We start from the raw sequence: 57,671 nt of genomic DNA, 5'->3' as shown, positions 1-57,671 counted from the left end.
ATAATCCAGAACCGATAAATGTTGGAATATGCCAGCGTATATAATCCCAACTTGCCGCTTGATCGCCTGTCCAAGTCACACTGTAGCGCTGTGTTCCTGCCCATCCCATGACGGTCCAAATCATGCCTCGCGTTGTTGAGTTTTCCATCAATCCTATATGAGCATCATTATTCGCTGCCAATGAATAAAGTTTTCCTGGGCCTGTCCAAGCTACATCCAATTTATACACTTTTATGCCATCACTGACTTCTTGACGAATTTGATCCAGTGATTTTTGTGTCCACAACCCCGTTTGAATTCCTAGCTTATCTAGCTCACTCACCGTACCCGCCAGATCAGAATATCCACACCCATAACCATCATTCGGTAAAATCCAACCCACTGGCATGTCGTGATTTTTATAAGGTATTGCGACTTGATCCACCACATCTCTTGTATTTCCTGGCGAATCAGGCCAACCAGAAGGATAAGCACCATTTTTATTTTGATAGCAGTCAGCATCACCTAAATAATAAGCCCAACGAGCCATCAAATGTGGACGTCCAGTTAAGTTTGTATAGTGATCAACTATTTCGTGGAGCGTCTCCCCAACAAAATAATAGGCATCAAAACGGTTTTCATTATAAGAAGATACCGCTTGATCAATACTGCGGAAATCATGCGCACCATTTCGCCAAGTATGGCGTAACACGCCATATCCTTTATCTGAGAAGTAAAAAGGAGCAGGACTCGGGCGATCAAATTCTTCCCAGCCGCCAGAATACGACGCTTTGAGAATTTTACCATTAAATTCAAACTCTCCATTTTGCTGCCCTCCACCGTAGAAATGTTCATCCTTACTACTGGATAACGTTTGTACCGTTTTTAGATTGCTGTTATAAAATTTGAGTTCACTTTGGTCAAAACCATCCACCGAGGCACCTAGGTCTATCGGCTGCAATTCTCTCCATAGCGGTGTCATATTATCGGATTTATATAAAGCAAAAGTTAACGGTGCATGGTAAACACGTAGTGCAAGGGCGTCGGTTGTAATGAGATGATATTCACCTTGTTGTGAAACATTGATCGCGACATAACCTTGTTGATCATTAATAACAATGTTGGGCAGCGCTTCTGCATTAAAATCACTGTTATCACATTTAAAATTAGCACACTGATCGTTGACTGCATCCGTTTTAACATCTGTAAAAATGTCGTTATGGCTGGCTTGTAAACGAAACACGTGACTATTAATAAAATTAATTTTTACATGTTGATTATCAATGGTATGCAAAAAAACAGATTGCCCATTCTGCATGATGCTATCTAGATTAAGATTACTGAGTGGTGCGGCCAAAACATTAACCGACCACGATGTATATATCGCTGCTGTTAATAATATTGGCATCACTTTCAGACGAAAAGCCAAAGGCTTCATTTCATTTCATTTCATATTAAAACCTTATTTTTATGGATTAAACCTTTATATTACAGATAAAGAAAATAAAACGAATGATTTAAGTCACAAATAAAAATATAACGAAATAAAAAAGAAACCAATTTAAAAGTCTGAACCGATTTAAAGTTTTTATTGCAAAGGAAATATCATTTTCATTATTTAATTTCTATTCAAAATAAAAAACCACCTATAAAACAGGTGGTAAACATTGCGAACAATGAAACGCTTTATCCAGTCTTGGTAAACATAGGGGGGAGACCTGAACTAAAAACAAAGCAAAAAATAATTATTATAAAATCAAGTTAAATTCTATTTGCGCTGCCACAAACGTTAATTTTACTAATGACCACCTCTTTCATTGCCTGCATGCCTGGAACTAAATATTGTCGAGGATCATTCGCATCAGGATGGCTAGACAAATACCCTTTCATTGCATCTGAAAAAGCAATTTTCAATTCAGTCGCCACATTAACTTTACAAATACCTAATGCAATACAATGACGTACATCTTCATCAGAAATACCCGATGCGCCATGCAAAACAAGAGGAATATCAACACACTGACGAATCGCCGCTAATCTTTCAAAATCCAATTTAGGCTCTGATTTATATAAACCATGAGCCGTACCAATAGCAACTGCAAGAGAATCTATCCCCGTACGCAAAACAAACTCCTTCGCTGAGCTTGGATCGGTTAATTGTGCATTGGCTTCATCAACAATAAGATCGTCTTCCTGCCCCCCAAGCAGTCCCAGCTCTGCCTCAACAGAGACGCCATGACGATGACACATATCAACAACAGCTTTAACGGTTTTAATATTCTCATCAAAAGGGGAATGAGAGGCATCAATCATGGCCGAACGAATCCCAGCATGAATTTTTTCTTCTATATCAGTAATACTTTCATGGTGATCTAGATGTAATACCAGTGGTAATTTATGCTTTTTAGCGGCAGCTTTACAAATAGAAACCAAGTAATCAACACCGGCATGTTTATAAGTCCCCGGCGTCCCTGCCAAAATAACAGGGGAACGCATTTCAGCAGCGGTTTCAACAATCACTTGTATCGTTTCTAAATTATGAATATTAAATGCAGGGACCGCATAGTTGTTTCTCTGAGCGTCTTTTAGCATTTCATGTGAAGATATTAGATACATAAGGTCTCCTATGGCGTATAAAAACGCCACTCAAATAATATATTATTTATAGTTAATTAAGGATTATTTAAATGATCATCTAAATCATTAATATTTTTACTCTGTGATTTTTTATTTAAAGCACCATACTTTATTCCCATTTACCCAGGTTTCTTTTAATTCAAACGCTGGGTTAACAAATAAAAAATTGGCTTTTTTACCGATGGCGATTGAACCATATGTATGTTCGATACCTAGTAAACGAGCCGGGAATAAACTGGCTGATTCAATCGCGTATTTTAGTTCTACACCCACCATGGTTGATAAATTCTTCACCCCTTGGAATAATGCTAAAGTACTCCCCGCTAACCCCCCTTTTTGAGTTGTCACAATGCCACTTTGCATACGGACCAAATTACCGCCCAAGAAATACTCACCATCAGGTTGACCAGTCGCACACATAGCGTCACTGATCAGCACTAAACGTTCTGCGGCACAACTGACACAAATTTTCATTGCCGCTGGATGAACATGATGACCATCCGCAATCAACTCAATATAAGCTCGAGAGTCACTTAATCCAGCCCCCACAACACCAGGTTCCCGATGATGAAGACCACTCATCCCATTGTAGCAATGGACAACCCCATCTGCACCAGCCTCAAATGCCGACTGTGCTTGGGCGTAACTCGCATTGGTATGCGCCAACATCACGTTGACTCCTCGCCGCTTCAAATGACGAATGGCGTAGCATGCCTGATTTTTTTCTGGCGCTAACGCGACGGCTTTTAATGTATCTCGACTCACAGCGATCAGATGATCCAATTCCTGTGTGTCTAGCTCACGAAATAAACTCGAATCATGAGCACCTTTATGCCTCTCGGTAAAATAGGGACCCTCTAAGTAACTGCCTAAAATCGTCGCCCCAGGAACACCTTGCACCATGGCTTCAGCCACATTAATCAAAGCGCGTTCAATATGTGGTAGCTGATCGGTAACCGTGGTTGCGAGAAAAGCACCGACGCCTTGACTGGCTAAGTGTTGTGATAATTTCGTTAATGATTCGAGCGTACCGTCCATCACATCGACACCAGCGCCACCATGCACGTGTGAGTCTATCAATGCTGGTAACATCACATCCGCTTGCACCATGGTGGATACATCGTCTTCGGGTTGCTTAGGCCGAATTTGTGTAAAACACTCATCTTCGATAGTAATAATGTAATCTTGCTGCCATCCTTGTTCTGTAAGAATCTGTTTTACATAAATTTTCACTTTATTCACTCCTCGACATATCACAAAAGCATTTGGTTAAATGCCTTCACATGCCATTTCGGTCTGTGATTGTTTGGCTAACTCATCAAATAAACATGTCATTCCACGGTGGCCACATAACAAGGCCTGTTCTCTAAACTCGGTAATATTGAGTTCGTCACGCTCCAACATCATCTCCAAAATTAATTGCAGGTTAGCCCCAGTAATGACTTCTATATTACCGTGTTCTAAAGCAAGGGTTGACGCGATACGAAAGGGACTACCACCCAATAAGTCGGTGATAAATACCAGCCCATCTTGTGTACCAACGTTCTCCATTGCGGTTCGAAATTGTTCTTGCAGTTGTTGGGTCGTCGATTCCGGAGGGAAGTCAATCGCTACACATTGCTCTTGTGCCCCAATCACTTGGTGCATAGCCTTTTCCATGCCTGAAGCAAACGTGCCATGGCCAGAAATAATCACACTCAACATCTTCTTTTCCTCTTCTATTGGAGAGGGGGGATCCAGCTGACTAAAAGCATGAGCGAGGTCATGTATTATCCAACGCTCATAGCAATGCTAAGTAGATTGGCAGGAATATTTATCCCTTTGGGCATTCACGCCCCCCTCTGATTGTTCATCTTCTATCTCGGTTAAAATGTTATAAGAAACCGATAAAACGACCCGCAACCGCCATCACAACCGTGACCACAATCAGTTTAATTGGGCTCCAACCACGTTTAACCAGGGCATACATCAACAAGGTATACACTAATGGAAGGAATGCAGGCATCAGCTTATCAATTACATCCGCTTGCAACTTAACCACCGCATCACCAGCATTAATTTCTAGCGTAGTGGATAGGCGTACATACGTCGCGACCAGTGCACCAATCACCGTCATCCCAACAATGGAGGCCGCATGACCTACTTTTTTGGTATTGGCTTTAATCATCGGTATCGCTGCTACGCCCATTCGGTAAGCGTAATGTGCTAAACCAAATCGAAGGCCAAAATGAACCACGTTAAATAAACAGAAGAAAACGACCGCCCCAAGAATCGAGCCTTGTAATGCGAGATCGGCACCAATCCCGCCACAAATCGGCAGCAAAGTGAGCCAGAACATGGCATCGCCAATTCCTCCCATGGGAGCACCAACCGCGATCTTAGTACTTTGGATACTATTCACATTCTGTTTTGAACGCTCCATCGCCAAAATAATGCCCATTACAAACGTGACTAAGAATGGGTGTGTATTAAAAAAGCCCATATGCCCACGCATTGACTTGGATAGATCATTTTTGTTGGTATGAATTTTTTCTAGTGCCGGTAATAGCCCATATAACCATCCTGCGGCTTGCATACGCTCAAAGTTAAATGAGGCTTGTAATAGTAGTGAACGCCATGCCATTCGGTTAATGTCTGATTTGGTTAACTCAGTACCAATCGATTTATCACTATATTCATCTTGTGGGACGTCAGGTGCTTGGTTGACATCGATATTGTGATTAGATTCCATCTTCAAATTCCTCTTGTTTAGTCGCAACAACAGTGGTGTCTGTTCCTTTTTTCATAAAATCAATCAATGCCATCGCCAGTGCTGCAGCGGCAATCGCTAACACAGGAAGTTCAAGCCAAGCTGCCGCGACGAATCCAAGAATAAAATAAGGAATGTAGGCATTTTTCATCATGATTTTCATCAGGACCGCAAAACCAATAGCTGGCATGATGCCACCCGCAACCCCTAAACCATCGATCAAGGTTTTAGGTAGGGCTTCAACAGCAACCTTGGCGTGTTCTGCACCCAAATAGATTGGAAGAAAAGCCCATAAGAAATAAAACGTACCCAATACCAGTAGCGCAAAATAGTTGACGCGTTCAATGCCTTTAGTGTCGGCGTTATCTGCCATTTGGTCACATTTAGACATCATTGGTGCCATCACAGAGAATAAGAAAGTAATCCCCATTTGTACTGCAACCGCAAAGGGTACCGCGACCCCAACAGCGACATCAGCAGGCACGCCAGAACTGATGGCAAACGTCGTCCCAACAATAGTCCCAATAATAACATTGGGTGGCTGAGCACCCGCTAATGGGGCTAATCCCATCCAAACTAGCTCTAATGTTCCGCCCACTAATATCCCCGTAGGTAAATCACCCAAAATCAAGCCGACTAAAGGGCCTAATACCACGGGGCGATGAAAGTGAGTTAAACCGTTGAAGAGATCTAATCCAGCGAAAAATGCGAGTATTCCCAGCATCAACGCTTGCATGAATCCTATTTCCATCTTTCAGTTCCTTTATAATTAAAGTAATTCAAAAATATCCGTAGCAGATTCGGTAGGGACTCCCTGCACACGGCATTTCACGTTATGTTTTTTTAATTGTTGAAAGCTTTCAATATCTTGTGCATTCACGGAAACGGTTTTATGAATTTGTTTTTTTCCATCCACATAATGCATATTACCAATATTAATTTCTTGGATTGGAACTCCCCCTTCGACTATTTTTAAAAAATCAGACGGTGTTTTTGCCACCAACAAAATTTTCTGGCGCTCAGAGGCTTTGTGAATATTATCGATGACTTTTTGTATGCTCCAGAAACGGATCGCAATCCCTTCAGCGATCACCATTTCCATCAAACTTTGTTGGATGCTGTCCTCGGCAACTTCGTCATTAGCAACAACAATAATATTGGCGTCGACAAACCCAACCCATTGCACACCCACTTGACCGTGAACCAAACGCTCATCAATACGACTTAATACGATATTTGGCATTATCTATTCCTTTCTAACGATTAAATGGATAAATAGTGACACCTTGTACAACGCGATTTACTTCACCACTAGGACAAGGATTATCTGGACCAATTTCGAGATCAAACGAGCGAGTAAACGCATAAATCTGTGCAAATAGTAAGAATGGAAAAACCAGTGCCGCATCATCCGCACCCACAAAATCTGGAATTTGAAAATAATCGCCTTCCGCAATCATGGCATCGACTTCCGTTGTTAACGCCACCACTTTCAAGGCTTTATTTTCCGCTCGTAACTCTCTCAAGAGATCTCGGTCATACTGGCGGGTATAAGGATCATTCGAAATAAAAATAAAAATCAGACTAGCATCATCGACAACCGACTTAGGACCATGACGAAAACCAACAGGGGAATCGAACGTGACGGAGAGCTTACCCGCCGTTAACTCAAGCAACTTTAATGCAGCTTCTTGTGCGACCCCTTGTAGGCTACCACTCCCCAAATAAATCACTTTGTTTGCATGTAAACTAGCTAAGGAAATAATGCTTTCTAATTGAGAGTTAAGAATGGTACGACACGCCTGTTCTATCGAGTGAAATCGTTCACTATCAAATTGCTGAGGTAATAACGTGAATAGACAAGCGAGCATCATGCTCGTTAAGCTACTGGTCATCGCAAAGCCTAAGTCATTCGTTTCTGGTGGCATTAATAATGCTAGACTCCTTGAATCACCCATGGCTCGTAAATACAGATTGCCTTGCTCATTACACGTAATCACCAAGTGATAACAGTTATCAAGGACTTGGCTAGCAAGTTCAACTGCAGCAACGCTTTCTGGGCTATTACCAGATCGAGCAAAAGAAACGAGTAAGGTTGGACAATTTTCAGCGAAATACTCATCGGGATCGGCAACAATATCAGTCGTTGCTATCGCATCAATTCGACGCTTTAATTTTCCAGATAGATAAGGGGCAAGTGCTCGTCCAGCAAACGCAGAACTCCCAGCTCCCGTTAAAACAATGCGTCCATTGGGATAAGAAAAGAATGAGTTCATAAAATCATGAATAATGGCTTGCTGAGATATCAACTTTTGCAAAGTTCTTTGCCAGACATCTGGTTGCTGAGTAATTTCTTTAGCCGTGGCTAGTCCATTTTTAGTCGCTAGCTGTTGTTGAGAAATATTTAAATACATAAGGTTAACCTTCTATTTATCACGGCAAGCAGCAGCGTATAACGCAACCACTTCACCAATTTTATTAAGAATGATTGTCTTGGGCTCAGGAGTGAGCCTACCTTCACGGATGGCTTGAAACTGAAGGGGGAGATATTGGCTGATTAACGGCAGAGGAATAGGATGATCTTGTAAGTTTTGTAATAGCACAGCTAAGCCGTCATTGACCTTTTGATCAGGCCAATAGTAGCGAATACGATCAGAAAAACTAAAGCTGCGAGCTAAACGCTGGGTTTCGCTGTCTCCTTCGTAATACCCCTGCCAATACTTAGGTTCAGCATGCATCGCACCTTCAAGCACTTGCCGCAATCCAGAGCAATGCCTTGCTGGAATCAATTCTTCTTCAATACATGAGAGGGAAAATAGCGCTTCACGCAAAGCAAATGTTAAAGCTGGACCGACTTTTAAAATCGCAAAGTGATCGCGAACTAATGCTTTATAAGCCTGTGCGGTTTGATAATCCGTCGAATGAGCTTCAAACACCAAATGAGGATAACGTTCAACGACTTTACTCAGCGCCTGTGCTTTCTCTGGGCAATAATCAATAATACCTTGATGATCAAACTCAACACCCGGCTGCACAACAACACCTATAACACGTGACCAGATATCGCCTAAACCAAGGTCAGAGAATGCTGAATAATGCGTTTCTATTGTATCAATAGCGGCTTGCGGCTGAGTCACTTGTAAACAATCGAGTTCCTCTACTGCACCGCCAGGAACCGGAACCTCCGTTCCTATTACATAAACTAATGATGATTGGCCAAATAAATGACAGGCGGTTTTCTCTGCCACTAATGCTAAGCGAGCAGCACGCTTCGCAACAGTAAAATCAGTTAATGGCTTTTCATCACCGAAGCAACTCATGCTGCAATCTAGATGAATTTTTTGAAATCCCGCAGCGACATACGCTGCAATCTGCTCTTCTGCATAGTTCATTGCCGTTTCCGCATCTAGATGCTGCCAACGGTTTGGCCCTAAATGATCACCACCGAGTATGATACGTTCTATAGGAAACTCAGCTTTGGTGGCTAATTGTTTAACCATTATTTTGAAATCTTTTGGCGTCATGCCTGTATAACCACCAAATTGATCTACTTGATTTGATGTTGCCTCTATCAATAATTCGCTATTGTCACTCTTGGCATACTGAATTGCAGCTTCAATAACCAGTGGGTGAGCTGAACAGATAGAATAAATACCAACAGATTTTCCAGATTTGTGCTTTTTAATGATTTCCACAAGAGGGTTCATTTTCCTTACCTTTCCTTTTCATTTTATGATTTAAACATAAATCAAAACGTAACGAATAAAAACAAAAGAAAACAGCAATTGATAAGTGACTCACAAAAACAAAAAGAAGGAAAACGAAAGAAATGAAGTGTTGAGAGGCAACTGAAGACAAAAGAAACAAAACGAAATATGATAGTCCTTTTGATTCCTACTCATAACAACAATATTGATAAGTCGTAATTATCAGAAAATAGGGTAACTAAAAGTGAAGAATACTAGCGAAAGACGTGAACACACGATTGCACTCCTGAAGAAAAACGGAAGTGTTCAGGTTACTGATCTTTCGAAAAAATTTGGGGTTTCAACGGTCACGATTAGAAATGATCTAGCCGCTTTAGAAAAACAAGGTATCGCAACACGTGCTTATGGAGGAGCATATCTTCAAGATGGTGATATTCGTCTTCATGAGCACTCGGTTGAAGATAAAAATCAACTCAATAAAGTCTTAAAACAAAAAATTGCAGCAGCGGCAGTAACGTTAATTGAGAAGGGGGATACTTTAATACTCGATTCAGGTACGACAACTTACTATATTGCAGAAGCATTAAGAAATGCCCATGATCTAGTAGTGATGACGAATGGATTAAATATCGCCAACGCCCTTTTTTCTGCAGAAGGGGTTGAAGTCATGCTAACGGGAGGAAAACTTCGCAGAAAATCGATGTCCTTCTATGGAATAGAAGCCGATAATATTCTAGAACACTATCACTTTAATAAATTATTTCTTGGCGTTGATGGATTTAATTTAGAAAAAGGCATTACTACCTACAATGAGAATGAAGCAAGACTTAACCGTAGAATGTGCAATATTGCCGATGAAGTGATTGTTGTAACCGATTCATCTAAATTTGGCAAAGTGAGTCTACATAAAATTCTTGAAACCGCCCGAGTTGATAAAATAGTGACTGACGAAGGTATTCCTAAAGAATATCTACAGGGGCTTGAGCAACTTGGCATTACTGTCATTGTAGTGAAGCAATAGCCTTTACTATGAAGGTCTAGGGCAAAAAACTCAAAATTAGCACCAGCTCTTCTAGTGATCGAATACTATCGCTACATCAGAAAAATGACTACCTATAACAATACTGTGTTAGGTCGCTATTCACATCAATGAATTCGACCATCAGAGGAGATCAAAGCATAGCAACGGTGCGTAGTTTCAAATCTGAGAGATATAAAATTTTTTGAATTTGATCCTGATTAGCCACACCATTACACTGACAACGTGACATCATAAGGTTGAGAGAATATATGCAGAATAGTCATGCCAAAATTGATATTCCAGAGCGCTCTGTGGAACGAAAATTTGTGCCCAAGCTGAGTAATTTCAAAGTTAGCGCATCCTATGAGGGGCTAATCGCTAGTGGTAAACCCTCAACTCTAGAAGCCCTAAAGCGCCAATATGCGAGATAAGTACGGCGTCAGTCGGGATCATTATTGCTATCCCGACTCGGAGACACTCGAAAATCAACTGAATATTCAAGGCAGTGATGAACTGCATGAGGCGGAAACCGCCTTTTCTGAATACCGATATATCCACTACGTCAGCCACCTTTCTACTTTAGAGCAATTCGACGTTGAGCACTTTTGAACCCTGCATTGGGTACTTTTTCAAGATGTCTACTCATGGGCTGGAAACTATCGCGATGTTGATATTAGCAAGGGCACGACGCGCTTTTGTAATTGTCTCTATATTGAAAGAGAGCTAAACCGCCAGCTGGCACGAATTCCTCAGCTACGTAACTGTGTCGATAGAGCTGCGTTTGTGCGCCTGATTGCTGATATTTTCTGTGAAATTAATATCGTTCATCCCTTTCGCGAAGGTAATGGCAGAGCAACGCGATTTTTCTTTGAAGAGTTAGTCTTTGTGGCAGGGTATGAACTGGATTGGCCTGAAGTATCCAAAGACCACTGGATTGAAGCCAATATTCAAGGCTATCACGGCAATTTATCGCTTCTCGAAGAACTATTTGATAGAGCGATCAGCCAAACCAAGCTCTTATAAATTGCTTTATTCTCCACCTTCATGATTCACGCAAGGTCAAGTCCTACTCATCATCCAAATACACCAATCAAACATACTTAGTGTCAACTCATGCTGAATTGAATGTAATTTGTCGTCACCACCAGCACGGCAACAACAAATTACACAACGTGTACTTAGCGAGATTCTAGTGGATAAGAACGATAGCTCCACATACCATAAGTTCTTAAAGCATCACGATTGTAATAGATTCCATCTCTTGATCCATTCTTAAAAACGAGTTTATCTTGAACCGCCCTACAAGTTGCTTTTATCAAAATAGGATATTTAGATTTTCTATACTAGGATGAAAATCATCAATGATATTTGTCTGGACTCTACGTAATGAAAGATCGCCTATTTCATTCGCTAAGCTTGGTGGTGTTTCTAGCATTCCTAGTACTCACGAGTTTTTATGCTTGGCAAGATAGTCGTAGAGTTAAACACTTTATCCAACACTATGAATTACCTTCCATAGGTATGGCATTAGCGGCAAGCGTCGATAGAACAGCTGGCGAATATCATCGAATTAGTGGTGAACTACAGCATAATAATTTTATACGTGACTGGATTCTAGCTGGCGAACAAGATATTGATATATTACGTACTTTCTTACGTGACATTAGTCTACGATTTCGTTTAGCGGATGCTAGCATAGTCAGTGATCGTTCCGAGACTTACTATTCAGATGATCAGCGAATCATAAAACTTGATCCCAATAATGTATCACGAGATGGATGGTATTATCTTTATCGTGAAACCTTACGAGATATCAATATAGATACATGGTATTACGCTGAAGAAGATAAGTTGCACATATGGGTTAATGCTCCTCTTTTTGATCATAATGGCGAATTTCTAGGTCTTACTGGCGTGGGAGTCGATACCGAAGATTTTAGTAATCTGCTGATGACTTATGGCCGCCTTAAAGGTTTTGACGTTTATCTAGCACGATTAGATGGTCAACTGGTTTATGCAAGAAACCGACAGTTATTAGCGGACCAGCTTAACTTAAGCGATCTGTGGGATATAGAGTTCAACTTTCTTGATAAAAACAGAGACGGCATAGCATTAAATTTTGCTAATAGAGATGATTCAGAGGTATTACTCTGGATACGCTTTATGGATACTTGGAATACTTGGTTAGTGGTAGAAAAATCTGCCGAATCCATTCAGTCTCGCATCAATGAAAGTTTAAAAAGTAGTGCACTTCTGGGTGGCTCTCTTAGCCTATTACTATTTTTAGTGATTTTTGCTTCTATTATGCTTGCACGGCACAAAGTAGATGAGAAGACACTCCATCTTGAATATCAAGCAGGTACTGATTGCCTAACGGGGCTGTTTAATCGCGCATACCTATCAGGGCTTATTCAGTTAGAATTAACTCGATTACGTAAGGTAGAAGGTGTCTCTGCAATCTTACTGATTGATATCGATTATTTTAAAAGAATTAACGATACATACGGACACCCAATCGGTGATCAAGTACTTTGTTGCGTTGCTCATAGCTTAAATCAAAATATTCGAGAAGGTGATGCGGTCGCGCGGTTTGGTGGTGAGGAGTTTATGGTACTGCTGCCGAATATTTCATTACAAGATGCCGTAGAACATGCAGAAAATCTGCGTTTAGCGGTTAGTGAACTGACCTTTCCATGCCTTCCACAAGAGGTGAGTATTACGGTAAGCATCGGGATTTCATTGTTAGATATAACTAAAGATAATCCAATAGAGACGGCTTATTTTGATGCGGATAGAGCATTGTATCGTGCAAAATCTTCGGGGCGCAATCGTGTAGTGTGCTCATGAACAGTTCGAGTGTTTAGTGTTTATGCTTAAGTGGCTTAACGACACTATCCAAACCTTCGATTTTTAATGCCAGACACAGCTGAAGCAGTTGGCCTAACTCGCCTTCGGGAAAACCTTTGTTGGCGAACCACAGTAGGTACTCTTCAGGTAGATCAATCAAGACCCTACCAGCATATTTGCCAAAAGGCATGGGCATTCTGGCGAGTTTGAGTAGGTTTTCTTTTTCTAACATGATGTCACTTAGGCTCGGTGGGTAATGAGAGGTACAGCATACAAAAAGTCTCCCGAGCAGAGCAAGTGCTGGGAGACTGATAGCTTTATTAGTGGTCTTTAACCACGTAAGATCATTTGCTCACGTTCAGGCCCCACCGAAATCATCGATACCGGCACTTGCAGTAGCTCTTCAATCCGTAGTACGTACTTTTGAGCCGCAAGCGGCAGGCTTTCAAAAGTGCGACAACCGGTAATGTCTTCTTGCCAGCTTTCCATTTGCTCATAAATAGGCGCAAGGGCTGCCGTTTGTGGCCAAATCGGGTTTTCGCTGTGATGACCTTGATAGCCGACACAAATTTTCAGATCAGATAAGCCCGTTAAGCAGTCAATTTTGGTCAAAGCGACTTCGGTGGCCGCTTGTAGCTCAACCCCATTACGGGTTGCTACGGCATCAAAATAGCCCATATCACGTGGACGACCAGTAGTCGCGCCAAACTCGTTGGCTTTTTCACGAAACGCATCTTGCTCTTCCATCGCGGTGATCAAGGTGCCAGTGCCAACCGATGAGCTAAAGGCTTTCGCCACGGCAATAACTCGCTCTGGACGCAATGCGGGTAAACCACCGCCCAAACCTGCGTAAGCGGAAGTTACATGAGAGGATGTTGTCCAAGGATATTCTCCGTACACCAAATCACGGCCAGCACCCAACTGGGCTTCAAACAACAAGTTTCCGCCCTGAGCTTGAATCGCTTTTAGCGGTACGGTGACATTACAAACGGATGCTAACCATGGCTGAGCAACCTCTAGTAGCCATGCTGCCATTTCCGCCGCGCTTTGAGTAAACTCAAAACTTGGGTAAAGGGCTTTGAGTTGAGGCAATTTCCAATCTAACCAAAATTGAATGCGCTCTTGTAATACTTCAGGTTGCTTTAACCAACCGACTAAGATGCCTTTTTTCATCACTCGGTCACCATAAGCCGGAGCAATGCCTTGACGAGTAGAGCCGTAGGCGCGATCGCCTAAACGTGCTTCTTCTAAACTGTCTTCTAAAGCATGGAGAGGCAAACACAAAGTCGCACGATCGGAAATCGCCATGCGTAGCGATACGCCTGATTGCTCAACTTCCGCCATCTCTTTTGACAATAACTCAGGACTTATCACCATACCAGGGCCAAGTACCGCCAAACAATCTGGATTAAACACGCCACTCGGCAATTGGTGTAATTTAAACGTTCCGAATTCATTAACTACGGTGTGACCGGCGTTATTTCCGCCTTGAAAACGAACACTGGCTGAAGCTTGATCGGCAAGATAATCAACAATCCGACCTTTACCTTCATCACCCCAGTTAGCACCAACAACAACAATCGACGACATGAGTTACTCTCCTTAAAAGCAAGTGCCACCATCCTATGCCTAAGATTGAAATATGAAAAATTAATTATTATTATAACTCTGATAAGAATTCCATATCACCTTTACTGAATGCTTTCTCGTTTAAGGATCCATCATGCTTGATATTCACTGGCTCAATACCTTTGTCACTTTAGCGAAATATCAACATTTTGGTAAAACCGCAGCGGCATTACACATGACACAGCCCAACGTTAGCTTGCATTTAAAACAGTTAGAGCAAGCAACGCGAGTCAAATTGATTGAACGTAACCCTTTTCAACTGACTCAAGCGGGTGAGCGATTATTGCAAAGTGCAGAGAAAACCTTACTTGAATTACAAGTCTGCCAAGCCGATCTCAATGCCATTAACCATCTTCATCAGGGCACCTTAACCATTGCAGCCAGCGATATCATCTCTCGCTTACTCTTGATTGGCCCTTTTCAGCTCTTTCGTAAAACCTATCCGGGGATCGACCTGTCATTATTTAATACCACCTCTTCACAAGCGGCAGAGCTGGTGAAAACGGCCAAAGCCGATTTGGGATTTGTGATCGCGCAGAAAGAAGAAGCACCACTCAGTTTTACCGAGCTACGTGAGGTGCAGTGGTGCGCAATCGGCAATGGACTCGCGCAGTGGCAGGCGCAGGCCGCGAATCAAAGCCTAGCGGTTAGCGATCATTCACAAGCTCCTCTCACCGTAGATGAACCGACGCTTATTCTGCTGGGTCATGATACTCGTACTCGAGATTTAATCGATCTCAGTTTGCCGAAACTGAACCTGCCTAACTATCGCATTATGGAAGTCGGTAGTGTGGATGCACAAATTGACTGGGCAGAAGCGGGGTTCGGAGTCGCGATTGTCCCTACGTTTTCAGTCAATCCGCAAAGGACATTACACACAACGCTTACCCCACTGCCCGACTTTTCTTCCACCAGTTTGGGTTATATCGTGCGCCAAAACCAATTGCTCTCAAGAGCTATCAAACAGTTGCTGGTGTGGGTCGATGAAGAAATCCAAAAATCGCAATCGTTGACTTAATGGTAAAATACCAGCATCAAAATGTGATTCAAGTCACAAATTATTTCAGCAAAACGTATTGATAATAATTATCAATTACATCAGTATCCTTGCTCTCATTTTGACAAGGATCAAATTATGCAGTTGAAACCTTTGTTGGCTCTTATTCCTCTTCTGTTGACCAGTGCAACTCAAGCAGAAACCGCCGCTCCATCAGAAACCGATGAAACCATCACCGTACAGGGGCAACCCATTCCTACTCATCAACGATTACGCAGTGATTTAGACAAAATGCGTGGTATCGCCAATGCGGATATCTTTTCTGGGATCACCAGCATACAAAGTAATAATATGCATAATGAAGCTGGCGCATTGGATATTGGCATTCGCGGCTTGCAAGGCGAAGGTCGAGTACCGATTTTTATTGATGGCAGCTTGCAATCTACTCACACCTCTCGTGGTTACCAAGGCGTCAGTGACCGAACTTATATTGATACTGACTTACTCAGCACCTTGACGGTTCATCAAGGTGCGACCATGGATAGTTCACCTTACGCTAGCGGCGCTGTTGGCGGCGTGGTTAACGCCACCACGCTAACCATTAACGATGTAATTAAAGATGACAGCTCTTTTGGTGTGATATTTAAAGCTCGGGCCAATAACCATAATCGTACCCCAGAAGTCAGTGGCGATTACCGTCAACAAGGCCGCTATTTATTAGCGAACCGTGACTCTGAATACAAATTTGAACACGGCTCAGCCATGATTGGCCTTGGTTATCAACATGAGTTATTTAGTACCGTACTCGCCTATAGTAAACGCTCAAAAGGCAACCATTTTTCCGGTAAAAATGGCTATGACGATTATCAAGACCCGGTGGTTGGCCCAGGACAAGAAGTGGTTAACACCAGCTTTGAAAGTGATTCGTGGCTCTTAAAATTAGCCACCAACAATCGTACCGCGCATAATGCCGATCTCACCTATCGTTACCACGAACAAAAAGCCGGTGAGGTTTTGGCCGCTTATTGGTACAAATTTAATTATGACCAAGAAGGCAACCCACTACCCAATGGTCAAGAGATGATGCCTCAGTGGGGATTAGGCACAGCGAAAGTCAATACTTATGCCGCCAATTACTACTATCAGCCTGATCATCCTTGGCTAAATCTACACGCCAATGTGTGGTACACCGATGCGAAGCTCGCTCAATATAACGGGCTTTGGGCCGTCGGCACTAATGCCGAGCAGTATTTCCATGGCTACAGCAACGATCGTTCCGGCTTTAGCGTCAGTAATGAGAGCTTATTGACCGACTGGCCGGTGCGTTTAACTTATGGTTTTGCGCAGCAGCAAGAGCGCTTATCGCCTGAAGAAGATGGACAAACGCGTTTTACCCAAACCGTGACTTCACGTGATGGTAAGCGTCGTACACAAAATATTTTTGCTAATGCCGATATAAATTACGCACCGCTGAAAATAAAACTGGGGCTAAATGTCCACAATGCCAAGTCCACTGACCACCAAACCAAGCAACATCTCGATTACAAAGAAAAAGTGGATTTACTGAGTGAACTGACTTACCAACTCACCCCAAGTACCCAGCTATTTTTGAAATCCTCACGTACTTATCGAATGCCGAGCTTATATGAAACGACACTATCGAATGAGGTATTCAGCTACAATCCTTTCAACCCTCTCAAACCTGAGCAATCGTTCAATAACGAGGTAGGCGTGCAATGGCATAGCACGGATACAATCGCGAGTGGAGATAATCTTCATCTATCAGCGTCTTATTTTAGAAACAGCATTAAAAATTATATTTCTGGTGGGGTATTGCCCAAAACGCCGGGAATGCCTGAATGGCGTTCCAACTTTACCTTTACCAATTACGATAAAATGCAGCTCTCTGGTTGGGAGCTGAGCGCCAAATATCACTATGCTTGGTTATACGCTCACCTTGCCGCTACCTTATACAGTGAAACCAAAATTTGCTCTACAGACCAAGCGGCATATGCAGAAAGCGAGCGCTGTAATTCTATGGGCTTTGCTTGGGGATTAACCCCAACGCGTATTCCCCCCAAAGAAAACATACACCTCAATCTTGGCACGCAATTTTTTAATAATACACTTGATACTGGTATCAAGGTCTCTTATCACTCCGGTAAGTCGAATCCAAGCAATTGGTTAGCGGGCACGGGTGCCAGTGCGATTATCGATATCCCAGCGGATTATAAAATTGATCTCTACTCTCAATATGCCTTAAACCCTAACACACAGCTGTTTTTGGCCATTAATAACCTCACTGACCGTTATCAAGTCCAGCCCGGAGCGGTGATCAGCATGCCCGATCCAGGCAGAACCATTACCCTTGGTGTGGAAGTACACTATTAATCGAGATATCAAATCAAGTGAAGGAGTTACCGCTCCTTAACTTGGCTGTATTTTTATGATTTTTCTACTTGAAGTAGGCAGCGATATTGCTGCCTACTTCAAACAATTAGCAGGAGTCACACTAAGAAGTTAACTCATCTTAGCGCCAAACACCCCACTCTCCGGTGGTTCCCGGCTCTTCTCCTTTCGTCCACCACTGCGCGGTCCATTCACGCCCTTGGTGAACAACAATGTCACCAGCGGTGTATGTTTTGCTCTCTTGCCAAGCGTTATCAGAGTTCACTGGTGGCGGTGTTTGTTTTTGTAATGATAATTGATAGCTAAACTGACCATGCGGCGCAAACACTTGGTTAGTATGGATATTTCGGCTATCAAACATATAGTGGTTCATTTCTTGATGCCAAATACCGATATACCAATCTCCCGCCTGCTGCTGATTAAACTGACCCGCCAGTTCAACAGGCCAAGTGTGTCTGTTATTGGCAGAAATCTCGAGATGAATATCCGTCAGCTCTTGCCCTTGCTGGTTAAAGGTCCGAAATCGGACACTATCGCCGCTTTCTACTGGTCCAAAACCCGTTGGCACAAAATAACCTAATGCCGTTAAATCTGTCGGTTGCTCGGATTCACTCGGCTCAGTAGGCGGCGTTGGGGCCTCTCCGCCCACAAAGGTGATATCACTGCAGTTATAAAACCCTTCGCCCGCCGGATCAATTCGCTGCCAGCGGGTATACAAAATCGCATCACCACTGCGTCCCTCAGGGAAATTGACCGTAAATCGGTATTTTCTATCAGCCCCTACTGCGACATTCCCCGCCTCATCAATTAACTCTAAATCGTCCCATGTCAAAGGTAGACTTGGATCGTACTCTGGTTTCGTTAAGTAAAACTCCCAATAAGAAGGATTATGTGGCACTGCAGCATGAAAAACTAAGTCCAATTGATGATGTTCATTTAGCTGAATCGGTGTTTTCTGCCAATGAGGAGAGACAATATTTAACCCAGCTTTAGCTGCGTGACCGGCAGAACAAAGCTGACCATCCGGTATCACTGCTTTCACCTGCTCGAGATCTCGATAACGAGCCACATTCGCAGCCACTTCATTACGCTGCACAAAAGGATAAGCTCCCGATTGATCATAAACCGCTTGGCAAGCCGCATTAGGTATAGCGTTACTCCAAAACCCACCATCTAAATAGCACGTATTTTGCCGCGCACTGGGAAACTCAACCCAGCCATGTGCAAAAGCTAATGAGGGAATAGATAAACTGATACACAAAGTACTCAGGACTAATCGATGTTTCATTGTTCGGTTCCTTCCACTGACGATGTTAGTAATGACCCATGAACTAGGGCGATGTTTTACGATGATCAACCAACTCAACCATCACCATAAAAAATGGGCTGTCTTTTCAAACCCAATACGTCCTAAAGCTAGCAAGATTCACTAATAACCCAAGTCAAGGACCACTATCGATGATCCAAAATACAACCTGCCTTCCAAATCTATACTGCTCATACTTTGAACGCTCATTTTCCTACGAGGGACATCAAATTTTATTCTCCCGCCAGATCATCAAACTAAATTGGTCATTGATTCGTTGCAAAGAAAGAACTCTCGAACGAGCAGGCATGGCGTCACATTAAACCAATCTAATAAAAACAAAGCTTTATTAGGAAAAACTAAAGATCAAAATGCCATCATTTCGATTATTTATTACTCATAAAAACCAATTAATTATTTGTTTTTATGAGTAAATTAATTGTAACTCTTCATTCATCACAGAAATAATTTGCAACATACCTACAATTCTCGAAAAGTTTCGAACGAAAATAAAACATTATTCGTTCGCTCCATTTTGAATGTTCTATTCCCCCAGCAACCTAATTACATTACGAGGCCATTATGTTTGGGATCTTTAAACCACATGCTCACATTGAGCGGCTATCTTCTGAACGAGTTGATAGCGCCTATTCGCGTCTGCGTTGGCAGCTTTTTATCGGTATTTTTGTCGGCTATGCCGGTTACTACTTAGTCCGTAAAAACTTTAGCTTAGCGATGCCTTATTTGATTGAACAAGGTTTTAGTCGTGGTGATCTGGGGGTCGCACTGGCTGCGGTTTCTATCGCTTATGGACTGTCCAAGTTCTTAATGGGTAACGTGTCTGACCGCTCCAATCCTCGTTACTTTTTAACGGCGGGCCTAGTGTTATCCGCCTTAGTGATGTTCTGCTTTGGCTTTATGCCTTGGGCAACGAGTAGCATTACCGCGATGTTCATTTTACTGTTCTTAAATGGTTGGTTCCAAGGGATGGGCTGGCCTGCCTGTGGTCGAACTATGGTGCATTGGTGGTCACGTAAAGAGCGCGGAGAAATTGTTTCGGTATGGAACGTTGCGCATAACGTGGGTGGCGGGCTGATTGGTCCTATTTTTATCCTAGGCTTATGGGCCTTCAGTGGTGACTGGAAAGCGGCTTTTTACGTTCCGGCTTTCTTTGCCTTGCTGGTGGCGCTATTTACTTGGTTAACCATGCGCGATACTCCACAATCTTGCGGCTTACCACCGATTGAAGAGTATAAAAATGACTACCCAGAAAATTACGATAAATCTCATGAAAAAGAGATGACAGCGAAAGAGATTTTCTTTAAATACGTTTTTAATAACAAACTGTTATGGGCGATTGCGATTGCTAACGCGTTTGTCTACCTCATTCGTTATGGTGTATTAGACTGGGCTCCAGTTTACTTGCAAGAAGCTAAAGCCTTTACGGTGAATAAATCTTCATGGGCTTATTTCCTCTATGAGTGGGCGGGTATTCCCGGAACCCTACTCTGCGGCTGGATCTCAGATAAAGTCTTTAAAGGTCGTCGCGCCCCTGCCGGCATTCTGTTTATGGTTTTAGTGACCCTAGCCGTATTGGTCTACTGGTTTAACCCAGCCGGTAATCCAACCGTTGATATGCTGGCATTAATCGCTATCGGTTTCTTAATTTATGGCCCCGTGATGCTGATTGGTCTGTATGCGCTTGAATTAGCGCCGAAAAAAGCCGCAGGAACCGCAGCAGGTTTAACGGGACTGTTTGGTTATCTCGGTGGTGCTGTCGCCGCTAACGCTATTTTAGGTTATACGGTTGACCATTTTGGTTGGGATGGCGGATTCTTTATCCTTGTTGCATCGTGCATTTTGTCTATTGTTTGCTTGCTCTATGCCTTTGTCGGAGAAAGAGCCTTCCACAAAGAAAAAGACGCACGAGAAGCGGCGGAAGCCGCACAATAAACGCCTTGCAAACCACTTTTCAATACTAACCCTAGCCCGAATATACTTTCGGGCTAGTCTTTTCACGCTAAATCGTTAGGAAGGTGGATCTTTAAAATTTAGAGCGGCTATAGCCAAACTACCTAACACATTGCTATGAGCATTGACAGGCCATATGCTAGGAGCAAACGAACATCGTCAATTCGCTCTGCTTCTTGAAGTAGCAAAGGGATAGATGTTAAAGAAATAATAATACGGAGAAGAAGTGAACCGCACGGTTCACTTTCTATTTTACTTTCACACTCTGACGGACAACCAGTGTTGGTTCTAGTTGAACCACTTGAGGCTCGCGGCTCTGATTTTCAAGCTTATTTAACAGTGTTTCGATCGCTGCCTGACCTAAACGGTATTTAGGCTGATGAATAGTCGTCAAAGACGGCGTCATAAAATTCGCGATATGAATATCATCATAACCGATGATCGAAAGCTGCTCTGGAATAGCAATATCAAGGTCACTGGCGGCATGAATCACCCCCATGGCCATCATGTCATTACTAACAAAAATTGCGCTGGGTAATGGTCCTTTTTTTTGCAATCGATACAGGGCTTGCGCGCCTCCTTCACATTCAAAATCAGACTCAGTAATCCAGTCAGGATTGATGCTTAAGCCCGCTTCTAACATGGCTCGTTTATAACCTTCATAGCGCATTTGTGCTTGATGACGACTCAGTGGTCCAGTAATACAGCCGATGGATTGATGACCACATTCAATTAAGTACTGGGTCGCCATATAGCCACCACGCAGCGAGTTATCTTGGATTTTATCACTGGCAAATAGCATTGGCCCCCAATCCATAACCACCACTGGAATATCAGGATAGCGCTCAAAGACTTCAATCCGTTCGCCTTCTAAGGTCGAGCACATTAAAATTAAGCCATCGACTCGTTTTTGTAATAGGGTATTAATCGACGCTTTCATGCGTTGATTATCCCCTTCGGTATTACATAAGATCAGGCTATAACCTTGTTGATAGCAGCTGCGCTCAACCCCTTTAACGACTTCTCCGAAAAATGGGTTGGTTGAGGTAGTCACTAACATACCAATGGTACGGGTACGATTCATTTTTAAACTACGTGCCAAAGCAGAAGGCGCGTAATTGAGATCTTTCGCGGCTTTATTGACTCGCTCGGCAATATCATCACTGACATAACGAGTTTTATTGATCACATGGCTAACCGTGGAAGTCGAAACCCCTGCAACGCGCGCAATATCTTTCATGGTTGCCATATCATCTTATCCCTTATTGATGCTGAGCTAAAAATTCATCCACTTCTTGGCGAGTCGGAATCGACGTTTGTGCGCCAAAACGAGTAACTGAAATCGCTGCTGCGGCATGAGCAAACTTAATCGCTGATTCTAAAGACATATTCTCTAACAATCCAGTCACAAACGCACCATTAAATGTATCGCCCGCGGCGGTGGTGTCGGTGGCCGAGACGCGAAAACCGGGGATCAGTTGTCCACGCCCATTTTCACTTAACCAAACCCCTTTTGCGCCTAGGGTAATAATAACAATTTCAATGCCTTGCTGATGTAACACTGTTGCAGCTTGCTGGGCTGAAGCATCATCGGTGACGGTAATGCCGGTGAGCACTTGCGCTTCTGTTTCATTAGGAGTGATCACATCAACACAACTGAGCAAACTCGATGGCAACTCACGGGCTGGCGCTGGGTTGAGCACCACATTCGTTTTCGCTTGTTTAGCGACTTGCGCCGCTTTAATGATGCCGTCAATCGGTGTTTCAAGTTGCATTAACAAGTAGCTGGCGGCACGAATACGTGGTAGGTCATCTTCGATCGCTTCTGCGGTTAATCGGTCATTAGCCTCAGCCGAAAGACAAATGCTGTTTTCACCATGGTCAGAAACTTGGATCATCGCAATGCCTGTTGGGCAATCCGCTTGTACTTTCACACCACGAATATCCATTCCATCCAGCTTAAAACGTTCACAACTTTCGATACCAAAGGCATCATCACCCACACAGGCAATAAAGCCAATATCCGCTGTTAAGCGCGCGGCGGCAACCGCTTGGTTTGCACCTTTACCACCAGGGATGACTTGATAATTTCGGCCATGAAGCGTTTCTCCAGGACGAGGAAAAGTAGGGACTTGTAGAACATGGTCAGCATTGACACTACCTAATACCACCAATTGGTTCATAAGAATTATCCTTCTATAAGATAGAAAACCTCGCTCTATACTCAGAGCGAGGTATACGATAGGTGAGTTATTGACTGATAATTTTCAGCGGCACAGGAAGATAAGCCTCAACCGTCTGACCTTTGAGGATCTTATCAGCGGTTTCAACCCCTAAAGCGCCAATCATGTCGGGTTGCTGAGCGACCGTTGCCCCTAACTGACCACGTTTTACTGCGGCAATGCCGTCGTCAGTACCATCAAAACCAACAATCAAAATGTTTTTACCAGACGCTTGCACTGCGCGCAGCGCGCCCAATGCCATTTCATCATTTTGCGCAAAAACAGCTTGCACGCTTGGGTTTGATGCCAGTAAATTTTCCATGACGTTTAATCCTTTGGTGCGATCAAAGTCAGCAGGTTGGCTGGCAAGTAAAACCATATCATGCTCTTTAACTGCGTTCATAAAACCTTGTCCGCGTTCACGAGCCGCGGAGGTGCCGGCGATCCCTTCGAGCTGAATGACTTTGGCTTTTTCACCAATTTTTTCGATGATAAACTGGCCAGCCATCTCTCCGCCCATTACGTTATCCGAAGCGATATGACTGACTACCTCACCACGGCTCGCACCACGATCCAACGTTACCACAGGGATATTCGCGCGATTGGCTCGGCGGATAGCGTTTGATACGGCATCAGAATCGGTTGGGTTAATTAAAATCGCTTTTACACCTCGAACCGTGAGATCTTCTACGTTCGACAGCTCTTTACTCGGATCGTTTTGCGAGTCCAAAACGATCAGGTTATAGCCTAAGTCTTTGGCTTTCGCTTCCGCACCATCTTTCATGGTGACAAAGAATGGATTGTTCAGGGTTGAAACGACAATGGCAATCGTGTCTTTAGCTGAAGCAGAGACCGATACCGAAGCCGATAACAGCGCAGCAGAAATTAACGTCGCAAGTTTTTTCATGTTAATCATCCTTTTTTTGGTAGGGGGAACCAGATGAAAGCAGGCTTGCATCTGGTAGGTTCACGTTTTACTTATTTTTATTGTCCACCAGCACAGCCAGCAATATAACCGCCGCTTTCGCTATCATCTGGTAGTAAGAGGTCACATCGAGTAAGTTCAATGCGTTATTTAAAAAGCCGATGATCAGTGCGCCAATTAAGGTGCCCATAATCCGACCTTTACCGCCCATTAAGCTGGTACCGCCTAATACAACCGCTGCAATCGCATCCAGCTCATAGCCCATGCCTGCCGTAGGTTGCGCAGAAGAGAGCCGAGAAGTAACAATGATGCCCGCCAAAGCCGATAACAGACCACAAATGGCGTACACACCGATTTTGACGCGATCAACATTGATACCGGATAAACGCGCCGCTGACTCATTACCACCCATGGCATAAATATAACGACCAAAACGTGTGTGATTGAGCAAGTACCACGCCGCCGCAAATACCACCACCATCATCCAAACGGGTACAGGAATGCCTAATGCGTAACCCGTACCAAACCAAGCAAACGCATCAGCGGTATCGGTAAAGCCGGTTGAAATAGGACGCCCATCGGTATAAACCATGGTGACGCCACGCAGCAGCGTCATAGTAACGAGAGTGGCAATAAAAGCTTGTACCTTGCCTTTGGCGATAATGATGCCACTGATACCCCCTAGCGCCGCGCCAGCCAATAAAGCCGTTGGTACCGCCACCATAACCGGAACTTCAAGGGCAATCAGACTGGCAGCAAACGCTCCACATAGGGCCAACACAGAGCCAACACTGAGATCAATGCCCGCGGTTAAAATAACTAAAGTCATACCAACCGCAATGATCGCGTTCACTGATGTCTGACGTAAAATATTCAGTATGTTGTCGACGGTAAAAAAGTTGGGATTTAAAAATGACACCACAACGACTAAAAATAGCAGAGCAATCAGTGACTTTTGTTCAATCAACCACGCTTTACTAAACCACTTTTTACCACCGTCTGGCGTCTGATTACTTAGAGTTTTACTATTCATGCTGCTTCCTCGTTCAAGGTTTTGCCAACGGCACACGCTAAAAGATTTTCTTGATTGGCTTGCTTGGCATCAAATTCGCCACTGATCCGCCCTTCATGCATCACTAAAATTCGATCGCTCATACCAAGTACCTCTGGCATTTCCGATGAAACTAAAATGATACTCATCCCTTGCGCTTTAAACTTATTGATTAATTGATAGATTTCTTTTTTCGCACCGACATCAACGCCACGTGTCGGTTCATCTAAAATCAGTACCTTAGGTTTCGTCATTAAGCCTTTGGCGATCGCCACTTTTTGCTGATTCCCACCTGAAAGATGACCAATGATCTGGTTGCGAGAAGGGGTTTTTATATTGAACAGTTGAATGAAATCTTCTACCGCAGTCGCTTCTGCGCCATGCTGAATTTGTATGCCCTTGGTCAGTTTATCGAGGGCACACAGCGACATATTTTCTTTGACTGATAAACCGAGTACCAGACCATCGCCTTTGCGATCTTCTGAGATGTAGGCAATACCATTGGCTAAACCATCTTGCGGGCTAACGGGGTTAATGGTGCGGCCATTAAGATTAATCACGCCCCGCTCAGAAGGCAGCGCGCCATAAATCACCTTCATTAATTCGCTACGTCCCGCTCCCATCAAGCCAGAGATACCTAAAATCTCTCCTCGACGCAGGGTAAAGCTGACATCATGAATCCCCGATCCGGTCAAACCTATCACTTCGAGACAAACTTTATTTTCTGGCTCAACGTCAATACGTGGATACTGCTCTTCTAATTTACGCCCAACCATCATTTCAATCAGACCATCTTCATCAGTCTCACTGACTTGGCATTGACCGATGAATTTGCCATCTCGCAACACGGTAATATCATCGCAAATTTCAAAAATTTCTTTTAAACGATGAGAGATATAAACGATGCCACAACCTTGGTCGCGCAATTCATTAATCACGTTAAACAATGAAGCGGTTTCGGTATCGGTTAATGCGTCGGTTGGCTCATCCATGATGATCACTTTGGACTCAAAGGACAGCGCCTTGGCGATTTCCACCATCTGCTGTTCACCAAGACTCAGCTCACCGAGCAAGGTTTTGGCACTGTGTTTTACATTAAGACGAGCTAACAGTTGATCGGCTTCCGCGTACATCTCTTGCCACAAAATGCGGCCAAAAGCGCTGGTTTTTTCTCGGCCAAGAAAAATGTTTTCTGCAATTGTCAGCTGCGGGATCAGGTTCAACTCCTGATGAATAATACTGATCCCCGCTTGCTGAGAATCCCTAGGACCTTTGAAACTGGCTGGTTGACCTTGATAGTCGATGGTACCGGCATCTTTGCTGTAGATCCCAGTCAATACTTTCATTAAGGTCGATTTGCCAGCACCATTTTCTCCCATCAAGGCCATGACTCGACCGGGATAGACGTTTAAACAAGCTTGATCAAGCGCCTTCACACCAGGAAAAGCTTTATCAATCTGACTGAGAGCTAAAATCGGTTGAGTCATCACTCCTCCTCATCGTTGAATCACAAAATCGAACGCTAAAACACCACACCCGATTGAAAAATCACATTGGCATAGGGTGTACACTCACCAGTTCTTACCACCGCGCGGCTGGCAACCGTACGAGTTTTAAACTCATCATGGCTAAGATACTCAATCGCAATAGGTTGGCCTGTTTTCTGTTGCTCGCGGTGTAACTCAGCGAGTAATTCGCTATGTAAATCAGGGCTGACTTGAGCAAACTCGTTAGCCAATAGCACCGCTTGCACTTGCATTTCGCTGAGGATGGCTCGTACCGTATCCAAAAAACTCGGGATACCCTGTGTTAAAGCTAAATCGATCCGCTGTACAGAATCGTCAATCGGTAAGCCAGCATCGCCAATCGTAATTTCATCGCTATGACCTAACGTTGCCACTAGATAAGAGAGCTCTGCGTTTAGGAGGAGACTTTTTTTCATTATTTGACCTTTATTTCAGTGCACGTTGAGGTGAAGCAAGGACCCATCTCGACAGTTTTTATTGACAAAACACTCATCGAAACGTTTCGATAGCATAATAACGTCACTTTTTTGCTTTGCATCTAGATTAAAATCAGACTGTGAGTTGGATCGTTTTATCGATATTTGATGATGAATAAATAGTGAGAATGATCACTGAGATTTTTATCAGCCAATCAATTATCGGCTGAGTCATAGCGGCAATTACGGTAGGAAAAAAAGAAAAATGACCTGAAAGCATGGCTTGTTCTAGGGCGACTTAGGTATGATGACTTACGTTTTCTTTATCGGTAGATCAACAATGAAAAAATTAGCGTTATTATTGCTCAGTACCTTGGCTCTCACTGCTTGTGAAAGCGAAGTAGGTACTAGCTCTTGGTGCCAAGAGATGCGTGAGAAACCTAAAAGTGAATGGAGCGCACAAGGAGCTGTGGATTTTGCTAAACACTGCGTATTACAAACTGAAGTGGGTAGTCAAGAGTGGTGTGAGGATATGCAAGAGAAACCGAAAGGCGATTGGACAGCCAATCAAGCCGCCTCATACGCGAAACACTGTATCTTTTAGTTTCTCGGACACTAGGGTCTGTTGACCTTTCGCGATTAAATTTTGTTCGAAAGGTCAACAGACCCTAAAAATAGGATGAAAAGATGCTCACTACTGGCGGGCATCTTTTGGAGAATCCATGACGACCATAGTGCTAATGGATTTTACCGTTAGGCATTCACCTAACACATCCGCATGAAAGCGCTTATAAGCACTGAGATCTTTAGTCTCAACACGAAGTAAGTACTCATTCATTCCAGTAATGTTATGACACTCCACCACCTCTTTAGCAAAGCGTACGTGCTCTTCAAAACTGAGTTGTGCCTTTTTGGTATGGCTATTTAAACCAATCGCAACATACGCCACAAACCCAATATCAAGTTGGCTTTTATCGACGATCACTCGATAGCCTTTAATGACTTTCTTGCGCTCAAGCTCTTGCACTCTTCTGAGTGTCGCTGAGGGTGATAACCCTACCCGCTCGGCAAGCTCGACATTAGAGATCCGCCCATCCGCCTGAAGCGCTTGCAATATTCTTTCGTCAAATCTATCCATAAATCATTTTTATTGCTAATTAAGGTCATTTAAAACAAATATAAACACAATATTGCCCAACAATACCATTATTATTTTCTCATCATTTACTTAACAAGAGCCGCTCATGGATTACACACAATGGGGACCACTCATCGCATTCGCCTTTGTTTCTACTTTTTCACCCGGTCCAAACAACATCATGCTCATGACCTCAGGAGCCAACGTCGGATTTGTACGGACCATTCCTCATATGTTGGGCATTATTTTAGGATTCAGTATCATGGTGCTGCTGGTTGGTGTTGGACTCACCGAACTGTTTCATCGTTATCCAATGCTGCAATACGGACTGCAAATCATCTGCACCGCCTACTTAGTCTATTTAGCCGTAAAAATAGCCTTGAGTAACCCCTCACAAACAACGCAGCACTATCAACCGATGACCTTTACTGCTGCGGCACTTTTTCAGTGGGTAAATCCGAAAGGCTGGTCAATGGCACTCACCGCTGTAAGTGTGTTTAACCAACAGGCAAGTTGGATACAATTAATGGTCATCGCCTTGGTATTTGCTATGGTCAATATACCATCGGTAAGCGTCTGGACGGTGGCCGGTAAGCAGCTAAGCCAGTGGATGAATCATCCACGCTATGTCCGTTGGTTTAATGGTGCTATGGGCGGATTATTGCTGTTGTCTGTGTTACCGATGCTATAAATAGGTTGTTTTGCTCAAGCTTAGGGAGAAATACTGACTTTTTACGCCAAGCGCAGTAAACTCTCCCTTGTTTTTAACCACTGTTGTCTTCACTATGCCTGCCCATTGCTTCACTCCATTTGCAACCGACATCACTGCTATCCCGTTACCTGAGCGCTTCACTTATCCGTTTTGTTATCAGCCACATCCTTTAGCACTGATTGCCGCCAAACAGCTACAGATTCATCTAACGACACAAAATCATTGGGTCCACCCTTTTGGCATTGAGCAACAAAGCGACGGTCACGGAAAAATGTTTGGCGTTTTAGTGGTGAAAAATGCTCAACAGCAATTGGGATATCTCGCTGCATTTTCTGGTCAGCTCGCCGAGCAAGATCATCTCCCCGGTTTTGTACCGCCAGTGTTTGATCGTTTTACACCAGCGGCTTTTTTTAGCGCAGAAGCCAACCATATCGCCGAAATAAATCAGCAAATTAACCAGTTAATGCACTCAGAACAGCGCAGCGCTCTTATTGAAGCTTTACAGGCCTGCCAAGAACAAGCGAAGCAAGCGATTAGCACGCAGCAAAAAACAATGATCGACAGCCGAGCGCAGCGAAAACAACAGCGCGCCACGGCGTCTAGTCAAGCAACGACAGCGGAACAACAAGCGCTGTTCAACCAACTTGCCCAGCAAAGCGTGCAAGAGAAATGGCAATTAAAACAACTTAAGCTTGAATGGCAGCAAAAAATCGCCGCGTTAGATGAAGAACTTAACCAGCTCAATCAGACCATAACAACACTTAAGCAAGAGCGTAAGCAACGTTCAGCCCGTTTACAACATCAGCTTTTTTCTCATTATTTTTTTCTCAATCAGTACGGAGAGAAAAGAAACCTTAATGCTATTTTTGCCGAGTGTGCCAACCCCGTTCCACCAGCTGGGGCAGGAGAATGCGCAGCACCGAAATTACTGCATTATGCTTTTCAGCACCAATTAACCCCAATCGCCTTAGCGGAATTTTGGTGGGGTAGCTCACCGAAATCGGAGATCCGCCAGCACGGTAAGTTTTATCCTGCATGCCAAAGTAAGTGCCAACCGATTTTGGCACACATGCTTAAAGGTATGCCGTTAGAAGATAATCCACTGTTAGTGAATCCTGCCGAGGGTAAACAAATCGAGATCGTCTACCAAGACGAGGCGATCGTCGTTATCAACAAACCTGCTGAGTTTTTATCCGTACCGGGAGTGAATATTAAAGATTCCGTCTTCACCCGCTTAGCAGAGCAATTTCCTGACGGTGAAGGTCCGTTTGTGTTGCATCGCTTAGATATGTCGACATCCGGGCTATTAGTCTTTGCCCTAACGCGCCGAGCGAATAAATCCCTACAAAAACAATTTATTACTCGGCAAATTGACAAGCAGTATGTGGCTTTATTAGCCGGTGAGCTTGAGCATGATGGCGGTGATATCACACTACCTCTCGCCGCTGATCGAGACGATCGGCCAAGACAAAAAGTATGCTTGGAGACGGGAAAATCGGCGCAGACACGGTGGGAAAAGGTAGCGATTGAACAAGGCCAAACCCGAGTGAATTTATACCCTCATACGGGACGAACCCATCAGTTGCGCGTCCACTGCGCTCATCCTGATGGATTGGGTTTTCCTATCGTTGGCGATGATCTGTATGGGCAAGCCGCTGAAAGACTGTGTCTACATGCTCAGAAGTTAAGCTTTTATCATCCCTATCATCATCAAAAAATGACCTTTGAAGTGCCAGCAGACTTTTAATTACAGACTTGAGCCTTTAGTCGCGGGTTTTATCTCTTTGTGGATTTTCGTATTTTTGGTTTCCTTGGCGTCAACCGCATCGACTAATTGAGTGACATTTTCACCAGCAGCAGGGTGAGTCATGCCATTAAAACGTCCACCTTGTTCAATACTCAGATCGTCAGTATACAGAGTGCCATTAACTACCCCTTTACTTAAAATCTCGATTTTGTCGGCGTGACAAGTGCCTTCAAATGCACCGTTAATGATCACATGTTGCGCAAAAATATCACCATTTACCGCACCACTTTCACTAACCACAATCGTCTTGATAACATGCAGTTGTCCATCGACGAGACCATCGATTTGAATATTGTCTTCTAACCGGAGTTGTCCGCTAATTGAACAGCCTTTTGCGATGAGAGTTGTAGCTGCGCGCTGACTCTGAGTTCGACTTTGTTTACTAAAGATTCCCATCGAATACCTCTTACTTGACTAAATAAACTTTCAAAATCATTTATACCCCAATCGACAAACGGTTTAGGATCTAATGGTCGACCGACAAAACGTACTTCGTAATGTAAATGAGGCCCAGAAGAGAGACCGGTATTACCCGAATAAGCAATCAGATCGCCCTTTTGTACAAAATCACCACTTTTCACCGCAAACTTTTGTAAGTGCGAATAAGAGCTTGAAAAACCATAAGCATGTTGTAAGCGCAAAAAGTTACCCGAACCTTGGTTACTCGCCCGAGTGACTTCCACTACCCCATCCGCTGGCGCGTAGACAGGAGTACCAATATTGACCGCGAAATCTTGCCCACGGTGGAATAAAACGTTGCCTGTCACAGGATGAGTTCGCTTACCGTATCCTGACGAAATTCGAGCTTCATGAACAGGAGCACCACTGGGGATTTGGGTTAACATCACCATTCTGACCGAAGAGGTTATCGCAGCCGTGTCTAAACGAGATTCTAATTCCGCACCACTGTCTTCTACCCCTAAGACTTTTTCGAGATCGCCTAATCGATCGGCAACCAACTGCATTTTTTCTTCACGCTCTTGTAAATCATGTTCTAGATTATTTTTTAGTTCTTGCAGTGAAGATAGCTCGCCCAGTAATGAAGAAGATTGATTCTCTAATTCTTGCTGCTTTAATTTGGCAAAATCCACTTCACTGGACAAGTAATAAATCACTCCGCCAATGGTGAGCAACGCAGCCAAGGCAGTATAACCCACTGTTTTTAAAACATGCCGATACCACTTACCTAAATGGAAGTGTCGCGTGCCGTGGATAGATGAAACAGAAACAGTAACCTTTTCTTTCATTGATTCTATTAATACTAAGGTGGAATTTTTTGATTCTAGCAGGTAACCCGCAATGACTAAACGTTTTGCTTGATTGGACTACACTAGGTTAAGCAGCTTCTGACATGGATCTCTTTTTTATTTTTATAATAAGTTGCGATAAATAGCCTCTCTATCTGACACTGATATCCCGAAACAACTTGAGATTGCAAATCAACATCAAACGATTCCATTCACCATAAGCATAGATAAAGAAGCAATGAATGTCGCTGTAACTGTGTGCAAAGATAGCGAGCGATACTAACCCTCTTCACCATCCAATAACATCAGATGAGAAAACCATCAGCGAAGGAATATTCTGATAAAACGTCTTCACTCCCTCTTATCAAACTGTACTTAAATTACAGAAATCATTTAAACATCGTCGGTTATTTAGTTTTTTAATAATAGATAAAATCTCGCGCGAGACATAGATCACACAATGATTCACACAGATAAATCATCTTCTCTTGATTGTGAGATTAGTCACTATTTGCAATAAATTTAAATTTACCAAAATGATACATGGCGCAACTAAAAGTAATTGACAAAACAAAAACAAATGAAATGTAAATTAATTACACAGCAAGATGGTGAAGAGGATCACGCAATGAGCGCAGATAAAAGACAGTTATAGCGTGATAGATCACAAAAAACCCGTTGTCAGCTCTAACGTAAAATTGTGTGATAGATTGATTGGGTACTAAGCAACCAACGGTTTTAGACGAACCGTTATCACACTACTTCTTTAGAACATCGAACGGGGAACGGATATGTTATCACCAGATGCTAAGGTCAAGATACAAAATTTTGGCCGTTTCTTATCAAACATGGTTATGCCCAATATTGGTGCGTTTATCGCTTGGGGCTTTATTACCGCACTTTTTATTCCTACAGGTTGGTTACCCAATGAAACATTAGCTTCTTTAGTTGGCCCGATGATCACCTACTTGCTGCCTCTGCTGATCGGTTATACCGGGGGTAAGTTAATCGGTGGTGAACGAGGTGCCGTTGTCGGTGCAATAACCACCATGGGGGTTATCGTCGGTACGGACATTCCTATGTTTATGGGCGCAATGATAGTCGGACCGATGGGCGGCTGGGCCATCAAATACTTTGACAAACGTGTTGATGGCAAGATTAAAAGCGGCTTCGAAATGTTAGTGAACAATTTCTCTGCTGGTATTATCGGTATGATCTGCGCCGTCATCGCCTTTTATTTAATCGGCCCTTTTGTCAAAGTACTCTCGGATGTTTTAGCGGCTGGCGTTAACTTTTTGGTCGCAGCACACCTACTTCCATTAACATCCATTTTCGTCGAACCTGCGAAAATTCTATTTCTTAACAATGCCATTAATCACGGTATTTTCTCCCCACTTGGCATTCAACAAGCCAGCGAAACAGGGCAATCCATTTTCTTCCTGATTGAGGCTAACCCAGGACCGGGATTAGGTATCTTATTGGCCTATATGGTGTTTGGTAAAGGGACCGCTCGTCAAACCGCTGGTGGAGCAACGATTATTCACTTTTTCGGTGGTATTCATGAGATCTACTTCCCTTACATACTGATGAATCCTCGCTTGATCTTAGCCGCGATTGCTGGCGGAATGACGGGCATTTTTACCTTAACGCTATTCAATGCGGGTATTGTCTCTCCTGCTTCACCGGGTTCTATTTTTGCCATTTTATTAATGACCAATAAAGCCTCCATGCTTGGTGTGATCTGCTCTATTTTTGCCGCAGCTGCCGTCTCCTTCATTGTTGCTGCTATTCTCATGAAAGCTCAGCATTCAACCGATGAAGAGGGCGTTCAAGATTCACTCGCCAAAGCTACTGCGCAAATGAACACGTTAAAATCCACAACAACAGAACAAGCTAAACCGTCGCCAGCTAAGCATGATCTCAAACTAAACCATGTCAAAAGCATCATTGTGGCCTGTGATGCAGGGATGGGATCAAGCGCGATGGGGGCCAGTTTATTGCGTAAGAAAGCGCAAGCAGCGGGCTTAAACGTCACCATCACAAATCTGGCGATCAATAACTTGCCACAAGATGTGGATATTGTGATCACCCATAAAGATCTCACCGACAGAGCGCGTAAACACGCTCCTAATGCCCAGCATCTATCACTCACCAATTTTCTTGATAGCGATATGTATAACCAATTAGTCATCCAACTGCTGGCCGCCATACATCCCAAAGCAGCCAATGACAGTTGTCTCATTAAAGCACCGTTAGTCGCCGCTAATGATGAGTATTTTGACCCTCAGCAACCTTCCATCTTTAGCTTACAGAAAGACAATATCTACCTGGGTTTAACCGCCAGCCATAAAGAGGAAGCCATTCGCTTTGCTGGTAATAAGTTAGTAGAACTTGGCTACGTGCACCCGGAATATGTCGATGCGATGCTTGCGAGAGAACAATTAGTCTCGACCTACTTAGGTGAATCGATCGCGGTTCCTCACGGCACGATTGAAGCCAAAGATCGAGTCATCAAAACGGGTATTGTCATTTGTCAGTACCCATCCGGCGTCCAATTTAGCGACGATGAAAACGATATCGCCAAATTAGTGATCGGTATTGCCGCCAAAAATGATGACCATATTCAAGTCATTACTGCCATTACCAATGCCCTTGATGATCCAGAGGCCATCAACACCCTGACCTCGACCAATAACATCAAAGAGATCTTGGCAATTTTGAACAATGCCCAAGCGGCCTAATTGCCTTTGCTCTTGAGGCAAACGAGGTCAGCATCCCCCGCTATTTATGCTGACCTCACCCTAATCTTTGTCAGTCACTATTTGGTAGGTAATGAATTATGAAAAATGCAGTACATTTTGGTGCCGGTAATATTGGCCGTGGTTTTATTGGAAAACTACTCGCCGATGCGCACATTCAAGTCACATTCGCCGATGTTAATGAACCCTTAGTGGATCAACTTAGTCATCAACAACAGTATAAAGTTAAGATTGTCGGTCATGACTGTCAGATTGATACCGTTACTAAGGTAACCGCCGTTAACTCCGCCAGCCATGAGCTCATTGAACGAATGGTTAACACCGATTTAGTCACCACGGCTGTCGGTCCCGCCGTATTGGATATGATTGCAAAAACCATCGCCAAAGGGATTGAAGCGCGTTTTGCGGCCGGTAATCAACAACCTCTCAATATTATCGCTTGTGAAAATATGGTACGAGGCACTAGCCATTTAAAAACTGAGGTGTTTAAGTATTTATCCTCTGATCTCCAAGCCAAAGCTGAACAATATATTGGATTTGTTGACTCAGCCGTCGATCGAATTGTCCCTCCCGCCGAAGCCGCCAACGATGATCCACTTGACGTCACGGTTGAAAGCTTCAGCGAATGGATTGTCGATGAGCAGCAGTTTAAAGGCGAAATTCCTTGTATCAAGGGCATGGAAACCACCCAAAATCTGATGGCCTTTATCGAAAGGAAACTGTTTACCCTCAATACCGGACACTGTATTACTGCTTACTTGGGCTGTTTGAAAGGACACCATACCATTCGTCAAGCCATTGAAGACCCAGAGATACGCGCCGAAGTAAAACAAGCGATGCAAGAGAGTGGCGAAGTGCTCATCCAGCGTTATGGGTTTGATCGCACAATGCATCATGCGTACATCGAAAAAATCTTATCGCGTTTTGCAAATCCTTACTTAGTCGATGAAGTGGATCGCGTTGGACGCCAACCTCTACGAAAATTAGGGCCGAATGATAGATTAATCAAACCATTACTCGGTACAATAGAGTACGGCACAGACAATACAACCTTACTGAAAGGGATTGCCGCCGCCCTAAAATATACCAACCTTAACGATCCGCAATCCATTGAATTGCAAGCTTCACTCAAAGAACGCGGGATCCCAAAAACGCTGGCACATTATTCAGGCTTAAAAGAAAACAGTGTCGAAGTACAAAAAATTGAAGCAATTTATCATCAGCTTTAACGTGACACTAAGATGGGAAGGACACCGCCTTCCCATCTCAACCTTAAATTAGATAGTATATGGCACAGAAAATTGACGAAATCGATATTTTAGAACAACTGAACAACGCCCCCTCTGTGCGTGGCTTTTTTATCACAACCGTTGACATATTAACCCAAGCGGTTGATGCACTGATGCAGCGTATTTTTCGAAAAGATAATTTTGCGGTGCAATCGGTTGTTGGACCATTATTAGACGACACTGGACCACTTGGTAACCTTTCTGTTCGCTTAAAGCTCTTATACGGCCTAGGCGTGGTGACCGACGACACTTATCATGATATCGAAGCCATCATCAAACTGCGTAATCAATTGAATAGTGATGCCATGGAGTACAGCTTTACCGATCCCAAAGTGATTCACGCCATAAAAGCATTAAATCTTGTCCAAAACAGAGGGTTGTTACCCGTGACGATGGTTGATCCTGATGGCGACATCGATCTCGACTTTTATCACTTACAACTACAGCGCCAACAGCAAGTGATCCGCTCTGGACTTTCCTTAGCGATTATTGAGGTTTGTAATGAACTCAATAAAGAAAGTCCGTTTTAAATCATTATGGCCTATTGTATGACTCGTTCTCGGATTTATCTTAGGAATGACAAAGATCGTCTTCCCAATTTCTCGGCAATGCACTTACCGATTTTTAGAGCAAGTGTTAGTCTTGCTCTCATTGTGAAGTGAACCAGTTTAGATAACGATGATCAAAATAGGCATTATTGGCTTGGGGGATATCGCCCAAAAAGCTTACTTACCCGTGATAACCCAACGTCCCGAGATTGAACTGGTGTTTTGCACTCGAAATCAGCACACTCTTGCGCATTTAGCCGCTCAATATCGGATCACTAAAACCTGTACCCAGTATCAAGATCTGCTCAAATTCCAAGTCGATGCCGTGATGATCCACGCGGCAACGGCCGCTCATCCTGAGATTGCGGCTTTTTTCTTACGTCATGGCATCGCCACATTTGTCGATAAACCATTAGCAAACAGCGCGGCTGATTGCGAACAATTGTACGCATTAGCTGAACAGTACCAACAACCGCTTTATGTCGGGTTTAATCGTCGCCACCTTCCTCTATTAAATCAACATTTGGTCGGAGTACAGCAAGGCTTACGAGACGACTTACTCGGCTTACGCTGGGAGAAAAATCGCCATGCTTTACCTGGTGATATTCGTACCTTCTTGTTTGATGACTTCATCCATCCATTAGACAGTATCAATCTCTACGCTAAAGCCGATTTGCAAGACGCTTACATCACCCATCAAATGGCCGGCAAACAGTTAGCGCGTATCGATATTCAATGGCAACATGGAGCCACTTTGTTGCATGCTTCAATGAATCGACAATTTGGTATTACGAGTGAATCTGTCAGTGCGCAGTTCGTTAATCAAAGTTATCAATTTCACTCTTTTTCTGAAGGCATACACTGGCAGAATAATCAGCCGCAACGACTGGCTTCGCCAGATTGGACACCGATGCTGACCAACAAAGGATTTAGCGCGATGATCGATGAATGGCTCAGGGTGATACAACAAGGAAAACTCGCCCACTCAATCATTGAGCGCAACCTCGCTAGCCACCAATTAGCCGAAGCACTCTGCGCGCGTATCACTCAATTAACCGATAGCATCTAAACGCAGACAACCTTTTATCAAACCACGCACAATGACATTAGAATTATGAACCCGAAACAACGCGCAAAATTACTGGCCGCCTTCGAGAGCAAAACCGAAGTGCCAATGCTTATCTTATCGCTTATCTATGTACTATTGGCTTTAATACCCGATGTCGCTCAGCTAGACCAAGAAGAACGCCACTTTATCAATCAATTGATTTGGTTAGTGTGGGGCGTTTTCGCTACTGAATTAGCCATTAAAATTTTGCTCAGCCAACAACGTGGCCGCTATTTAATGCAAAATTGGCCAGATGTCTTGATTGTTGCGATGCCATTCCTAAGACCATTACGTTTTATACGTATTCTGTTTATTTTACCGAGAACCTGGCGGCAAACCAAAGCGGTCTTACGGCAAAAAACCCTCAGTTTTATTGGCTTAACCAGCTTATTAACCGTGATGCTAAGTTCAGCGTTTGTCTATTTGGTGGAGAGAGGCAGCGACAGTCCAATTGAAGATTATAGTGATGCGCTTTGGTGGGCAATGACCACCATTACCACCGTAGGCTACGGCGATATGTATCCAGTGACCGCTTTTGGCCGCGGCGTTGCGGTGTTTCTCATGTTAACGGGCATCACCCTCTTTGGTTTATTAACCGCGAGCGTAGCCTCTTTCTTTGTCGATGATAATCACCAACAGCGCCTAGATTCACAGCATCAACATAGTCATAGAAAATGCGGTCAGCAACCTCGATCCCAATTTCATCTCGCTCGGTTTCGTCAGCAGTTAAAGGAAAAACATCATCTACATCATAGTCATAGTAAACGCCGATAATAGTGTATTAAATGGCCCAAATAGAAAAAGCCGGTCGCATCGCCACCGGCTCTGTATCGAAGCTTAATGGTATTAAGCCTTAAGGTTGATAAGGTAAAGAAGAGTGGTGCAAGACGATACGAAGTTGACCTTGCTCATCTTTCTTAAAGGCCCAGCTTTTATCAACCATCGTGGTTTGCCCTTGCTTATCAACCAATATGACATTGCCCATGGTCAAGGCTAAATCACCATTAATATAAACCGCAGCATTCTCAAAACGGTATTCCTTCCAACCTTTTAAAGCAAAGCCAGAGTCTTGCGCATAATCACTATTGCCACCGACAAAATAGGCTAACGCTCCAGCCACATCGGTACGAAACGTTTGCTGACCACTGGCGAGCGTCGGTTTGAAAAGTACCGCGCCTTGTTGGTAACCATAAGCTTGATCCAACACTTGGCTGGCTAACGTTTTTGCCGCTGCATGGCCTTGCTTTTCATAAGTTTGGCTGATATTGATTAATGCCTCGCCCCATGCCTGTTGAGCATTGAGCACTTCTTGATGAGTAATATTATTGTTAACAACTGGCGAAGAAGCCTGAGCTGCCCACGGTAACACGCTGGATAATAATAGTGCTGAAATGGAAAGTGTTTTATGGATACGTTGCATAGTCTCTGCCTTACTGGTTTAGGTAATTTGAGTGACGACTGTAGCGCGCTTCAATGAACCTAACCCTAGTGCGAAGATTAACCTAAGATGAACATAGTTTACCGTGAGTGCATAAATCGCTTACTCTGCATTTATTAACGCTATGCTGTGAGGAAATGGCTGTGTTTCGCTATCAATTATCGTTTGTTTTGGCACTTTTACTGTCGCTGATTTTGGCTCAGGCAGGAGCGGCTTATTGGTCAAATCACGTCGCGAATGAGCATATTCAGCGTGGACAAATTTCTAGCCAAATTTTGCAAAACTTCATGCAACTGAGTACCGAAAAACAACAATTGAAGATCTGGCTTGCCGAGTATCTATTGATAAAAGATGGCAGTACCTTAAAACGCGACCTACGCTTTGCCAAAATTGAAGATTTACTAGAAAAGCTCAATCAGCTCACCGAGCAAGCTCAGCAACAGAGTTTAACTCAGCAAGACTTTGCGGAAATTACTCAGCAAATTAAAGTCATCTCTTTATTTGAAACCAACTTCGCCAGTTTAAAACAGGCGCTACGCTCATGGGAAATCGCTAAAATCACCGATGATGATGAACGCTGGCTGCTACTTAGCCAGTCGTTTGATCAAGTAGATAACACCGATCTTCGCCAGTTACTCAATCAAGCGATCAGTGTGCAACAACAACGTACCACTCGTTATGAAAGTGCAGCGATGAGCGCGTTATCGAATGTGAGAAGCGTGATCATCAGCCTCGCGGTGATTGGCGTGATTTTAGGCGGATTATTAGGTGGTTGGCTGCTAAGGACCTTATCAAAACCGCTGGCTGAATTGGTCAAAAGCACCACCGCTTTAGAGCAAGGTCAACTGAATCACCGAATTGCCATCAGTGGTCCTTATGAGCTGAAAACCCTCGCTCGCCACTTCAACTATATGGCACAAAGCCTAGAGCAAGCCCAGCAACAGGAAATGGCTTCGCGCCAGCTGATTGAAAAAGAAGTGACCGCGCGCACCCAAGAACTCGCTCAAGCCCTACAAACCCTAGAAAAAGCCAAACATCAGCAAAAAGAGTTTTTTGCTAACGTCAGCCACGAGCTACGCACCCCAGCAACGGCTATTTTAGGCGAAGCGCAAATCACCCTACGCAGTCGTCACAATAGTGATGACGAGTATCGACAAGCCTTACAGCGCATTAATGAGTCGGCGACGCATTTATCTTACCGAATTGATGATCTATTAATGCTGATCCGCCAAGATGAACAATTATTTCAGCCGACTCTCACCGCGATGACACTTGAGACCATTTGGCAAGCGGTTGGGCGGCAAGCGAACTTACTCGCCAACTCGCAACAGGTTATCGTTGAGTCGACTCATCCAGCACAAGCCAATTGGCAAACGCTGATTTGCTATACCGACTTAGATAAACTATTAATGATTATCCGTATTATTGTTGATAATGCATTACGTTATGACCCGAAAAAACAGCCACTTACACTAACGTTAATGCTCGAACCCAACCAAGTATTGTTTCAGCTCAGCGATCAAGGTATTGGTATCGCTAGCGATGACCTTGAGCGTATTTTTGAACGCTATTTTCGCGCTAACAATGGCAAACAATATCGTCCTGACGGACTCGGTATAGGCTTAACCTTAGCTCAGAGCATGGCTAAACAATTAAATGGCGAGATCAAGATCGCTAGCCAGCTTAATCAAGGTAGCCAAGTGACCCTTAGCTTTCCACTGGAAGAGGTTTAGGATGCGCATTTTATTAATTGAAGATGATCCTAGAATCGCAAGTTTTATCGAACGAGGCTTAAAAGCAGAAGGTCATCAGATCCAACACCTGAATGATGGCCAATACGCAGTAGAAACGGTCATCAGCTATGAACCTGATCTGCTGATTTTAGATCGCATGCTACCTCATTGTGATGGACTGACCATCTGCCAACAAATTCGCTCGGCAGGCATTGATGTCCGCATCTTAATGCTCTCTGCCCTAGGCGATGTCGATGAACGAGTCAAAGGCTTGCGTACCGGCGCAGACGATTATCTTGCTAAGCCATTCCATTTTGAAGAGTTACTAGCTCGTTTAGATGCTCTACAGCGACGTCACTCTGAATCCAGTCCATTACCCACACTACAAGTCGCAGATTTAGTGCTCTGTTTGCCAACAATGCAGGTCACACGAGACAATCAACTCATTGAGTTGACCGCCAAAGAGCTGTCAATTTTGGAATTATTGATGAATAAACCTGGGCATATTTTTAGTCGCGAGCGAATTCTGGCTAACGTTTGGGGAATGCATCAAGATCCATTAACCAATGTGGTCGATGTTTACATGCGCCGATTACGCAAAAAAATTGACGACCCTTTTACCGCCCCACTGCTCAAAACCAAACGCGGCATGGGTTATTATCTACAAGCCGATCAGTAAGTGTGGCTTGGCTATGTTTGGTTTTGGCATAAGAGAGGATGGCTCACTCAGTCAATACTCAACAAGCGGTCATTATCCATGCTGACAACTCTTTCAGCTCCTTTGCATACTCTGAGTGTTGCTGTGCTAATTGCTCAATGCACAAAGCAATAGCACAGCGATCATAGGGTATATGAGTCATTTTTTGGGCTAATCGCTCCATCGGGTAAGGATCGAGCATATCACTGAAAATCGTCGCTTGCTGAATGACCCCTTGCTCAACATCGAGAAAGATTTCTACTCCTCCCCATGTAAAACGCTCATCCAAATGATGAGTAAAAGGTGGGGTTTGGCCAAAGTTCCAATCCCAACTGCTTTGTTTCGAAAACTTATCTTCAAAATCAGGCAAATTAGTAAACTGTTCAGGAGAAATATACTCAACTTGGGCATCTTGTTGGTAATGCTGTAAATAAGCGTGGATGATCGCATCGCATACTTGCTGGTGGTCAATATCCGCTTTAACGCTATTAAGGTTAATCACACGAGACTTAACCGAAGTAATCCCTTTCGCCTGCAGTTTTTTGGGATCAGGGTTAAGGTAATCCGCTAAGCGGCTCATGTCCGCACTCAAGAGTAAAGTGCCGTGATGAAAGCCGCGATCAAGCGTTTCTCGATAAGCTGAGCCAGAGAACTTGCGCACCCCGTCTTCATCTTGCAGCACCAAATCATTACGTCCATTGGCCACGCCGTGAATACCCAGTTGTTGTAATCCCGCTAATACAATCTGCGTCGACACCTGTTTATCGTACTCAGGTTTGCCCGCCATAAAAGTAAAATTAGTATTGCCCAAATCATGAAAAACCGCGCCACCACCCGTCTGTCGGCGCGCCAGTTTCACTCCATCGTGTTCCATGCGCTCAGTTCGGCACTCTCGCCATGGATTTTGCGCTCGTCCAATAACGACAGTATCGGCATTGCGCCACAAAAACAGGATACGCTGATCGGCGGGCATCGAGCGGAAAATCGTATCTTCAACCGCTAAGTTAAACCAAGGATTGGTTGATTCAGAAATAAGAATACGGGTACGAGTCATGTCTACTTCACATTGATATTGAACAAACCGTTATCGTACTGAGCATGACTCAAGATAGCGAGCAGAAATCCGTGGGCTCACTAGGAAAATTGAGTTTGTTGAAAACTGGGGCGCTGTGTGATTTGTGCGTACCAGCTTGCTAACTGTGGATAAGAGCGTTGCCAATTCAGCTTACTCAAACGAAAATCGAGATAAGCTAATCCTACTGCAATCGAACAATGGGCAGTGGTGAATGGTTTGTTAGCAAACGGTAAGCATTGACTTTCAAGCTGAGTCAACATTCTCTGTATGGCATGCTGACGACGCAAAGCCAATTCACCTCCATCGGGCTCACCATATTTATTGGCGATCACCGTCTGAAAAGCGCTATCCATTAATGCTTGTCCTAGACCTAACCATTGCATCACTTGCTCATCATCATCCATTCTCGGCGCACAAGGAGAGTGAATATCCAAGTATTGCAGGATAAGTAAGGTTTCACTCAAGGCAACACCTGCGTCCGTGATTAACACGGGAACTTTTGCCGCTGGGTTAACCTGCAAAAGTGTATCCGGTGAACCCCACGGATCGACCATGGCTAAATTTAACGGAATTTGTTTTTCTAGTGCACAAATGCGCACTAACCGCGCATAAGGGGAAGTGGCATTTAAATAAAGCGTTAACATGACTGTTTCACCGATTTTGATCGAAAAAATGGACTTGCCGAAATACAGAGCAAAGCGAATAACATCAATAGTGCCGCCGTGATAAATAGCGGGGCGTACTCACCTACTTTCTGATAATAAAAGGACATGCCCCAACCCGATAATGCTTGTAATAAAGCAAAACCAGCCGTTGCCCTACCCCAATAATATTGATGCCGTGTCGTGCCAACTAACTCAGCAATTCGGCCTGCGGTTAACGCGACAATACCTGGTGTCAATGCTCCGACGATGAAAGCTGAACAAAACAGCAACACTGGCATCGCGGTCAGCACTGGCAAAAGAATGGCGAACGCTTTGAGTGCGTAAGCAACCCAGAGCGCTCTGTGCCAAGATAATTGCGATACCAACCATTTGGCAATCAATGGCCCGCTAAGACAGCCACCGCCAAACGCAAACCACAACCATAACGCTTGTGGTTGCGTGAAGTTCCGCTCACGAACCAAATAATCAACCCAAAAAATGGTGTGCGGAATAATAAAACCGGCGGCATCAAGCGCATAAGCCGCAATCACTAACCAAACAGCACCAATGGCAAAAGACGATGAAGGTTCCGAGGATAAAGATGAGTGAGATATAGCAGGCAGTTGCCGTAAGCCGAATATCATCACAGCACTAATACACAAAGAGAGACTACCGATAGCTAACCAGATTATCGAAAGACTAAAACGAAGTAGGAGCGGGATAATCGCAGAAGAAAGTACTACACCTAAACCTATGCCCATGAAGATCATAGTCATAACCGCATTGCGATAATTTTTATGGCTATGCAGCAAAGCGAATGCTGGGCCAATGACCATTAAATGTCCACCAGCAACACCAGCAAGAACACGCCAACCAGCAACCCACAGATAGTGGATAGGCAAAAAACAGACAAAATAACTAACACTGACCACCAAAGCAGCAACGGTCAATAATAAGCGATCTCCGACCTGCTGCGCTAAACGATGAGCACTCAAGGCACCAATCAAATAGCCCAGTAAATTCAAGCTACCGAGGTAACTGGTCTCAATGACCGAAAACCACCCCTCGCTCGATAACATCGGTATTAAAGGGGTAAATGCAAAGCGAGATAAGCCGATGCCAATCAGCGTCGAATTCATACCAACCATCAATACTAATAAGGTATTCGTTGATCGCATATTAAAGCTCATTCAGCCATTTAATGTTCACTCTGCTCATCGATTCCTTGACTCATGAGTTGATTTGGCCGGTCAGCAATGATGGTTCGATATAATCTATGCTAAACGCCATAAGTAGAAAGCAACCACAAAAAGAAACCATAAGCTAACAAATAACCAACAAATTGGCATCTTGATGATGCAAAGATCTGCCCTACTGCACATTTATTACTAAGCACGCTATACTTGGCAGCTCAATCATCACTTATGCTATTTTTATGCACACAAACGATCCGCATGCGCAGCCGCATAATCCTTTACACGGCCTAACCTTAGAAAAAATTCTGACTCAATTGGTAGAACATTATGGCTGGCAAGGATTAGCGCAACGAATTAGCCTAAACTGTTTTAAAAGCGATCCGTCAATCAAATCTTCCTTGAAGTTTTTACGTCGTACAGAATGGGCAAGAAGTAAGGTGGAAAATCTCTATATTGAGACCTTTCATTAAACCATATACCCAAACAACTTGGAGTTGCAGGCAGGCGACAAGTGAGTGAGTCCCCATGCACATAGATAGGCTATGTGATTGGGTGAACGAACGTAGCCAATACCGCTGCAGCTTCAAATAGGAAGGGGATAGATTAAATAAAGGGCTGAGCAGCCCTTCATCTACTATAGACGTGACATTATGAAAGGATATTGTTGTACAATTTGAATAATTAACAGCTCAATTGCTTAAGTCGCTCACCAATAGCTAACTCTAACTCATCTAACCATTGATAACGTTTGGTATACAGGCGACGTTTATTACGGTTTAAGGTCTCGATCTCTTTACGTGCTGGCATCATCGCAACGCGATACCTATAACGACTGATTTTCTCTGCCTCATATTCTGTCCATAGCTCATCATAATCAAAACTGACTTTATTACGCTTAGAACCAATATAACGCAGCGCTTGGTAAATATGGCCGCGATTAGAAATCGCATAACAGCGATCAACACCCAACTGACGAGATACTAATAAGGCTAACTCAACCATTAATGCTTTCGTCCGTAAGCCGTGTACTGTACGCGTTAAATCTTTAATGATTTGCTGACGATTTTCAATCTTTTCACTTGGGCCTTGCAAAGCTCCAATATACACCGTTTTACCGTGATCAGAAAAATGAAAGCTAATCGAATAAATCGTAGTCCCCGCTTGATTCACTAAGCTTAAACCAATCGATCCCTCACGACTGGCTCCTCGGTTTAAACGGATATCATAGGCTTCGCCATTTTTATCTTCGATAGATAATAAGCTCACACCTTGATCAGACATGATCTCCGTACAACGCTCACCAAAACGCTCAGCGACAAATAAAAAATGCTGCTCAAGGAACTCCACTCTTTGCATTAGCGATAAATCAACACAGAGGTAGGGTTTAAGTGGTCTTTCTAATAGCTGTGGATTGTCATTCAGCACCTTAGCGAGAATAGGCTGCTCAACCAGTGATAACATCCGCCGCACAGCTTGGGGATGCAGCAACGCCCACAAACGAAAACGCCAGTTCTTACGAATACGATCCCAGCCTTTGCTCTCTGGATAAATTTTTGCTGCCCATTCGGGTAGATCGCTTTGGATATTAGTCAACATAGTATTGATTACTCACACTTCGTCAGTGGTGGGATAAATCACTCACCAGAGTAAATAGACATAGAGCACAATTATACAGCGTTTTATTGCTTCATGCTCGGTAACTAATGTATGGGATTGTATGGATAAATAATCCTTATTATACAATATCTTAAAAATAAACCCCCAATAAAAAACCATCAAAAAGACGGAAAATGACCCAATCCTCATATTAATCAAAATCACCAAGACAGAAGGTGACATATGCAGACAGTCATTGGTTCAGGTTTTAGGTAGACTCCATTCATAAGATATTTTTATCTTCATTTCATCGCTGTAGTTAAAGAATAAGAATAGGCTCAACATGTTACAGATTGCTTTACTACTTTTAGGTTCCGACTTTGTTAAAAAACACTCACTTTACCTATGGATTTTCGGAATTTTGTGGGTGATGACTGGTGCTTTTATCTTTTTTGATGGATTGAATCAACAGCTATTATTCCCTAAAAATACCTTTGGTCTTATTTTATTATTTGAAAGCTTAATGACCTTAAGCATTGCTCTATGCAGCATAAAAAATAAAAACCACTTACTATTATGTAAGGGAATTGTTTTTTTATTTTTCTCCTATATTTTATTAATGAATAATGGATACAGTAACGAAATTATCTCAGCGATTTTTGTTCTCGCTTATTTTATTACCGGATCCTTTGCTATGGCTTCTGCTTGGATCGTCCGATTCTATCGATGGAAAATTACTCTTGCATGGGGAATATTCCAAATGTTATTTTCATTTTTTATTTTAACTCATCATCAATCGACACTATCTTTTTTTATCGGCTTAATTATGATTGGGACTGGCGTGAGTGCTTTATCGATTGCTACTCGATCTCGTTATATAGAAAAAGGATTAACCATATTTCAGATTATCAACCCTAAGTTATCTCTCGACTCTATCAAACAGAACACCGTATCGAAGGTATCACATCGAGCCACTCAATCTCTCCAACAGCCTTTAACTATTCATATTTGGACACCTGTCGGTTCAGCAAGCACGCCTCCCTTACCACGTCCAATTATTAATCGTTATATTGCTGCAGTTGATAAAAATGGTACTATTTCGACCGGTCACGCCTCATTAGAGTTACCCTCTAAGCTTTATGTAAGCTTATACCCAGAGGAAGATATCGATCGCAAAGCAGCTGACTTTTTTCGCTTATTAAGAGCAACGCCAGATAATAATGTACCTGGACGGTTTTTATCAGACTATCAAACTGAAGCTGCCGACTGGTGTGAATCCGATCAAAAGATTATGTTTGAACATTATAATCGCGATGCTTTGCTAAATTTTTGGGAAAGTTATCGTCAATATCCGATTTATAATATAACGCATCAAAATTGCTCTAGTACGGTTGCTTATGCTTTAGAAGCGGCCTTAGAAGGTATTCTAGCTCGGCCAAATCAGAATTTCTTATCTCTATTAAAAATAATGTGTACTCCAGAGTTATGGATCGCCGCACAAATAAGAAGACGAGCGCTAATGATGGCATGGACTCCGGGCTTGGTCATGGATTATTCTCGCGCACTACATCGAATGGTTCACGCAACGACGGTTCCGTGGTATAAACGCCGCTTGTGGAAAATGAGGAAACTAAATTTAAATTTATCCACAAAATAAATTCTATTCATTATTTTTATTAATTTCGACAGGCATCAATTTTATGCAGAAAGTATATATTATATTAATGGTTTCTATCCTTGCAGAAACCATGGCAACAACGATGATGAAAGCTTCCTATGGTTTTACTCGATTTCTGCCGAGTTGCTTTGTGGTTATCGGGTATTGCATCTCTTTTTATGGTTTATCTCAAGTCGTACAAACCATGAATATTGGCATCGCTTATTCGATATGGGCAGGGATGGGTATTCTGCTGGTTTCTATTATGTCGTTTTTTATTTATAAACAAAGTTTAGATGTCCCTGCATTAATTGGTATCACTTTCATTGTCGTAGGTATCATGATTATACAAATATTCTCTAAATCCATCACTCATTAATCACCACCATTAATGTGAGCGATAAGGAGTCTTTTTCAAAGAAAAAAGACATCAACAGACATTTCCAGACAATTATCGATGTCAATATTAGGTAAACTTCTCTTAAGTAAGGCCTTATATCTTTATCCACCACGTTTAATAGAGAAAATAAATGAAAAAGAACATCGTAATGATTATCGCAGGGTTATTACTGCTTTCTGGCTGTGCAACACCTTATCAAACAGAAAAAAACTTTTGGTCTTTTGGTAAAGGATTCGATGTACAAGCGCTTGCTCAAGATACTTGGCAAATCAGTTTTATTGGTAATGATTACACAGACAGAGCCATTGCTCGTAAGTATATTTTGCGTAAAAGTGCAGAGTTAGCGAGTCAAGCCGGATACGCTTACTTCACCCTCTTGGATGAGGAAATCAATGTTGATTCTGTTGCTAAAAACCAAATTTCACAGGCTGAAAATAAGCAAAAATGGTTGTATTCAACCACACAGATCACCAGTGAAACAACCATCATGGCAATCAGTAAAGGGCTTCATCAACCTTCAGATGCTTATAAAATGGTTTATGAAAGCCAGTTTATTTTGAATGGCATTAACGTCGAACAATAACGAGCGTGAATAAACAAGACGGATCGTCGCTAAGCATACACTCACTTAGTGACGATCATAAATATCGGCGCTGATAACGATCCGTTAGTAGGCAACTCCAACTCGCTGCTGCGCAAAAGATGCCGTTTCTAACATATCTAGCATTGCCACTGCATAATCACTGACCGAAATCCGACTATGCCCATCTTGATCCGCGAGTAACTGATCACCGCCAATGCGGTAAGCTCCTTGCTTATCACCGGGGAAAATCTCAGCCGCTGGGCTAACAAAGGTCCAATTCAGTGGACTATCGCTACTTCTAAAAACCGCTAAGGCTTCTCCTTGTGCCAGCGCTTCTGGTTTATATTCACTTGGAAAATCCGGTAAAGAGACCAGTGAAACGCCCGGTGAAACTTCTAACGAACCAGCTCCCCCAACCCAAAGTAAACGTTTTACTCCAGCTTGAGGTAATGCACTCAATAACTGCTCAGCAGTCTTGGCAACAATACTATGATCCCCACTTGCTCGACCGCCAATTGACACCATAGCGACATCTATATCTGCAAATAACTGAGCACAATTGGCTTGATTGTGTACATCAAACTGACGTACTTCGACATTCGCATCGGTCATTTTAGCGGGATCACGCACCATAGCGACAACTTCGTGCCCACGAGACAGTGCTTCTTGTACTAAATGACTACCGATCCAACCCGAGGCTCCAACAATAGCAACTTTCATTTTTTAACACCTTAATGTTTAATTTATCAACAGATGCTAGTGTAGTCGCCTCTGAGCGAGTGATAAATGGTAAGAAAGGATGTAGATTGTATCTAGATAAGATACTAATGAGAGAGAAGTATGGATAAATTGACCGCAATGCGCAGCTTTGTAGAAGTCGCCAACATTGGTAGCTTCACTCAAGCGGCAGAAAACCTTAACTTAAGTCGCTTACAAGTCTCACGCCATGTACAAGAAATTGAAGATTGGTTAAAACAGCGTTTGTTGCATCGGACAACACGCAAAGTGAGCCTAACAGCATCTGGGGAAGAAGCGCTAAGACAGTGTGAAAAAATCCTCAATCAAACGGCAGAATTAGAAATACGAGCACTAGAGCAATCGCAGTCATTGTCTGGGCGAATTCGTATTTCGGTACCAATTGGCTTAGCACGCTATCTACTGCTTGATGCCGTAGAAGCGTTTACTGATCTGCATCCACAAGTAACGATTGATATTCTTGCTTCCGATCGCTTAGCTCAACTGGTTGATGAACGGGTGGATATTGCACTGCGTTTTACTACCCAACCTGACGAACAATTAATTGCTCGACGTCTTTTTCAAGTCGATACGGTTGCTTGTGCTGCGCCGACTTATCTTGCTCAACATCAACCGATTGTACAGCCGAGTGATTTAGCTAAGCACAACTGTTTTGTCCATCTTTCACATCATAAATGGGAGTTTCTTCGCCATAACCAAACCTACAGTGTCAATGTCAATGGTACGATTCGAGCCAACGATATGAGCTTAATCTGCCGGGCAACATTACACGGTAAAGGCATTGCCCTGCTCCCTTGTGATTTAGCCAATCGCTACTTAAAAGATCGCGCTCTAATCCAGATATTACCCGACTACCATTTAGCAACCAACGCATTGTGGGCGGTGTATTTATCGCGTAGCTATCAGTCGCCTCTAGTGCGGCAGTTTATCGATTTTGTCAGCACACAATGGGACGATCTAGACATGACGATCCCTTCATGAAAATGGAGGTAAATCAAACCGATGCTCAAGAAAACGCTTTCCTAGACGAGTAAATAAACATAATTTTTCCCTTCCGTTAGCAGTAAATGGAACGCCGACTATACTAAATAGGTAATAGCGTGGATGAGGATTAACTATGTTTAAAAGTATCAAAGTGATCTTTTTTAGCCAAATTGTGTTGGCTATTACTCTGATTCTATTGGGAATGGGCGCAGTAAAATATAATGTTTTCCAAAAGCAGCTCTATCAAAGCCTAAGTGCGAATATTGAACATGCTACTCATCGCTTATCGATCAGTCTACCTAAGCCGATTTGGGACTTCGATTTTGACTCAGCGAAGGCAATTGTATTATCAGAGCTCAATGAGCCTGCGATTAGTGCAATACAGATAAAAGACAATAATGACAAATCCATAATCTTTTATCTCAATCATCCTGAATACCCAGAGATCACCAATATTGATCCCAAATCGTATACGGGGAAAAAAGAGCAGGAATTCTTTATTGATGATTTTGGTAATATCAAAAAAGTCGGTTCGATTGTTTTATATTACAATGATTTTGCTATCGCCGAACAATTATCTGAATTGATGCAAAAAGTTATCATCGAGATACTGATTCTGGATGTTTTGCTCTCTTTAATCACCCTTTTACTGTTGCGTATCACGGTATTAAAACCTCTTGCTAACCTTACCGATAGGGTCATGGATCTTGCTTCTGGAGATGGTGATCTCACGCAACGGATTGAGCCAGCCAAACTCAACGAATTTAAAGATATTACCTTAGGGATCAATCGATTCACCGAGTCCTTAGAAACCATTGTTCAAAAAATCATCCAGTCAACGGAGCATCTGCATCGATCCTCACTCGCCAGCAAAGAAATCGCGAGCGACAATGCCGTAAAACTCAATCAACAACAACACACGTTAGATTCTATCTCACACGCTGCCGTTGATATTCAACACTCAATTCAACAAGTTAATGAGTCTGCTTTAGATAGCGCCCAGCACGCCAGTTCATCCAGCACGTTAACCGACTCGATGCACAGTACGATTGAAACCACGTCGCACGAAATGAAAAAAATGCAGGAGAAAATGCTACAGCTTAACAGCAAAATGACCACCCTTTCTCAAGAAGGTGAAAAAATTAACACCATTTTAAATGTGATTAATGACATTTCAGAACAAACCAACCTACTGGCACTCAACGCTGCCATCGAAGCCGCTCGAGCTGGTGAACAAGGCCGAGGATTCGCGGTGGTCGCCGATGAGGTCCGTAACCTAGCCGTGAAAACGAGCCATTCTACTGAGCAAATTAAAACCAATATCAATGCCCTCAATGAAGCCACCTCAATGGTTGAAAAAGAGTTACATGACATCGCACTGACTCTAGAAAAAACCTCTGAACGCTTTGGAGAGTCTCACTCCGTTATCGAAAAAATGAACCTGATGGCAAAAACCATCAAAGAGAAAAATCAACACGTGGCCGATCTTGCCAAAAGTCAAAATGTATCGATTGCCTCGATTAGCCGCTCATTACTTGACGTCGTTGACGCATCAAAAGCCGTGGCTGATGGTGCTCAAACCAACTTAGGTATGTCAGTAGAGGTGATCAATATTGGAGAAGAAATCAAACAACAAGTCGCTAAATTTAAAACCCATTAATTTCCGGTGAGAGGAGGTAATGGTTCATTACCTCCTCTAGGGATACCACTTCAATCGTCATCAAGAGGGAACACCATGAAGTCAATTATCACCGCCAGTTTATTGGCCGTATCTTCTTACAGTTTTGCATCAAGCTTAAACGATCTAAATTTTATTACTGAAATCTATCCGCCCTTTAATTATGAAGAACAAGGGAGATTAACGGGAATCGCTATTGATGTGCTTGAATCAGCCTCAGAAGCCGTCAATGACCCTGTCAAAGGCGAAAGCGTACAACTTCAACCATGGGCGAGAGGTTACGCTGCGGCGTTAGAAACGCCAAATACAGTTCTATTTTCCATGACACGTACTGAAGCTCGAGACAACCTCTTTAAATGGGCGGGGCCGATTGTCGAAAGTCGAGTCGTGCTCTGGGCACCAAAAGCCAAAGGCATCAAAATTTCCACACCGAGCGATCTCAATAATTATCGCGTGGGTGTGGTGAGAGAAGATATCGGTGAGCAACTGCTGCGTAATCTCGCGGTCAATCCTAATGCGTTAAGACCTTCAGCATCACCGGAAATGGTCGCCAGACAATTGGATGCTAATCGCATCGATCTGTGGGCTTATGGCGATAATGTCGGTGTATTTATTATGCGTGAACAAAATATCGATCCCAGTCTGTACGAAATCGTCTACGTACTACATGAATCGCAAACCTATTTCGCGTTCCATAACAGTACTAACGATCAATATGTTGAAAAACTGCAGAACGGAATTAATCTCATCAAAGAGAGCGGTAAGCTCGATGAAATCATTGCCGGTTACCGTTAATACTATCAATCCGCACTTCATCACTTGAAGAGAATACTTCTTCAATCTCTTCAAGTGATCACCTTTGATACAAAGTGGCGTTTTCCCTACTCAAACGACACCAGTGTTTTATTAGGATAATGAGGTCTTCGTATGAAAGTCACATCACTTTGTTTAACCGTATTACTTACTTTTCTGAGCTGGACAAGCTGGGCGAAAACTCTCACAGCAGCGCAAGATCCATGGCCACCGTTTGTTACCTCAGAGGCTCCTCATGGACTTTCTATTGAATTAGTCAGCGCCGCACTAGAAACGCAAGGCTATCAACTAGAGTTTCAAATTATGCCTTGGGCAAGGGCACTGGCAGAGGTTCAAGCAGGCAATATTGATTTGCTACCAGCAACGTGGTTTACCGAACAGCGAACCAGCGTTCTGGCTTATAGCGATCATTATCTCTACAACCAAATAAAGTTTATTACCCTACCCACGAATGCCTTTGAATATAGCGGTCTTGATAGTCTCGCAGGTAAACGCGTAGGTACGGTTCGAGGTTATGGATATGGCGACGATTTTTTAAATTCAACGCTATTTAATCGCTCAGAAGCCAATGACTTAATTTCTAATTTACGCCGTTTAGAAGCAGGCCGGATCGACGTCACTTTAGAGGATGAATTAGTCGCTCGTTCCTTAATGAGTGATAATGGTTTGAATGCCAATAACTATCGATTTACTACCAATGGGTTATCTGCTAACTCACTCCATGTTACCTCTGGGCTAGCTAACCCCAATGCTCTCGAGTACATCGAAGCCTTTAATCAAGGGTTAGAACAAATCAAAGCTAATGGTACTTTTGACAAGATACTGCTTAAGTATGGGATTGCTCTGGATTAATCTGTCAATGGGTCTGCGTCTAATCATTCAATAACAGAGAGCTCCGATATTGATAAAAATTAAGGCTGGTAAAATCAGTTCACCAGCCTTAGTTTTTTATTCAGTGCGTTTGTGCTTCGGCACGTAATTAAGAATTGATATTGGCACTGGATGTTTAGGCTCAAATCCTGCGATTTCTCGCCGTTCAATCAAATGCCCTAAACGGCTCTCTATCATGCATAAGTTTTTGAAGTTGTCTTTCGATACCAAAGAAATCGCTTCGCCTTGTGCCTCAGCTCGACCTGTCCGCCCAATACGATGGACATATTCATCAGCAGGGAAAGGTAAATCGTAATTGACCACTCGCGGTAATTCATCGATATCAATACCACGCGCGGCAACACCGGTCGCAATCAAATATTTGATCTTTCCGGCTTTAAAATCTGCTAACAGTTGCTCGCGTACGGCTTGGCTACGACCGCTATGAAACGCTTCAGCGGCAATGCCTCTTTTTTCTAATTGCGCAGCCAATTTGGCAGCGCCGTGTTTGGTCTCGATAAAGATCAGCGCTTGGTCCCATTGATATTCATGGATTAAATGACTCAACAATGCTGACTTTTGATCTTTATCGACCGTAATAAGCCACTGGGTAATGTTGGACTTCGAGGCTTGATGAGCAGCAATGCTGATCTCATGAGCTTCACCCACCGCAGTTTTAGCCAGCTCACGAACCTTATTCGATAAAGTCGCGGAAAAGAGTAAAAATTGCGCTTCCGTTGGCAAACGTTGAATGATTTTGTTAATCGCTTCAATAAAGCCCATATCGAGCATGCGATCCGCTTCATCCAGCACAACCACTTCAATTTCATCAAAATGTACCGCTCGTTGAGCGTACATATCAAGCAGTCGTCCGGGGGTGGCAACCAACACATCCACACCGTCAATCAGTTGCTGTTTTTGTGCCTGCTCATCAACACCGCCATACATCGCTAAACTGGTTAACTCCGTGTATTGAGCATACTGTTTGACATTATCCGCAACTTGGATGGCAAGCTCACGAGTCGGCACTAAAATCAGCGCGCGAATACGTTTTTTGCGCTGAGTTTGTCCTTGCATCAATCTATCTAAAATCGGTAGCACAAAGCCGGCCGTTTTACCGGTCCCAGTTTGCGCAGCGGCAATCAGATCTTGGCCTTTTAAAATAACCGGAATCGCTTGCGTTTGAATGGTGGTCGGAGTTTGATAACCAAGCTCAGCGACTGATTTGATCAGTGCTTCGTTTAGCCCAAGTTGTGTAAATGACATAGCAGACTCTAAATAAAATGGCGTAGAGCAAAAACGCTCGACAATATCGTTCATTCTAACATGAAGAATGCGGTGCTGTTGATCTTTCGAGATTAGTGATTTCGAAGCCGTTCAACAGCACCTCGGTATGAACGCTTAACTTGCTTCATACCTCATTTAAGTCAGACATGATGTCGCGTGTGATCACGCCAATTTTTGCTGCGCTATCAAACGGTATTGGACGATGTCTTCGATGGTCAGTACGGGCATATTGTGTAAGTGACCAAAGGCAACAATCTCTGGCGTTTTAGCCATCGTACCATCGGGATTGGTTACTTCACACAACACTCCAGCGGGCAATAATCCTGCCATTTGCATTAAATCTACCGTACCTTCAGTATGACCACGTCGCGTCATAACACCGCCTTTACGGGCACGTAGCGGAAAGACATGACCTGGGCGGGCTAAATCGTCGGGGTTCGCTTGCGGATTAATCGCTGTTTTAATCGTGGTCACACGATCTTGAGCGGACACTCCAGTGGTCACACCATGACGAGCTTCTATCGACACCGTAAACGCGGTTTGGTTTTTGCTGTCGTTGACGGGCACCATCGGTGGCAGTTCGAGTTTATTGGCCTGCTCATCGGTTAAACATAGACAGACAATCCCGCTGCATTCGCGGATCATCAACGCCATTTGTTGGTTGGTTAACTGTTGTGCAGAATAGATAATATCGCCTTCATTTTCACGATCTTCATCATCAAGCAATAAAACACCACGTCCTTCACGTAAAGCGTGTAACGCGTTTTCTACTCGAGTAATTGCATCGCCAAATTCGGCAAGTAATGATAACTGATTCATGGTTACTCCTAATAATGACCAGAATCAGGGCAATGTTATGAGGCAAAACGAAAGGCACCAGAATCACTAGCTGAGTGAGTCCTCGCTAGAGAGTATTGGCGTATTTGTCATTCTCTCTCATCCGGACTATAACCGTCGGCTCTGGCTTCTCACCAGATCTGCTGACCTCGACGAATCGAGCGCTCGTGGGCTGGCCCTAATGGACATACCACCGGTGGGGAATTTCGCCCCGCCCTGAGAATTTTAATGTAATGAGTTAAGGTCAAGCTAAAGGCCTCCTTTAACTTGACGCCTATTATGGTAATACTTCACGCCTCGTTTGCAAAGCCACAAGCGGCCAGATTTGAGACATGCCGACGCAATAAAAAAAGCCCCATGATCAACATGGGGCTGAATAACGTTAGTCTGTACGAAGTTTAATCTAATTCAACTAAATTCTTTTGAAAGGTTTTGTGCTGCGCTTTAACCGTATCTTCTGGCTCGCCAGTGAGCAAACTAACAGCCACAATCGCTAGGGTTGAAAAGAGTATCCCTGGAACGATTTCGTACACATCAAACCAACCGCCAGTCAGCTGTTTCCAAACCACAATTGTCACACCACCAACGATGATCCCCGCTAAAGCGCCATTACGATTCATACGCGACCAGTACAGACTGAGCACTAATGCAGGACCAAAAGCAGCACCAAAACCCGCCCAGGCATAAGAGACTAAGCCAAGCACTGAGCTATCCGGTGTCATGGCCAACACTAACGCGACGATTGATATCAGCACAACGGAAAAACGTCCTACTTTAACGATCTCTTCTGAAGTCGCCTCTTGTTTGAAAACTTGCTTATAAAAATCTTCCGCTAGGGCAGACGAAGAGACCAACAGCTGTGAATCTGCGGTACTCATGATGGCCGCTAAAATCGCCGCTAGGAGAATACCAGCGATGACTGGATGAAACACAGCGTTAACCAGCAGCATAAATATCCGCTCACCATCATCAAGCTGAATCGAGCCATTTTGCGTAACGTAAACTAGGCCAACTAAGCCCACTAACATGGCTCCAAACATTGACAACGCCGTCCACAGCACCGCAATCCAACGGGCAGTAGTTAGATCTTTATTCGAACGCGCCGCCTTAAAACGCGCCAAAATATGCGGTTGACCAAAATAGCCAAAGCCCCACGCGACGAGAGAGAGAATGGCAATACTAGAAAGAGGCTTACCTTGAATATCATCCCATAGAGTCAATAATTGCGGGTTAATCGCGCTCAAATCTGAACTTAATTGACTAAAACCACCATTCATTGCGGTGATCGGGACAATCAGCAACGCCGCTGCCATCAGTAAACCTTGCACCAAATCGGTCCAAGATACAGCCAGAAAACCACCAAATAAGGTATAGGACACCACACAAATCGTGCCAATGATCACCGCGGTGGTGTAGTCAATCCCAAA

General features: G+C 43.4%; 55 protein-coding genes and 1 riboswitch (2 of these 56 cut by a window edge). Of the genes, 25 read left to right on the top strand and 30 right to left on the bottom strand.

Features of this window, described 5'->3' with window-relative positions:
* The 9 genes from VIB_RS14220 to kbaZ all read right to left on the bottom strand — a co-directional run.
* Positions 1-1,417, bottom strand: partial view of a discoidin domain-containing protein gene (locus VIB_RS14220; protein ID WP_004396900.1) — the 5' portion only. The gene continues 2,489 nt to the left of window position 1, outside the view; only the first 1,417 of its 3,906 coding nucleotides appear in the window; the start codon lies at positions 1,415-1,417; its stop codon lies beyond the left edge, outside the window.
* A 323-nt stretch (positions 1,418-1,740) separates the two neighbouring features.
* Positions 1,741-2,595, bottom strand: a complete 855-nt coding sequence (locus VIB_RS14215; protein ID WP_004396899.1) for a tagatose bisphosphate family class II aldolase — start codon at positions 2,593-2,595, stop codon at positions 1,741-1,743.
* 111 nt (positions 2,596-2,706) lie between these two features.
* Positions 2,707-3,849 carry an N-acetylglucosamine-6-phosphate deacetylase gene (gene nagA, locus VIB_RS14210; protein WP_004396898.1) on the bottom strand — a complete coding sequence of 381 codons (1,143 nt, stop codon included), beginning with the start codon at positions 3,847-3,849 and terminating at the stop codon, positions 2,707-2,709.
* 36 nt (positions 3,850-3,885) lie between these two features.
* Positions 3,886-4,320, bottom strand: a complete 435-nt coding sequence (gene agaF, locus VIB_RS14205; RefSeq protein WP_004396897.1) for a PTS galactosamine/N-acetylgalactosamine transporter subunit IIA — start codon at positions 4,318-4,320, stop codon at positions 3,886-3,888.
* Between the two features lie 169 nt (positions 4,321-4,489).
* On the bottom strand, positions 4,490-5,347 hold the full coding sequence (gene agaE / locus VIB_RS14200; protein ID WP_004396896.1) for a PTS N-acetylgalactosamine transporter subunit IID: 858 nt from the start codon (positions 5,345-5,347) through the stop codon (positions 4,490-4,492).
* Positions 5,337-6,116, bottom strand: coding sequence for a PTS N-acetylgalactosamine transporter subunit IIC (gene agaW, locus VIB_RS14195; RefSeq protein WP_040905236.1), 780 nt, complete (start codon positions 6,114-6,116; stop codon positions 5,337-5,339). The genes agaE and agaW overlap by 11 nt, the downstream gene beginning before the upstream one ends.
* Positions 6,117-6,134: 18 nt before the next feature.
* On the bottom strand, positions 6,135-6,608 hold the full coding sequence (agaV, locus tag VIB_RS14190) for a PTS N-acetylgalactosamine transporter subunit IIB (protein WP_004396894.1): 474 nt from the start codon (positions 6,606-6,608) through the stop codon (positions 6,135-6,137).
* 13 nt (positions 6,609-6,621) lie between these two features.
* On the bottom strand, positions 6,622-7,779 hold the full coding sequence (locus tag VIB_RS14185) for an SIS domain-containing protein (RefSeq protein ID WP_004396893.1): 1,158 nt from the start codon (positions 7,777-7,779) through the stop codon (positions 6,622-6,624).
* Between the two features lie 12 nt (positions 7,780-7,791).
* Entirely contained in the window at positions 7,792-9,072 is a 1,281-nt protein-coding gene (kbaZ, locus tag VIB_RS14180) for a tagatose-bisphosphate aldolase subunit KbaZ (protein ID WP_004396892.1), read from the bottom strand.
* Between the two features lie 244 nt (positions 9,073-9,316).
* Here kbaZ and agaR point away from each other — a divergent pair, with 244 nt between their 5' ends.
* The 4 genes from agaR to VIB_RS17100 all read left to right on the top strand — a co-directional run bounded on the left by agaR (position 9,317) and on the right by VIB_RS17100 (position 12,940).
* Positions 9,317-10,093, top strand: a complete 777-nt coding sequence (gene agaR, locus VIB_RS14175; protein ID WP_004396891.1) for a transcriptional repressor AgaR — start codon at positions 9,317-9,319, stop codon at positions 10,091-10,093.
* Positions 10,094-10,513: 420 nt separating this feature from the next.
* Entirely contained in the window at positions 10,514-10,702 is a 189-nt protein-coding gene (locus VIB_RS17970) for a hypothetical protein (RefSeq protein ID WP_040905233.1), read from the top strand.
* A 3-nt stretch (positions 10,703-10,705) separates the two neighbouring features.
* Entirely contained in the window at positions 10,706-11,116 is a 411-nt protein-coding gene (locus tag VIB_RS17965) for a Fic/DOC family protein (protein ID WP_224215243.1), read from the top strand.
* 363 nt (positions 11,117-11,479) lie between these two features.
* Positions 11,480-12,940 carry a sensor domain-containing diguanylate cyclase gene (locus tag VIB_RS17100; RefSeq protein WP_004396889.1) on the top strand — a complete coding sequence of 487 codons (1,461 nt, stop codon included), beginning with the start codon at positions 11,480-11,482 and terminating at the stop codon, positions 12,938-12,940.
* 13 nt (positions 12,941-12,953) lie between these two features.
* Here VIB_RS17100 and VIB_RS14155 read toward each other — a convergent pair whose 3' ends face one another.
* Positions 12,954-13,172 (bottom strand): DUF3820 family protein, encoded by a 219-nt coding sequence (locus tag VIB_RS14155; protein ID WP_004396888.1) that lies wholly within the window; start codon positions 13,170-13,172, stop codon positions 12,954-12,956.
* Positions 13,173-13,270: 98 nt separating this feature from the next.
* A complete protein-coding gene (locus VIB_RS14150) occupies positions 13,271-14,530 on the bottom strand; it encodes an adenylosuccinate synthetase (protein WP_004396887.1) in 1,260 nt (419 codons plus the stop codon).
* Between the two features lie 133 nt (positions 14,531-14,663).
* On the opposite strand from VIB_RS14150, the gene VIB_RS14145 reads away from it, so the two are divergent.
* Both VIB_RS14145 and VIB_RS14140 read left to right on the top strand, forming a co-directional pair.
* A complete protein-coding gene (locus VIB_RS14145) occupies positions 14,664-15,587 on the top strand; it encodes a LysR family transcriptional regulator (RefSeq protein ID WP_004396886.1) in 924 nt (307 codons plus the stop codon).
* A gap of 117 nt (positions 15,588-15,704) precedes the next feature.
* On the top strand, positions 15,705-17,957 hold the full coding sequence (locus VIB_RS14140) for a TonB-dependent receptor domain-containing protein (protein ID WP_004396885.1): 2,253 nt from the start codon (positions 15,705-15,707) through the stop codon (positions 17,955-17,957).
* 139 nt (positions 17,958-18,096) lie between these two features.
* Here the strand turns inward: VIB_RS14140 and VIB_RS14135 are convergent, their stop codons facing one another.
* A complete protein-coding gene (locus VIB_RS14135; protein WP_004396884.1) occupies positions 18,097-19,263 on the bottom strand; it encodes a lytic polysaccharide monooxygenase in 1,167 nt (388 codons plus the stop codon).
* Positions 19,264-19,863: 600 nt separating this feature from the next.
* Between VIB_RS14135 and glpT the strand changes: the two genes are divergently transcribed.
* Positions 19,864-21,234 (top strand): glycerol-3-phosphate transporter, encoded by a 1,371-nt coding sequence (gene glpT, locus VIB_RS14130; protein WP_004396883.1) that lies wholly within the window; start codon positions 19,864-19,866, stop codon positions 21,232-21,234.
* 265 nt (positions 21,235-21,499) lie between these two features.
* Here the strand turns inward: glpT and VIB_RS14125 are convergent, their stop codons facing one another.
* The 6 genes from VIB_RS14125 to rbsD all read right to left on the bottom strand — a co-directional run bounded on the left by VIB_RS14125 (position 21,500) and on the right by rbsD (position 27,392).
* Positions 21,500-22,501: a substrate-binding domain-containing protein gene (locus tag VIB_RS14125; RefSeq protein ID WP_004396882.1), complete on the bottom strand. Its 1,002-nt coding sequence runs from the start codon at positions 22,499-22,501 to the stop codon at positions 21,500-21,502.
* 13 nt (positions 22,502-22,514) lie between these two features.
* Positions 22,515-23,435 carry a ribokinase gene (gene rbsK / locus VIB_RS14120; protein ID WP_004396881.1) on the bottom strand — a complete coding sequence of 307 codons (921 nt, stop codon included), beginning with the start codon at positions 23,433-23,435 and terminating at the stop codon, positions 22,515-22,517.
* A 67-nt stretch (positions 23,436-23,502) separates the two neighbouring features.
* The gene (gene rbsB / locus VIB_RS14115; protein ID WP_004396880.1) at positions 23,503-24,381 is read right to left on the bottom strand and encodes a ribose ABC transporter substrate-binding protein RbsB; all 879 of its coding nucleotides are present in this window, start codon (positions 24,379-24,381) and stop codon (positions 23,503-23,505) included.
* 67 nt (positions 24,382-24,448) lie between these two features.
* Entirely contained in the window at positions 24,449-25,432 is a 984-nt protein-coding gene (rbsC, locus tag VIB_RS14110; RefSeq protein WP_004396879.1) for a ribose ABC transporter permease, read from the bottom strand.
* Positions 25,429-26,937 carry a ribose ABC transporter ATP-binding protein RbsA gene (gene rbsA, locus VIB_RS14105; protein WP_040905229.1) on the bottom strand — a complete coding sequence of 503 codons (1,509 nt, stop codon included), beginning with the start codon at positions 26,935-26,937 and terminating at the stop codon, positions 25,429-25,431. The genes rbsC and rbsA overlap by 4 nt, the downstream gene beginning before the upstream one ends.
* Before the next feature lie 35 nt (positions 26,938-26,972).
* Positions 26,973-27,392, bottom strand: a complete 420-nt coding sequence (gene rbsD / locus VIB_RS14100; protein WP_004396877.1) for a D-ribose pyranase — start codon at positions 27,390-27,392, stop codon at positions 26,973-26,975.
* 340 nt (positions 27,393-27,732) lie between these two features.
* On the opposite strand from rbsD, the gene VIB_RS14095 reads away from it, so the two are divergent.
* Positions 27,733-27,996 carry a DUF3012 domain-containing protein gene (locus tag VIB_RS14095; RefSeq protein ID WP_040905227.1) on the top strand — a complete coding sequence of 88 codons (264 nt, stop codon included), beginning with the start codon at positions 27,733-27,735 and terminating at the stop codon, positions 27,994-27,996.
* A 90-nt stretch (positions 27,997-28,086) separates the two neighbouring features.
* On the opposite strand, the gene VIB_RS14090 is transcribed toward VIB_RS14095, so the two are convergent.
* Complete coding sequence (locus VIB_RS14090; protein WP_040905225.1) at positions 28,087-28,530, bottom strand: Lrp/AsnC family transcriptional regulator; 444 nt, start codon at positions 28,528-28,530, stop codon at positions 28,087-28,089.
* 106 nt (positions 28,531-28,636) lie between these two features.
* Between VIB_RS14090 and VIB_RS14085 the strand changes: the two genes are divergently transcribed.
* Complete coding sequence (locus tag VIB_RS14085; RefSeq protein ID WP_040905223.1) at positions 28,637-29,221, top strand: LysE family translocator; 585 nt, start codon at positions 28,637-28,639, stop codon at positions 29,219-29,221.
* A 94-nt stretch (positions 29,222-29,315) separates the two neighbouring features.
* Positions 29,316-30,989 (top strand): RluA family pseudouridine synthase, encoded by a 1,674-nt coding sequence (locus VIB_RS14080; protein ID WP_004396874.1) that lies wholly within the window; start codon positions 29,316-29,318, stop codon positions 30,987-30,989.
* On the opposite strand, the gene VIB_RS14075 is transcribed toward VIB_RS14080, so the two are convergent.
* Together VIB_RS14075 and VIB_RS14070 are read right to left on the bottom strand one after the other, a co-directional pair.
* Positions 30,990-31,445, bottom strand: a complete 456-nt coding sequence (locus VIB_RS14075; RefSeq protein ID WP_072670865.1) for a bactofilin family protein — start codon at positions 31,443-31,445, stop codon at positions 30,990-30,992.
* Positions 31,349-32,296, bottom strand: coding sequence for a M23 family metallopeptidase (locus tag VIB_RS14070; protein ID WP_004396872.1), 948 nt, complete (start codon positions 32,294-32,296; stop codon positions 31,349-31,351). The genes VIB_RS14075 and VIB_RS14070 overlap by 97 nt, the downstream gene beginning before the upstream one ends.
* A gap of 791 nt (positions 32,297-33,087) precedes the next feature.
* Here VIB_RS14070 and VIB_RS14065 point away from each other — a divergent pair.
* From VIB_RS14065 to VIB_RS14045, 5 genes are all read left to right on the top strand, one after another.
* Complete coding sequence (locus tag VIB_RS14065; protein WP_004396871.1) at positions 33,088-35,037, top strand: PTS mannitol transporter subunit IICBA; 1,950 nt, start codon at positions 33,088-33,090, stop codon at positions 35,035-35,037.
* Positions 35,038-35,135: 98 nt separating this feature from the next.
* Positions 35,136-36,284, top strand: a complete 1,149-nt coding sequence (locus VIB_RS14060) for a mannitol-1-phosphate 5-dehydrogenase (RefSeq protein ID WP_004396870.1) — start codon at positions 35,136-35,138, stop codon at positions 36,282-36,284.
* A gap of 59 nt (positions 36,285-36,343) precedes the next feature.
* A complete protein-coding gene (locus tag VIB_RS14055) occupies positions 36,344-36,874 on the top strand; it encodes an MltR family transcriptional regulator (protein WP_004396869.1) in 531 nt (176 codons plus the stop codon).
* A 151-nt stretch (positions 36,875-37,025) separates the two neighbouring features.
* On the top strand, positions 37,026-37,961 hold the full coding sequence (locus tag VIB_RS14050; RefSeq protein WP_040905522.1) for a Gfo/Idh/MocA family protein: 936 nt from the start codon (positions 37,026-37,028) through the stop codon (positions 37,959-37,961).
* A 45-nt stretch (positions 37,962-38,006) separates the two neighbouring features.
* Positions 38,007-38,774 carry a potassium channel family protein gene (locus VIB_RS14045; protein ID WP_004396867.1) on the top strand — a complete coding sequence of 256 codons (768 nt, stop codon included), beginning with the start codon at positions 38,007-38,009 and terminating at the stop codon, positions 38,772-38,774.
* A gap of 79 nt (positions 38,775-38,853) precedes the next feature.
* Here VIB_RS14045 and VIB_RS14040 read toward each other — a convergent pair whose 3' ends face one another.
* Positions 38,854-39,420: a phosphoribosyl-AMP cyclohydrolase gene (locus VIB_RS14040; RefSeq protein ID WP_040905221.1), complete on the bottom strand. Its 567-nt coding sequence runs from the start codon at positions 39,418-39,420 to the stop codon at positions 38,854-38,856.
* Between the two features lie 161 nt (positions 39,421-39,581).
* Between VIB_RS14040 and VIB_RS14035 the strand changes: the two genes are divergently transcribed.
* Together VIB_RS14035 and VIB_RS14030 are read left to right on the top strand one after the other, a co-directional pair.
* A complete protein-coding gene (locus tag VIB_RS14035) occupies positions 39,582-41,171 on the top strand; it encodes a HAMP domain-containing sensor histidine kinase (RefSeq protein WP_040905519.1) in 1,590 nt (529 codons plus the stop codon).
* A 1-nt stretch (position 41,172) separates the two neighbouring features.
* Positions 41,173-41,850: a response regulator transcription factor gene (locus VIB_RS14030; RefSeq protein ID WP_004396864.1), complete on the top strand. Its 678-nt coding sequence runs from the start codon at positions 41,173-41,175 to the stop codon at positions 41,848-41,850.
* A gap of 58 nt (positions 41,851-41,908) precedes the next feature.
* Here the strand turns inward: VIB_RS14030 and VIB_RS14025 are convergent, their stop codons facing one another.
* The 3 genes from VIB_RS14025 to VIB_RS14015 all read right to left on the bottom strand — a co-directional run bounded on the left by VIB_RS14025 (position 41,909) and on the right by VIB_RS14015 (position 44,765).
* On the bottom strand, positions 41,909-42,922 hold the full coding sequence (locus tag VIB_RS14025; RefSeq protein WP_004396863.1) for a lipoate--protein ligase: 1,014 nt from the start codon (positions 42,920-42,922) through the stop codon (positions 41,909-41,911).
* Positions 42,923-43,002: 80 nt separating this feature from the next.
* The gene (locus VIB_RS14020) at positions 43,003-43,587 is read right to left on the bottom strand and encodes a glutathione S-transferase family protein (RefSeq protein WP_004396862.1); all 585 of its coding nucleotides are present in this window, start codon (positions 43,585-43,587) and stop codon (positions 43,003-43,005) included.
* On the bottom strand, positions 43,581-44,765 hold the full coding sequence (locus VIB_RS14015; protein ID WP_004396861.1) for a YbfB/YjiJ family MFS transporter: 1,185 nt from the start codon (positions 44,763-44,765) through the stop codon (positions 43,581-43,583). Before VIB_RS14015 ends, VIB_RS14020 begins: the two co-directional genes overlap by 7 nt.
* 257 nt (positions 44,766-45,022) lie before the next feature.
* Between VIB_RS14015 and VIB_RS17400 the strand changes: the two genes are divergently transcribed.
* Positions 45,023-45,253: a VF530 family protein gene (locus tag VIB_RS17400; protein WP_083797782.1), complete on the top strand. Its 231-nt coding sequence runs from the start codon at positions 45,023-45,025 to the stop codon at positions 45,251-45,253.
* Positions 45,254-45,464: 211 nt separating this feature from the next.
* Here the strand turns inward: VIB_RS17400 and VIB_RS14010 are convergent, their stop codons facing one another.
* Positions 45,465-46,379: a VirK/YbjX family protein gene (locus tag VIB_RS14010; protein ID WP_040905219.1), complete on the bottom strand. Its 915-nt coding sequence runs from the start codon at positions 46,377-46,379 to the stop codon at positions 45,465-45,467.
* A gap of 343 nt (positions 46,380-46,722) precedes the next feature.
* Between VIB_RS14010 and VIB_RS14005 the strand changes: the two genes are divergently transcribed.
* The 3 genes from VIB_RS14005 to VIB_RS13995 all read left to right on the top strand — a co-directional run bounded on the left by VIB_RS14005 (position 46,723) and on the right by VIB_RS13995 (position 49,019).
* Positions 46,723-48,036: an HdeD family acid-resistance protein gene (locus VIB_RS14005; protein WP_004396859.1), complete on the top strand. Its 1,314-nt coding sequence runs from the start codon at positions 46,723-46,725 to the stop codon at positions 48,034-48,036.
* A gap of 43 nt (positions 48,037-48,079) precedes the next feature.
* Complete coding sequence (locus VIB_RS14000) at positions 48,080-48,415, top strand: DMT family transporter (RefSeq protein ID WP_040905217.1); 336 nt, start codon at positions 48,080-48,082, stop codon at positions 48,413-48,415.
* Positions 48,416-48,566: 151 nt separating this feature from the next.
* A complete protein-coding gene (locus VIB_RS13995) occupies positions 48,567-49,019 on the top strand; it encodes a CC0125/CC1285 family lipoprotein (protein WP_004396858.1) in 453 nt (150 codons plus the stop codon).
* Between the two features lie 84 nt (positions 49,020-49,103).
* Here the strand turns inward: VIB_RS13995 and VIB_RS13990 are convergent, their stop codons facing one another.
* Complete coding sequence (locus VIB_RS13990; protein ID WP_004396857.1) at positions 49,104-49,739, bottom strand: NAD(P)-dependent oxidoreductase; 636 nt, start codon at positions 49,737-49,739, stop codon at positions 49,104-49,106.
* Positions 49,740-49,859: 120 nt separating this feature from the next.
* Here VIB_RS13990 and VIB_RS13985 point away from each other — a divergent pair, with 120 nt between their 5' ends.
* From VIB_RS13985 to VIB_RS13970, 4 genes are all read left to right on the top strand, one after another.
* Positions 49,860-50,756 (top strand): LysR family transcriptional regulator, encoded by an 897-nt coding sequence (locus VIB_RS13985; RefSeq protein ID WP_004396856.1) that lies wholly within the window; start codon positions 49,860-49,862, stop codon positions 50,754-50,756.
* 136 nt (positions 50,757-50,892) lie between these two features.
* Complete coding sequence (locus tag VIB_RS13980) at positions 50,893-52,419, top strand: methyl-accepting chemotaxis protein (RefSeq protein ID WP_004396855.1); 1,527 nt, start codon at positions 50,893-50,895, stop codon at positions 52,417-52,419.
* A gap of 75 nt (positions 52,420-52,494) precedes the next feature.
* Positions 52,495-53,232, top strand: a complete 738-nt coding sequence (locus VIB_RS13975) for a substrate-binding periplasmic protein (RefSeq protein WP_004396854.1) — start codon at positions 52,495-52,497, stop codon at positions 53,230-53,232.
* A 132-nt stretch (positions 53,233-53,364) separates the two neighbouring features.
* Entirely contained in the window at positions 53,365-54,102 is a 738-nt protein-coding gene (locus VIB_RS13970; RefSeq protein ID WP_004396853.1) for a transporter substrate-binding domain-containing protein, read from the top strand.
* 96 nt (positions 54,103-54,198) lie between these two features.
* On the opposite strand, the gene VIB_RS13965 is transcribed toward VIB_RS13970, so the two are convergent.
* From VIB_RS13965 to putP, 3 genes are all read right to left on the bottom strand, one after another.
* Complete coding sequence (locus VIB_RS13965; RefSeq protein WP_004396852.1) at positions 54,199-55,386, bottom strand: DEAD/DEAH box helicase; 1,188 nt, start codon at positions 55,384-55,386, stop codon at positions 54,199-54,201.
* A 183-nt stretch (positions 55,387-55,569) separates the two neighbouring features.
* On the bottom strand, positions 55,570-56,226 hold the full coding sequence (ribB, locus tag VIB_RS13960; protein ID WP_004396851.1) for a 3,4-dihydroxy-2-butanone-4-phosphate synthase: 657 nt from the start codon (positions 56,224-56,226) through the stop codon (positions 55,570-55,572).
* Positions 56,227-56,331: 105 nt separating this feature from the next.
* Positions 56,332-56,472: riboswitch (FMN riboswitch) on the bottom strand.
* A 170-nt stretch (positions 56,473-56,642) separates the two neighbouring features.
* On the bottom strand, positions 56,643-57,671 hold the 3' portion of the coding sequence (putP, locus tag VIB_RS13955) for a sodium/proline symporter PutP (protein ID WP_004396850.1). It continues 462 nt past the right edge of the window; the window shows 1,029 of its 1,491 coding nt (coding positions 463-1,491); its start codon lies off the right edge, out of view; the stop codon is at positions 56,643-56,645.

The sequence above is a fragment of the Vibrio metschnikovii CIP 69.14 genome (assembly GCF_000176155.1).
GTDB lineage: Bacteria > Pseudomonadota > Gammaproteobacteria > Enterobacterales > Vibrionaceae > Vibrio > Vibrio metschnikovii.
This window is presented reverse-complemented; position numbering and strand designations above follow the sequence as displayed.

Excerpts from the sequence above, each read along its gene's own strand:
- rbsB (WP_004396880.1), bottom strand. The coding sequence starts at position 24,381 with ATGAAAAAACTTGCGACGTTAATTTCTGCTGCGCTGTTATCGGCTTCG.
- VIB_RS14065 (WP_004396871.1), top strand. The coding sequence starts at position 33,088 with ATGTTATCACCAGATGCTAAGGTCAAGATACAAAATTTTGGCCGTTTC.
- VIB_RS14040 (WP_040905221.1), bottom strand. The coding sequence starts at position 39,420 with ATGCAACGTATCCATAAAACACTTTCCATTTCAGCACTATTATTATCC.
- ribB (WP_004396851.1), bottom strand. The coding sequence starts at position 56,226 with ATGAATCAGTTATCATTACTTGCCGAATTTGGCGATGCAATTACTCGA.
- VIB_RS14140 (WP_004396885.1), top strand. The coding sequence starts at position 15,705 with ATGCAGTTGAAACCTTTGTTGGCTCTTATTCCTCTTCTGTTGACCAGT.
- VIB_RS13985 (WP_004396856.1), top strand. The coding sequence starts at position 49,860 with ATGGATAAATTGACCGCAATGCGCAGCTTTGTAGAAGTCGCCAACATT.
- VIB_RS17400 (WP_083797782.1), top strand. The coding sequence starts at position 45,023 with ATGCACACAAACGATCCGCATGCGCAGCCGCATAATCCTTTACACGGC.
- VIB_RS14055 (WP_004396869.1), top strand. The coding sequence starts at position 36,344 with ATGGCACAGAAAATTGACGAAATCGATATTTTAGAACAACTGAACAAC.
- rbsD (WP_004396877.1), bottom strand. The coding sequence starts at position 27,392 with ATGAAAAAAAGTCTCCTCCTAAACGCAGAGCTCTCTTATCTAGTGGCA.
- VIB_RS14070 (WP_004396872.1), bottom strand. The coding sequence starts at position 32,296 with ATGAAAGAAAAGGTTACTGTTTCTGTTTCATCTATCCACGGCACGCGA.
- VIB_RS14075 (WP_072670865.1), bottom strand. The coding sequence starts at position 31,445 with ATGGGAATCTTTAGTAAACAAAGTCGAACTCAGAGTCAGCGCGCAGCT.
- VIB_RS13965 (WP_004396852.1), bottom strand. The coding sequence starts at position 55,386 with ATGTCATTTACACAACTTGGGCTAAACGAAGCACTGATCAAATCAGTC.
- VIB_RS14155 (WP_004396888.1), bottom strand. The coding sequence starts at position 13,172 with ATGTTAGAAAAAGAAAACCTACTCAAACTCGCCAGAATGCCCATGCCT.
- agaW (WP_040905236.1), bottom strand. The coding sequence starts at position 6,116 with ATGGAAATAGGATTCATGCAAGCGTTGATGCTGGGAATACTCGCATTT.
- VIB_RS14090 (WP_040905225.1), bottom strand. The coding sequence starts at position 28,530 with ATGGATAGATTTGACGAAAGAATATTGCAAGCGCTTCAGGCGGATGGG.
- VIB_RS14085 (WP_040905223.1), top strand. The coding sequence starts at position 28,637 with ATGGATTACACACAATGGGGACCACTCATCGCATTCGCCTTTGTTTCT.
- rbsK (WP_004396881.1), bottom strand. The coding sequence starts at position 23,435 with ATGAACCAATTGGTGGTATTAGGTAGTGTCAATGCTGACCATGTTCTA.
- VIB_RS14080 (WP_004396874.1), top strand. The coding sequence starts at position 29,316 with ATGCCTGCCCATTGCTTCACTCCATTTGCAACCGACATCACTGCTATC.
- VIB_RS14005 (WP_004396859.1), top strand. The coding sequence starts at position 46,723 with ATGTTACAGATTGCTTTACTACTTTTAGGTTCCGACTTTGTTAAAAAA.
- VIB_RS14060 (WP_004396870.1), top strand. The coding sequence starts at position 35,136 with ATGAAAAATGCAGTACATTTTGGTGCCGGTAATATTGGCCGTGGTTTT.
- VIB_RS17100 (WP_004396889.1), top strand. The coding sequence starts at position 11,480 with ATGAAAGATCGCCTATTTCATTCGCTAAGCTTGGTGGTGTTTCTAGCA.
- agaE (WP_004396896.1), bottom strand. The coding sequence starts at position 5,347 with ATGGAATCTAATCACAATATCGATGTCAACCAAGCACCTGACGTCCCA.
- VIB_RS13980 (WP_004396855.1), top strand. The coding sequence starts at position 50,893 with ATGTTTAAAAGTATCAAAGTGATCTTTTTTAGCCAAATTGTGTTGGCT.
- agaF (WP_004396897.1), bottom strand. The coding sequence starts at position 4,320 with ATGTTGAGTGTGATTATTTCTGGCCATGGCACGTTTGCTTCAGGCATG.
- VIB_RS14150 (WP_004396887.1), bottom strand. The coding sequence starts at position 14,530 with ATGTCGTCGATTGTTGTTGTTGGTGCTAACTGGGGTGATGAAGGTAAA.
- VIB_RS13970 (WP_004396853.1), top strand. The coding sequence starts at position 53,365 with ATGAAAGTCACATCACTTTGTTTAACCGTATTACTTACTTTTCTGAGC.
- VIB_RS13975 (WP_004396854.1), top strand. The coding sequence starts at position 52,495 with ATGAAGTCAATTATCACCGCCAGTTTATTGGCCGTATCTTCTTACAGT.
- VIB_RS14010 (WP_040905219.1), bottom strand. The coding sequence starts at position 46,379 with ATGTTGACTAATATCCAAAGCGATCTACCCGAATGGGCAGCAAAAATT.
- VIB_RS14135 (WP_004396884.1), bottom strand. The coding sequence starts at position 19,263 with ATGAAACATCGATTAGTCCTGAGTACTTTGTGTATCAGTTTATCTATT.
- VIB_RS14185 (WP_004396893.1), bottom strand. The coding sequence starts at position 7,779 with ATGTATTTAAATATTTCTCAACAACAGCTAGCGACTAAAAATGGACTA.
- rbsC (WP_004396879.1), bottom strand. The coding sequence starts at position 25,432 with ATGAATAGTAAAACTCTAAGTAATCAGACGCCAGACGGTGGTAAAAAG.
- VIB_RS14045 (WP_004396867.1), top strand. The coding sequence starts at position 38,007 with ATGAACCCGAAACAACGCGCAAAATTACTGGCCGCCTTCGAGAGCAAA.
- agaV (WP_004396894.1), bottom strand. The coding sequence starts at position 6,608 with ATGCCAAATATCGTATTAAGTCGTATTGATGAGCGTTTGGTTCACGGT.
- VIB_RS13995 (WP_004396858.1), top strand. The coding sequence starts at position 48,567 with ATGAAAAAGAACATCGTAATGATTATCGCAGGGTTATTACTGCTTTCT.
- VIB_RS14095 (WP_040905227.1), top strand. The coding sequence starts at position 27,733 with ATGAAAAAATTAGCGTTATTATTGCTCAGTACCTTGGCTCTCACTGCT.
- VIB_RS14000 (WP_040905217.1), top strand. The coding sequence starts at position 48,080 with ATGCAGAAAGTATATATTATATTAATGGTTTCTATCCTTGCAGAAACC.
- VIB_RS14215 (WP_004396899.1), bottom strand. The coding sequence starts at position 2,595 with ATGTATCTAATATCTTCACATGAAATGCTAAAAGACGCTCAGAGAAAC.
- glpT (WP_004396883.1), top strand. The coding sequence starts at position 19,864 with ATGTTTGGGATCTTTAAACCACATGCTCACATTGAGCGGCTATCTTCT.
- rbsA (WP_040905229.1), bottom strand. The coding sequence starts at position 26,937 with ATGACTCAACCGATTTTAGCTCTCAGTCAGATTGATAAAGCTTTTCCT.
- VIB_RS14125 (WP_004396882.1), bottom strand. The coding sequence starts at position 22,501 with ATGGCAACCATGAAAGATATTGCGCGCGTTGCAGGGGTTTCGACTTCC.
- VIB_RS14025 (WP_004396863.1), bottom strand. The coding sequence starts at position 42,922 with ATGACTCGTACCCGTATTCTTATTTCTGAATCAACCAATCCTTGGTTT.
- VIB_RS14030 (WP_004396864.1), top strand. The coding sequence starts at position 41,173 with ATGCGCATTTTATTAATTGAAGATGATCCTAGAATCGCAAGTTTTATC.
- VIB_RS17970 (WP_040905233.1), top strand. The coding sequence starts at position 10,514 with ATGCGAGATAAGTACGGCGTCAGTCGGGATCATTATTGCTATCCCGAC.
- VIB_RS14015 (WP_004396861.1), bottom strand. The coding sequence starts at position 44,765 with ATGCGATCAACGAATACCTTATTAGTATTGATGGTTGGTATGAATTCG.
- kbaZ (WP_004396892.1), bottom strand. The coding sequence starts at position 9,072 with ATGAACCCTCTTGTGGAAATCATTAAAAAGCACAAATCTGGAAAATCT.
- VIB_RS13990 (WP_004396857.1), bottom strand. The coding sequence starts at position 49,739 with ATGAAAGTTGCTATTGTTGGAGCCTCGGGTTGGATCGGTAGTCATTTA.
- VIB_RS14020 (WP_004396862.1), bottom strand. The coding sequence starts at position 43,587 with ATGTTAACGCTTTATTTAAATGCCACTTCCCCTTATGCGCGGTTAGTG.
- VIB_RS14145 (WP_004396886.1), top strand. The coding sequence starts at position 14,664 with ATGCTTGATATTCACTGGCTCAATACCTTTGTCACTTTAGCGAAATAT.